Here is a 57,533-nt window from a genome sequence, read left to right on the forward strand (position 1 = left end):
GGCTGTTCGGGGGTGCCTTCGGAGCGGGGGAAGAACTCGTACCAGGCGCCGTACAGGGCGCGTTCGCGTTCGACCTGGAGGGACAGCGGCTCGGAGGCGGTGACCAGCTCGCGCAGCGGGTGGCGGGCCAGGACCGCGTCCACCTCCGGCGTCAGCGCCGCCGCCAGCCGGGACGCGGCCGGCCGGTCCGGGTCCCGCAGCGCCGCCTCGGCCGCGAGCACCGTCTCGCGCTGCGGCCCCTCGGGCACCCCGGCCGCGGCACGCCCGTACAGCAGGGCGCCCTCCGCCAGCACCAGCTCGGTGTCGAGGCCCGCCGGGATCTTGATCCGCGCGTGCCGGCGCCAGGTGGTGACCGGGTCTCCCCAGGCCTCGACGGTGTACGTCCAGCGGCCCGGCTCCCCGGCGGTCACCGTGGCGCCCCAGCGGTCGGTGCCCGGCGCCAGCTCCCGCATCGGCGTCCACGGGCCCGGACGGCCCCCGGGATCGCGCAGGACCACGTTGGCCGCGACGGCGTCGTGGCCCTCGCGGAACACGGTGGCCGAGATCTCGAACGACTCACCGGTCACCGCCTTGGCAGGCCTGCGGCCGTGCTGGACGACCGGCCGGACGTCGAGGACGGGGATCCGGCCGACGGCGGTGGCGTCGGGCGCCCGCGAGGGCCCCGGGGGCGGGGCCGCCGCCCCGGGCGCTGCCGCGTCGCCCGGCCGGGCCGCGGGGTCGGCCGGGGCCCCGGCGCGTGGTCGGCGCGTGCCCTTGGTGCCGTGGGCCGGGGGTGGTGCCGAGTGGTGGTGCGTGGCGGGCATGACCGCTCCTGTCCGCGTCAACGAGGGTGTGGGCGGATATCCGTGGGGAGGTTGGTCCTGCGGGGTTCCACTGTGGGGTGTACCGCAGGAGCCTTCCCACCCTCTTCGGGTGAGCAATCCGGGACTTTGTTAACTACTCGCGTGTATGTCCACACACAAAGTTGGCCTTGTCTTGGTCCACCCGGCGGTGCGGACCCCAGCGGCACCCGCGCCCCCGCGGGTACGGTGCTGTGTGACGGGGCGCACAGTGCCGTGCGTCCTGCCGGCGAAGCGCACCGTGCCGTGCGTCCATCAGCGAACGCGCCGAGGTGGAATGTGAAGGCGATCCGTCGGTTCACCGTCCGTCCCGTTCTCCCCGAGCCCCTACGACCCCTCAGCGAGCTGGCCCGCAATCTGCGCTGGTCGTGGCATGCGGAGACGCGTGACCTCTTCCAGTCCGTCGACCCGGAGCAGTGGGCCGCCGCCGGCGGCGACCCGGTCCGCCTGCTGGGCGGCGTCTCCCCGGCCCGGCTGGCCGAGCTGGCGGCAGACCGCCGCTTCCTGCGCCGGCTGACCGCCGTCGCCGACGACCTGCACGACTACGTGACCGGCGACCGCTGGTACCAGGCGCAGCCCGCCGGGCTGCCCGCGGGCGTCGCCTACTTCTCGCCCGAGTTCGGCGTCACCGCCGCCCTGCCGCAGTACTCCGGCGGCCTCGGCATCCTCGCGGGCGACCACCTCAAGGCCGCCAGTGACCTGGGCGTTCCCCTGATCGGGGTCGGACTGCTGTACCGGCACGGCTACTTCCGGCAGTCCCTGTCCCGGGACGGCTGGCAGCAGGAGCACTATCCGGTCCTCGACCCCAACGAGCTGCCCGTCACCCAGGTGCGCGAGGCCGACGGCAGCCCTGCCGGGGTGTCGCTCGCGCTGCCCCGCGGCAAGGCCCTGCACGCCCGGATCTGGCTGGCCCAGGTTGGCCGGATCCCGCTGCTGATGCTGGACTCCGACGTCGAGGAGAACGACCTCGGCGAGCGCCAGGTGACCGACCGGCTGTACGGGGGAGGCAGCGAGCACCGGCTGCTGCAGGAGATGCTGCTGGGCATAGGAGGGGTGCGTGCGGTGCGGACGTACTGCCGGCTCACCGGGCACCCCGAGCCGGAGGTCTTCCACACGAACGAGGGCCACGCGGGCTTCCTCGGCCTGGAGCGGATCGCCGAGCTGGGCGAGCGGGGCCTCGACTTCGACGCGGCCCTGGAGGCGGTGCGCGCGGGGACGGTCTTCACCACCCACACGCCCGTCCCGGCCGGCATCGACCGCTTCGACCGGGAACTGGTCGCCCGCCACTTCGGACCCGACGCCGAGCTGCCCGGCATCGACGTCGAGCGCATCCTGCGGCTGGGCCTGGAGACCTACCCGGGCGGCGAGCCCAACCTGTTCAACATGGCGGTGATGGGGCTCAGGCTCGCCCAGCGCGCCAACGGAGTGTCCCTGCTGCACGGCAGGGTCAGCCGGGAGATGTTCGCCGGGCTGTGGCCGGGCTTCGGCCCCGAGGAGGTGCCGATCACCTCGGTCACCAACGGCGTGCACGCCCCGACCTGGGTGGCCCCGGAGGTGTTCCGGCTCGGTGCCCGGCAGATCGGCGCGCAGCGCGCCGAGGACGCGCTGTCCGTGGGCGGCTCCGACCGCTGGGACTCGGTGGCCGACATCCCCGACGAGGACATCTGGGAGCTGCGCCGCGAGCTGCGCGAGCAGCTGGTCACCGAGGTGCGCCGGCGGGTGGCGGCGGCGTGGCGCCAGCGCGGCGCGGGCCCGGCCGAGCTGGGCTGGGTCGACGGCGTCCTGGACCCCGAGGTGCTCACCATCGGGTTCGCGCGCCGGGTCCCGTCGTACAAGCGGCTGACGCTGATGCTGCGCGACCGGGACCGGCTGATGGACCTGCTGCTGCACCCCGAGCGGCCGGTGCAGATCGTGGTCGCGGGCAAGGCACACCCGGCGGACGACGGCGGCAAGCGGCTCATCCAGGAACTCGTCCGCTTCGCCGACGACCCGCGCGTACGCCACCGGATCGTCTTCCTGCCGGACTACGGCATGGCGATGGCGCAGAAGCTCTACCAGGGCTGCGACGTGTGGCTGAACAACCCGCTGCGCCCGCTGGAGGCGTGCGGCACCTCCGGCATGAAGGCGGCCCTCAACGGCTGCCTCAACCTGTCGGTGCTGGACGGCTGGTGGGACGAGTGGTACCAGCCCGACTTCGGCTGGGCGGTCCCGACCGCGGACGGCGGCGCCGCGGGGCCGGTGACGGCGGGCGAGGAGGCCGACCACCGCGACGACGTGGAGGCGGCGGCGCTGTACGAGCTGCTGGAGCGGCGCATCACGCCCCGCTTCTACGAGCGGGGCCGGGCCGGGCTGCCCGACCGCTGGATCGAGATGGTCCGCAGGACCCTGACCCTGCTGGGCCCGAAGGTGCTGGCCGGCCGGATGGTCCGCGAGTACGTGGAGCGCCTGTACACCCCGGCCGCGCACGCCCACCGCGCCCTGGACGCGGAGGCGGCGCGGGAGCTGGCGGCCTGGAAGGCGCGGGTGCGGGCGGCCTGGCACGAGGTGACGGTGGACCACGTGGAGACGTCCTGCCCGCCGGCCGGGCGCACCGACGAGCCGCCGTCGACGGCCACCGCCGAACTCGGCTCCACGCTGGGCCTGCGGGTTCGGGTCGGGCTGGGCGGGCTGGGTCCGGAGGACGTCCAGGTGCAGGCCGTCTCGGGGCGGGTCGACGAGGAGGACCGCATCACGGACGCCACCGCGGTCCCGCTGAAACCGGCGGGCGCCCCCGATCCGGACGGCCGCTGGGTGTACGAGGGGCCGCTCTCCCTGGACCGCACCGGACCCTACGGCTACACGGTCCGCATCCTGCCCGACCACCGCCTGCTCGCCTCGCACGCCGAGCTGGGCCTGGTGACCGTACCGGCCCAGGACGCGGGCGACGGGGCGGGGGTGCTGCTGCGCTGACCGCCCGGGCGGGGCGGCGCGGGGGAGCCGGCGGAGGGTGTGCCCGCCACCGTGGCGGGCCGGCGGCCGGGCGGGCCGCGCCGCCCGGTCAGGTGCCGTCGCCCAGTCCCGCGCACAGGCGGCGCAGCACCGTGCCGCAGCGGCGGGCGTAGGCGTGCTGGAAGCCGCGGGCCGCCGGGCCGCCCGCGCGGGCGTACCACTTGGCGGGGCGGCTGAAGGCGGTCACGGTCAGCCAGACCGTGCCGTCGCCGGTGCGGTCCACGACGAAGGACTCCTCGCCCGTCTCGGGGTGGCCGGGCAGGGTGCCGTACGCCCAGCCGGCGCGGCGGGGCTCCTCGAGGGTCCAGACGATCCGGCAGGGAGCCTTGATCATCCCGGCCAGGGTGACGGTGACGTCGGCGCCCGGGGCGGCGCGGGCCGCGGCCGTGTCGATGCCGACGCCCACCGCCCGGTGCAGTTCCCAGGTGAGGACGGCCTCGGCGGCGCGCCGGAAGACCGCCTCGCCCTCGCCGATGCGGGTGCGCACGTGCAGGGGGTGGAAGCCGGGCGGGCAGTGGCCCCGCTCGCGGGTCGCGCCGACCTCCTCGTAGGTGAAGTCCTCCGAAGACATGGGACCCAAGCGTAGGGCGGCACCCGGGGGAGTGGTCCTCCCGGGTGCCGCCCGTCGCAGTGCGCCGCCGGAATCAGTTCACGCTGACCCCGGACCAGGCCGCCGCGACCGCCTTGTACTCGGCGCTGGAGGAGCCGTACAGGGCCGACGCCGCGTTCAGGGTCGCCGTGCGGGCGGCCTTGTAGTTGGTGGTCGACGTCATGTACGTGGTCAGCGCCTTGTACCAGATCTGCAGCGCCTTGTCCCGGCCGATGCCGGTGACCGTGGAGCCGTTGGACGTCGGCGAGTTGTAGCTCACGCCGTTGATCGTCTTCGCGCCGCTGCCCTCGGCCAGCAGGTAGAAGAAGTGGTTGGCGACGCCGGACGAGTAGTGCACGTCCTTGTTGCCGACCGTGGAGGACCAGTAGTCGGCGGAGGCGCCGTCCTTGCTGGGCTTGTCCATGTAGCGCAGCGGGGTGCCGTCGCCGTTGATGTCGATCTTCTCACCGATGAGGTAGTCGCCCTTGTCGGTGGAGTTGTTGGCGTACCACTCGACGCCGGTGCCGAAGATGTCGGAGGTGGCCTCGTTCAGGCCGCCCGACTCGCCGCTGTAGTTGAGGCCCGCGGTGTTGGAGGTGACGCCGTGGCTCATCTCGTGCCCGGCGACGTCCAGCGCGGTCAGCGGGTGGGTGTTGCCGGAGCCGTCGCCGTAGGTCATGCAGAAGCAGCTGTCGTCCCAGAAGGCGTTGACGTAGTTGCTGCTGTAGTGGACGCGGGAGTAGGCGCCCACGCCGTTGTTCTTGATGCCGTTGCGGCCGAAGGTGTTCTTGTAGAAGTCCCAGGTCTCCTGGGCACCGTAGGCGGCGTCGGCGGCGGCGGTCTGGTCGGAGGAGGAGCTGGAGGCGGTGCCGGTGCCCCACACGTTGTCCGCGTCGGTGAACAGAGTGCCGGTGCCGCTGGTCTTGCGGGCCAGGTTGTACGTCTTGTGGCCGCCGCGCGTGGTGTCGTACAGCTGGTACGTCGAGCCCGACAGGTTGGTGGTCAGACTGACGGTGCCCGAGTACAGCGTCTTGCCGGTGCCGGTCGCGTTCTCGATGCCCTGGTACTCGTAGAGCTTCTTGCCGGTGGCGGCGTCGGTGATGACGTGCAGCTCGTTGGGGGTGCCGTCGTCCTGGAGGCCGCCGACGACGGTCTCGTAGGCGAGGACGGGCTTGCCGCTGCCCGCCCAGATGACCTTGCGCGGGGCGCGGTCGGCGGCGGTCTGCGCGGAACCGGCGTCCTTGGCGAGCGACACGGCCTGCTGCTCGGCCTTGGCGGCGGCGACCTTCGGGGTGAGCGAGGCGACCTTGATGGCCGCGCCGGTGGCCTTGGTGACGCCTTCGGTCTTCCCGGCCGCGGAGGTGTGGACGATCAGGTCGCCGCCGAGGACCGGGAGGCCGGCGTAGGTGCGCTCGTAGCGTGTGTGCACCGTGCCGTCGGCGTCCTTGACGACGTCCTTGGCGACCAGCTTCTCCTGGGCGCCGAGGCCTATCTGCCGGGCGGTGCCGGCCGAGTCGGCCTGCGCCTGCTGGAGCAGGGAGGTGCGGGCGGCGGCGGTGAGGGAGGCGGGGGCGGCGGCCAGGGTGGTCCGGCCCGGGGTGCCGGCCGGGGTCTGGGCCGAGGCGACGCTGGTCAGGCCGGTGCTGAGGAGGGCTCCGGCGGCGACGGCGGTGGCGAGGGCCAGCGTGGTGCGCTTGTGACGCAGAGGGCGGGGAGTCACACAAGCTCCTTATGTGGGGGGCCCGGCCGGCGTGGGGGTGCCGGCCGGACGGGAGGTCGGTTGCTGTGCTCGTGCGGCGGGTGGAGAGAGAGTGACATCAAGGACGCGTACATGTCAGGACCCCGAGGTGATGTTGGCCGAAAGTTGACTGTCCGATTCGTGTTTCGGCAGTGTGAACGGGCGCCGCCCCGGGTGTTCCGCCTCCGGAACGGCGCCCTGTCCTCGGGGGAGTCGGGCCCCCGGCGACGACGCGAGGTCCTCGCCGGGCGGCCCCGCGCCGGCTCTACGGGAAGGTCAGCTTCCAGCCGTCGATGTAGCCGGTGTCCTGCGGACCCTTGTCCTGGACGCGCAGCTTCCACGTCCCGTTGGCGGCCGACGAGGACGCGTTGACCGTGTAGGTCGCGTGCACGTCGGGCGTCGAGTCGTAGCCGCTGTTCTTGAGGCGGTACGTCGACCCGTTGGGGGCGACCAGGTCGATCTGGAGGTCACCGCTCCAGGAGTGGACGATGTCCACCGAGACCTGGAGGTTGGAGGGCGCGTTGCCGCTGCGCCCGGTGACCGTGATGGACGAGGTGACCGCCGAACCGTAGTCCGGGATGTTCACGTTCGAGGTGTTCTCGAACGAGGTGCCGCCGCCGCCCGGGTCGCCGCCGCCGGAGCGCGAACCGACCGCGACCCCGGCCCAGGCGTCCTGCACGGCCTTGTACTCGGCGCTGGAGGTGCCGTACAGCTCACCGGCCGCCGCCAGCGTCCCGGTGCGGGCCGCGGCGTAGTTGGTGGTGGACGTGAACTTCGTGGTCAGCGCCTTGTACCAGATCTGCAGCGCCTTGTCCCGGCCGATGCCGGTGACGGGCAGCCCGTCCGCCGTGGGCGAGTCGTAGCTGACGCCGTTGATCGTCTTCGCGCCGCTGCCCTCGCTCAGCAGGTAGAAGAAGTGGTTGGCGATGCCGGACGAGTAGTGCACGTCCTTGTTGCCCACGCCCGAGTACCAGGAGTCGGCGGAGGCGCCGTCCTTGCTGGGCTTGTCCATGTAGCGCAGCGGGGTGCCGTCGCCGTTGATGTCGATCTTCTCACCGATGAGGTAGTCGCCCTTGTCGGTGGAGTTGTTGGCGTACCACTCGACGCCGGTGCCGAAGATGTCGGAGGTGGCCTCGTTCAGACCGCCGGACTCGCCCGAGTAGTTGAGACCCGCGGTGTTGGAGGTGACGCCGTGGCTCATCTCGTGCCCGGCGACGTCCAGCGCGGTCAGCGGGTCGGCGTTGCCCGAGCCGTCGCCGTAGGTCATGCAGAAGCAGCTGTCGTCCCAGAAGGCGTTGACGTACGAGTTGCCGTAGTGGACCCGGGAGTAGGCCGCCGCGCCGTCGTCGCGGATGCCGTTGCGGCCGAAGGTGTTCTTGTAGAAGTCCCAGGTGACCGCGGCGCCGTAGTGGGCGTCGGCGGCGGCGGTGGCCGCGTTCGACGTGGTCCCGTTGCCCCAGGTGTCGCTGGACTGCGAGAACAGGGTGCCGGTGCCGGACGTGCCGTGGTTGAGGTTGTACGTCTTGTGGCCGCCGCGCGCCCCGTCGTTCAGCGTGTACGTCGAACCCGACTGGGTCGTGGTCAGCGTGACCTGGCCGCTGTACTGGGTGTTGCCGACACCGGTCTCGACGCCCTGGTACCGGTACAGCTCCTTGCCCGTGTTCGCGTCGGTGACGACGTGCAGCTGGTTCGGGGTCCCGTCGTCCTGGAAGCCGCCGATCACCGTCTCGTACGCCAGCACCGGCGTGCCGCCGGCCGCCCAGATCACCTTGCGCGAGGACTGGTCCACCGAGGCCTTGGTGCTGCCGAGCGTCCGGGCCCGCTGCACCGCCTGCTTCTCGGCGGTCGCCTTCGACACGCCCGGCGTGAGGCTGCGGACCTTGACGGCCGCGCGGGTGGCCTTGACGACCGACTCGGTCTTCCCCGACTTCGCGGTGTCGACGACCAGGTCGCCGCCGAGGACCGGCAGACCGGCGTAGGTCCGCTCGTAGCGGGTGTGCACGGTGCCGTCGGCGTCCTTGACGACGTCCTTGACGACCAGCTTCTCCTGGGCGCCCAGGCCCAGGTCCTTCGCCGTGCGGGCCTTGCTGCCGTCGGCGTCGCGGATCAGCTCGGCCCGCTGCGAGGGCGTGAGCTTCACGGCGAGGTGGGCCGGGTTGAGCCTGCCGGCCTGCGGCGCCTGCGCGGGGGCCGCGGCGGCGGCGCCCGACTGGACGGCCGTGGCGATCAGCGCGGCGACACCGGCCAGGGCGATGCCCGCGGCCCGGCGGTGGGTGGTGTGGGAGGTGCGTCTGCGAGAGCTGCTGCTACTCAACACTGACTCCTTCTGCGTGGCCACGGGTCGCGCGGCCAGGGGGAGATCCGGACGCGGGGTGAGCCGTCCGGGCAGAACTGCGAGAACGCGGAACCAGGTGCGGACGTGCGAGGTGCTGACGTACGACGAGCTGACGTGCCGACGTGCGACGAGCTGACGTGCCCCGTACTGACGTGCGGCGAGCTGCGACGTGCCGGCGTACGGGGTGCGGGCCGGTCCACGGTCCGGGGAACGGTGGGGGTGCTGTGGGGTGACTGTGAACGGCCGAGGGGAAGATTGGCAGGAGTACGCGGTCCTTGTCAGGAGCGCGTCATCAAGTTGGCCGGAAAACGTCCGTTGACCGGAAGTTCATGTTCGGTATACGAACCGGACGCCCGGGGCTCAGCCGGTGGGTGCCGCGGCCATGTGCCGGGCCGCCGCCGGGGTCATCCACAGCCGGACCGTCCGGTCGCCGGCGCCGGTGGCCAGCAGCGTGCCGTCCGGGGAGAACGCGAGCGCGAAGACGGCCCCTTGGTGGCCGGCGAGGGGCTGCCCCACGGGCCGTCTCGTCCGCGGGTCCCACAACCGGGCCGTCCGGTCACCGGTACCGGTGGCCAGCACGGTGCCGTCCGGGGAGAACGCGAGCGCGAAGACCGCTCCCAGCTGGTGCAGCGGCTCGCCGTCGGGTTCCTGGGTGGCGGGGTTCCACAGCCGTGCCGCCCGGTCGCGGCTGCCGGTGGCCAGCAGGGCGCCGTCGGGGGAGAAGGCGACCGTGACGACGGCGCCCTGGTGCCGCAGGGGTGCGCCGGCCGGCTCGCCGGTGGCCGGATCCCACAGCCGGGCCGTCATGTCCTGGCCGGCGGTGGCCAGAAGTGTGCCGTCGGGAGCGAACGCCATCGCGTGCACCTGCTCCCGGTGGCCGGTGAGCGGCTCTCCCACGGGCTCGCGCCCGGCCGGGTCCCACAGCCGGACCGTGCCGTCCTCGGCGCCGGTGGCGAGCAGCGCGCCGTCCGGGGAGAAGGCCACCGCGTGCACCGCGCCGTGGTGACCGAGCAGAGGCTCTCCGGCGGGCGCGCCCGCCGCGGGGTCCCACAGCCCGACGGCCGTGCCTTCTCCCCCGACGGCCAGCAGCTTGCCGTCGGGGGAGAAGGCCAGCGCGGACGCGGGTCCCCGGCGGCCGGCCGGCAGTTCGGCCAGGGGCCTGCGGGCGGCGGGGTCCCACAGGTGCACCGTGCCGTCGTGGCTGCCGACGGCGAGGAGGGTGCCGTCGGGCGAGAACGCCACCGCGGCGACCACGTCGCTCGCCTCCAGCGGGGGCAGACCCAGGGGGTGGCCCTGCTCGACGGCGTGCGCCACGGCGCGCGTCGCGAGGCATCCGAAGGGCTTCGCGGAGGAAGCCGGGGAGGTGGACGAGGCCGGGGACACGGAGCGCGATGAGGACGGAGGCGACGACGGGGACGGGGAGGGGGACGACGACGGGGACGGGGAGGGGGACGACGACGGGGGTGACGGCGGAGAGGGAATCTCGGCCGGCGCCGGTCTCGCGGCGGACTCCGGCTGCCGGGGGCGGGCACGGCCCTGTCCGGCCTGCCTGCCCTGCCTGAGTGCCGCGCGCGCCTCCGTGACGGCCGCCCATCGCGCGCGCCACGCGTCCAGTTCGTCCGCCGTGGGGTCCGGCGGCTCGCACTCCCTGCCGTACCGGTCCCAGGACAGCAGGGCCCGCACGAGCCAGATCAGCCGGTCCAGGCCGCTGTAGCCGCCGTTGAAGAGGGAACTCTGCGTGGCGGGCGGCAGACAGGCGCGCTCGTCGGCGAAGAGCCGGGCGGCCCGCCGCGCGATGGTCCGCAGCGACGGATTGCCCGCCCGCACCTTCAGCTCGTTCAGCAGCCGGGCCTGCTCCCGCAGCAGTTCCCCGGCGATGTCCCCGGCAGCGTGCGGCTCCTGCGCGTGCTCCATGACCGCCCCCTGGTGTCGCGTGGTGACGAGCCAGGTTAGGGGCACCGGGGCCGTACGGCACCGAACTTGACGGAACGTTCCCGAACGGTGCCGTACGGCGGTACGCGTTCGGCGGCGCACGGCGCCGTACGGCGGCCGTACGGCGGTGCCGCCCCCGCGCTCGGGTTCCTCCGGACTTGTTCGGCGGACCGTGCGCGCGCCGCCGGACGGAGCACAGTCGGGACATGACCACGACCCGGACACCCCAGCCGCCCGGCTCCTCCCCGGACGAGCCCGCCGCCCCGCCGTTCCTCTCCCTGCACACCACCGTCGTCCTGCTCACGGCGATCGTGATCGGCCTGGTGGCCGGGTTCCTCACCGCGCACACCGGTGCCCCGGTGGCCGCCGCCGTCCTCGCGGGGCTGACGAGTTCCGGCGCGAGCGTGCCCGTCCTGCGCACCCTCATCCGGTGAGCGGGATCCCGGGCAGGGCCCGCGCTCCCTGCCCGCCCGCGGCCCCGGGAGCGCCCGCCGCCGGGCCGGCGGGCGCTGCTGCGGGCGCGCGGGACACCTCGGAACAACTCGGGAGACCTCGGCAGACGCGGACCTTCGGACAGAACAGCCGCGCCCGGCGCGCGGTCCGTTCGGAGCCCTCAGACGCGGGCGCCTGCGCGCAGGACGGCGAAGACTCCCTGGGCGCGGGTGCCGTCCGGCTGCTGCCAGGGACCCGCGACGTGGCCGGTGGCCGCCGGGGGCGCGGGCGGCGGACCGTCCTCCCGGGCGGGCGTCAGGACCCGGTGCACGAGGAGCACGGTGCCGTCGGCGGCGGTCAGTTCCGTGGCCCGCGGCGTGTCGGTGACCGCGGAGAACGCGGTGGGGGCCGGGTGCGCACCGGCGTACGAGCGGACGATCTCGCGGTCCGGGGTGTCGCTGACGCTCTGCGCCTGCGCCTCGGCCCGGCCGTCGATGAGGGCGGCCAGCCGGCCGGTGAGCACCGGGTCGTGGCAGCCGTCGTAGGCCCAGCGCGGACCCAGCACGCCGTGCTCCATGGTGCCGACCAGGGCGTGTTCCGCGCCGTCGAGAGGGGCGGCGCGATAGGTGAGGGGCACCAGGTAGGTGGCGGGGCGGGGACCGGTGGTGTCATTGACGACCATGAACTCGATGCCGACCTCGCCGTCCGGGTCGTCCAGGCGGAAACCGCCCGCCTTGGTCAACTCCGGTTCGGACGCGCCCGCGTACCAGGTGCGGGCGGGCAGCCAGGCGGTGAGCAGTTCGAGTTTGGTGGGCTTGACGGTGGTGCGGTGGATGACGGCCATGTGAGCCATTCTGCTCCCGGCCCCACGCGCTCCCTCACCGCCCGGCGTCGTCCGGCGCGTCCCGCCGCAGCGCGCCCGCGACCAGGCCCGTCACATCTGCGGGCGACACCGTCCCGCCGTTCACCAGCCGGTCGAAGACCAGGCCGTCCACACAGGTCAGCAGGGTGACCGTGCGTGCGTCGGCGTCCGCTTCCGGCACGCCGCGGGCGGTCAGGAAGGCGCGTACGGTCTCCCGTCCCGCGTTCTCGCGCGGGGTGAGGATCTCCCGCAGTTCGGGGTGGTGCACGCTCTCGATCGCGCACGCGTAGCGGGCCAGCGAGCGCGTCCGGCCTTCTCCCGTCAGCCGCTGTGCGGACAGGGCGGCGATGCCCGCCGCCAGCTCCTGCGGGTCGCGCGGCACCGGTGTCCGCCGTCCCGCCTCCTGGAGTTCCGCCTGGTCCAGCGCGACCAGCCGCCGGACCAGGGCGGTGAGCAGGGCCCGGCGCGTGCGGAAGTAGGCGGAGGTGGTGCCGGGGGGCAGGTCCGCCGACCGGTCGACGGCACGGTGGGTCAGCCCGCGCATGCCCTGGGACGCGAGGACGGCGATGGCCGCGTCGGCGAGGGCGGTACGGCGGTCGGTGGGTGTGGGCACCCCTATTTCTACACCTGTAGAGACGGGGAGTACGCTCGGGCGCGGATCTTCTACAGATGTAGAAGATCCGGGGTGTACGACGTGCGGAAGGGGCCGGTATGAGCGGTACGGGTGGCACTGCGGTGGTGGTGGGCGGGGGCATCGGCGGGCTGGCCGCGGCGATCGGCCTGCGCGCGGCCGGCTGGGAGGTCGTGGTCGCCGAACGCGCTCCGGTGCTCGCCGACGCCGGGGCGGGCATCTCCCTGCACGCCAACGGCATGCGCGCCCTGGACGTCCTCGGCGTCGGCGAGGCGGTGCGCGCGGCCGCCCGGCCGCAGTACACCGGCGGGACCCGCACCCCCGACGGCCGGTGGCTGTCCAGGATGGACGGCGCCGCCCTGGAACGGGAACTGGGCACGCCCATCGTCGGCATCCCGCGCGCCGCCCTGCACCGCGCCCTGCGCGCCGCCCTCCCGCCGCAGTGCCTGCGGACCGGGGCGGAAGTGACGTCCGTGGAGGACACCGGCGGCGGGCGGGTGCGGGTCCTGCTGCGCGGCGACGGCGCCGGCACCGATGCCGGGTCCGGTCCCGCGGCCGGCCCCGATGCGGCCTCCGGTCCCGCGGACGGCCCCGATGCCGGGCCCGGTGACGTCCTCGGCGCCGACCTCGTCGTCGCCGCCGACGGTGTCGGCAGCCGCCTGCGCCGGGCGCTGTTCCCGCACCACCCCGGCCCCGCCTACAGCGGGTCCACCGTGCTGCGCGCCGTCACCGAGCATCCGGTGGACCTGCGCACCGACTTCGAACTGACCTGGGGCCGGGGAGCCGAGTTCGGGCACCTCGCCTTCCGGGACGGCCGCGCGGAGTGGCACGCCGTGCTCAGCTCACCGCCCGGGGTGCGCCCCGCCGACCCGCTCGCCGCGCTGCGCCGCCGCTTCGCCGGCTGGCACGACCCGGTCCCCGCGCTGCTCGCGGCCACCCGGCCCGACGCCGTCCTGCACCACGACATCCACGAACTCACCGTCCCGCTGCCCGCCTACGCCGCCGGCCGGGTCGTCCTCCTGGGCGACGCCGCCCACGCCATGACCCCCCACCTCGGTCAGGGCGCCTGCCAGGCCCTGGAGGACGCGGTCACCCTCGCCGCCGCGCTCGCCGCCGCCCCGGCCCTCGAAGCGGCGCTGGCCCGTTACGACGCCGAGCGCCGCCCGCGCAGCCAGTCCGTGGCCCGCGCCGCCCGCCAGGCCGGCCGGATGGGCCAGCAGCTCAGGTGGCCGCCGGCCGTCGCCGTCCGCAACGCCGGCCTCCGGCTGGCACCGTCCCGCGCCACGATGCGGGCCATCCTGCGGCACGCCGACTGGACTCCGCCGAAGCTGCCCTGACGACCGGCCGGTCAGCCCCCGGCCCCGCCCCCGACCGCCTCCTGGCGTCCGCCCGCGACCGCCTCCGGGCCGTCGTCGGCGACCGCCTCCCGGCCTCCACCCCGGCCCACCTCCGGGCCTTCGTCCGCGACCGCCCCCGGGCCTGCGTCCCCGACCACCTGCCGTCCTTCGTCCGCGACCGCCTCCCGTCGTCCGCCCCGGCCCACCTCCGGGTCTGCGTCCCCGACCGTCTCCCGTCCTTCGTCCGCGACCGCCCCCGGGCTCCTGTCCGCCGCCGCCTGCCGGTCCTCGTCCCCGTCCGCCTCCCGGTCCTCGTCTGCGCCGGCCGCCGGGCCTTCGTCGCCGTGCCACGTGTGCCACAGCGCCGCGTACGCCCCGCCCGAGGCCACCAGCTCCTCGTGGGTGCCCAGTTCGGTGAGCAGGCCGTCCTCCATCACGGCCACCCGGTCGGCGTCGTGCGCGGTGTGCAGGCGGTGGGCGACGGCGATGACCGTACGGCCCCGGAGCACGGCGGCCAGCGCGCGTTCGGCGTGGCGGGCGGTCGACGGATCGAGCAGCGCGGTGGCCTCGTCGAGGATCAGGGTGTGCGGATCGGCCAGCACCACCCGCGCCAGGGCGAGCTGCTGGGCCCGGGCCCCGTCGACCGGGTGGGCGCCCGTGCCCAGCCCGGTGTCCAGGCCGTCCGGCAGCTCCCGCACCCAGGCGTCGGCGCCCACGGCGGCCAACCCCGACCACAACTGCCCGTCCGTCGCGGCCGGTTCGGCGATGCGCAGGTTGTCGCGGACCGTGCCCAGGAACACATGGTGCTCCTGGGTGACCAGGACGACCTGGCGGCGCAGCCGCTCCGGTTCCAGCGCGGCGACCGGTACCCCGCCCACGGTCACCGCTCCCGCGCTCGGCGCGTCCACGCCCGCCAGCAGCCTGCTCAGCGTCGTCTTGCCCGCACCGGACGGGCCCGCCACGGCCAGCCGCTCCCCGGGCCGCACGGTCAGGTCGACCCCGCGCAGCACCTCGCCGCCGTTCTCGTAGGCGTAGCGGGCCCCGGTCACGTCGATGCGGTCGTCCGCGGGGGCGGGCGCCCGGTCCGCGGCGGACCGCGGGGCCCCGGCCAGGCCCTCGACGCGCGCGAAGGAGGCGCCGCTGCTCTGCAGCAGCTCGACGTGCATCAGGATCTGGTCCAGCGGCTCCGTGAACTGCCGCAGGTACAGGGCGGCGGCCACCACCGCGCCCACCGTCACCGCGCCCCGCGCGTGCAGCGCCCCGCCGACCAGCAGCACCCCGGCCACGGGCAGCACGTACGACACCTCGACCGCCGGGAAGAACACGCTCCGCAGGACCAGCGTGTACAGCCGGGCGCGCCGGGAGGCGTCCAGCGCCGCGCGGCTCGCCGCGACCCGCCGGCCGGCCAGCCGGTACGCCTCGACCGTACGGGCACCGGAGGCGGTGGCCGCCAGCACCTCGGCCACGTCGGAGTTGGCCGCGCCCTCCCGGAGGTAGCCGTCCCGGGCCCGCCGCAGGTACCAGCGCACCGCGCCGCCGACCGGGGCCAGCGCCAGGATCCCGACGGCGCCGAGCAGCGGGTCCAGCAGGAAGACGGCGACCAGCACGAACAGCGCCTGCACGGAGCTGACCAGCAGTTCGGGGCCCACGGTGCGCAGCGTGGTGCCGACCGCGGCCACGTCCGCGGTGCCGCGCGTGGTCAGGTCGCCGGTGCCGGCCCGCTCCACCACCGAGGCGGGCAGGGCCAGCGCCCGGTCCACGAACTCCTCGCGCACCCGTGCGAGAGTGCGTTCGCCGAAGCGGTGCCCGGCGTACCGGGCCCAGCGCGCCAGCAGCAGCTGCGCCAGCGCGGCCGCCAGGATGCCCACGGCCGGCCGGTCCACGCCGGCCGTGCCGCCGCCCGCGCGGACGTGGTCGATGATCCGGCCGAGCAGCCAGGGGCCGGCGAGGCCCGCCGCGGCGGCCAGCACGTTCAGGGCCAGGACGGCCGCGAAGGCCCGCCCGTCGGCCCGGACCAGCCGCAGCGCGGCCCGCCGGACCCGCGCCCGCCCGGCGACCGGCAGCCCGCCCGTGGCGTCGTCCGCCGTCATCGCAGGACCTCCTGAGCGGTTCGCCGCACGGGCGCCTGCGTGCTTCCCCCGGTGGCCGCGGTCCGCTCCGTGCTCCCCTCCGCGTCCCGCGCCACCAGCGCCCGGTACCCCGGCTGCGCGGCGAGGAGTTCGCGGTGGCCGCCCGTCGCCGCGACCTTGCCCTCGACGAGGTAGTGCACGGTGTCCGCGTGGTCCAGGACCAGCGGGGAGGTGGTGGTGACGAGCGTCGTCCGGCCGGCGCGGGCCTGCCGCAGCCGCTGCGCCACCACGGCCTCGGTGTGCGCGTCCAGTGCGGAGGTCGGCTCCACGGCGAGCAGCACCCGGGGACGGGCCAGCAGCGCCCGCGCCAGCCGCACCCGCTGCCGCTGCCCCCCGGACAGGCTGCGGCCCTGCGCGGTCACGGCCGCGTCCAGGCCGCCGGCCCGCCCCTGCACGACGTCCTCGGCGGCGGCCGCCCGCAGCGCCCCGGCCACCTCGTCCGCGTCCCGGTCGAGGGCGCCGGACACCACCTCCCGCAGGGAGCCCGCGAACAGGTCCGCCTCGTTGTCCGCGACCAGGATGTGCTCGCGCACCCCGGCGAGCGCGTACGCGTCCAGCCGTACGCCGTCCCAGGTCGCCGCCGACGGCGTGTAGCGGCCCAGGCGGTCGACGACCGCCGCCGCGTCGGCGGGACGGGCGCAGACCAGCGCGGTCAGCCGTCCCGGGTCCACCCGCACGTCCGACTCCGGGTCGTGCAGCGCCGCGGGCCGCGCGGGCGGCGGCAGCGTGCCGCTGTCCTCCTCGGGTTCCAGGCGCAGCAGCCGTACCACCCGGCGCGCGGCCACCACGCCCCGGCTCAGCTGGTAGCCCGACTCGACGAAGAACGACACCGGAGTCACCAGGACGGCGACGTACCCGTACACCGACACCAGCTCGCCCACGGTGATCCGCCCCTGGGCGGCCAGCCGGGCGCCCAGCCAGGTGACGACGGCGAGGAACAGCACCGGCAGGCCCGTGCCGAGCGCCTGCAGCCAGCTGGTCACCGCGCCCACCCGGTAGCCCTGCGTCCGCAGCCGCGCCGAGTCCTGCCGGAACGCGTCCGCGAACAGCCCCTTGCCGCCGAGCCCGTTGAGCACCCGCAGCCCGCCCGCGAGGTCGCCGATCCGCGCGGTCAGCACGCCCTGCCGCTCCCGGTACTCGCCCTCGGCCCGCTGCAGCCGCCGGGTCAGCGGCCCCACCAGCAGCGCGGTCACCGGCGCCCCCAGCAGCACGACCGCGGCCAGCGGCACGGACACCGACAGCAGCACCACCGCCACCGCCACGTAGACGACGGCCGCGCCCACCCCGGGGCCCACCACGGTCAGGCACTGGCTGATGGTCTGCACGTCGCCGACACCGATGGTGACGACCTCCCCGGCGGCGGTGCGGCGCGGCAGCGCGGCGCCCAGCCTCACCACGTGGTCCACGACGACCTTGACCGTGCGGAAGTTGGCGTCCATGCGCACCCGGGTCATCGTGCGGTGGCGCAGGATGCTCAGCCAGGCGTTGAAGGCCCCGGCCGCGAAGAGCGCGCCCGACCACCGGGCCAGCGCGCCCGTGTCGCCGGTCTGGAGCCCGTCGTCGACCGCACGCGACATCAGGTACGGCGTCGCCGCGAGCAGCACCATCCAGACACTGGCCAGCACCGCGCCCGCGACCGACCGGCCCGGCTGCCGGGCCACCAGCCACCACAGATACCACCAGCCGCCCCGGGTGTCGGGCGTGCCGGGGTCCGCGTACGCGTCGATCACAGGTCCCCCTCGCGGTCGTTCAGGCCAGGCTGTCGCGCCAGGCGCGGTGCAGGTGCGCGAAGCGGCCGGTGCCCGCGACGAGTTCGGACGGGGTGCCGTCCTCGACGATCCGGCCGTGCTCCATCACCAGCACCCGGTCGGCGATCTCCACCGTGGACAGACGGTGGGCGATGACCACCGCCGTACGGCCCCGCAGGACCGTCGCCATCGCGCGCTGCACGGCCTGCTCGCCGGGGACGTCCAGCGAACTGGTCGCCTCGTCCAGGATCAGCACCGCCGGGTCGGCGAGCAACGCGCGTGCGAACGCGACCAGTTGGCGCTGGCCTGCGGAGATGCGGCCGCCGCGCTTGCGCACGTCGGTGTCGTACCCGTCGGGCAGGGCGCTGATGAAGTCGTGGGCGCCGATCGCCTTCGCGGCCCGCTCGATCTCCTCGCGGCTCGCCTCGGGGCGGCCGATGGCGATGTTCTCGGCGACGGTCCCGGAGAACAGGAAGGCCTCCTGCGTCACCATGACGACCCCGCGCCGCAGTTCGGGCACGGACAGCTCGCGCAGGTCCACGCCGTCCAGCAGCACCCGGCCCTCGCTCGGGTCGTAGAAGCGGGCCAGCAGCTTGGCCAGCGTCGACTTGCCCGCGCCGGTGGAGCCCACCACCGCGACGGTCTGCCCGGCCGGGAGCGTCAGGCCGAAGCGGGGCAGCACCTCCCCGCCGGTGCGGTAGGCGAAGCGGACGCCGTCGAAGACCACCTCACGGCCGGGCAGGGCGGACCTGCGGGGCGGCAGCGGACGCGGCACCGCCGGTTCGGGCACCGACGGGGTCTGCGCGAGCAGCCCCGCGATCTTCTCCAGGGAGGCCGCCGCCGACTGGTAGGAGTTCAGGAACATGCCGAGCCGGTCGATGGGGTCGTACAGCCGGCGCAGGTACAGCACCGCCGCCGCCAGCACCCCCAGTTCCAGCGAGCCGTCCGTGACCCGCCAGGCACCCCACAGGACGATCGCCGCGACCGCCGTGTTCGCCACCAGCCGGGAGCCGACGACATAGCGGGCCATCTCCAGGAGCGCGTCACCGTTGGCCCGCTCGTGGCGCCGGTTGAGGGCGGCGAAGGCGGCGTCGTTGGCCCGCTCCCGGCGGAAGGCCCGCACCGGCCGGATGCCGTTCATCGTCTCCACGAACTTCACGATCACCGCCGCGATCGCCGTGGACCGCTCCCGGTACACCCGCCCCACCCGCCGCTGGTAGAGCCGCACCAGCAGGTACAGCGGCACGAACGAGGCCACCGCGACCGCGCCGAGACCGGCGTCGAGCCAGAGCAGCATCGCCGAGATGGAGACGAAGGACAGGACGACGGTGATCAGTTCCTGAAGGCCCTCGTTGAGCAGTTCGCGCAGCGACTCCACGTCCGTGGTGGAGCGGGAGATGAGCCGGCCCGAGGTGTAGCGCTCGTGGAAGTCCACGCTCAGGGCCTGCGCGTGCCGGAAGATCCGCCCGCGCAGGTCCAGCAGCACGTCCTGGTCGACCCGGGCGGCGGCCACGATGAACACCCACTGCAGGGCGCCCGAGGCCAGCGCGCACAGCAGGTAGCCGGCGGCGACCGCGACCAGCGGCCCGTGGTCGTGACCGCGGAAGGCGGGGACGGCCGTGTCGATGGCGTACGCCACCAGCAGCGGGCCCGCCTGCACGGCCGCCTGCTGGAGCAGCAGCACGAGCGTCGTGCCGGCCACGCGTGCCTTCATGGGCGCCAGCAGCGAGCGCAGCAGGGTGGCCGTGGCGCCCGGGGGAGTGGGCAGCACGTCCCGGTCGAAGGGGTCACCGGTGTCCCCGGTGGTGCCCGTCCGGGGCAGGCCGTCCTTCTCGCCGGGGGCGGGGACGGACGTCGTGGGGGCCGTCATCGGTCGTCGTCCTCCTCGTCGCGGGGGCCGCCGCCGGACATCAGGCGGGCGTACTCGGCGTCGGTGCGCAGCAGTTCGTGGTGGGTGCCCACGGCGGTGATCCGGCCGCCGGAGAGCAGGGCGACGCGGTCGGCCAGCAGGACCGTGGAGGGGCGGTGGGCGACGATCAGGGCCGTGGTGTCGGCGAGCACCTGGCGCAGCGCGGCCTCCACGGCGGCCTCGGTGTGCACGTCGAGGGCGGACAGCGGGTCGTCCAGGACGAGGAACCGGGGCCGGCCGACGACCGCGCGGGCCAGCGCCAGGCGCTGGCGCTGGCCGCCGGACAGGCTCAGGCCCTGCTCGCCGACCTGTGTCGCGGTGCCCTGCGGGAGGGCGTGCGCGAACTCGGCCTGTGCCACGGCGAGCGCGCGGTCCAGCTCGCCGGCGTCCGCGTCCTCGGCGGCGCCCATGAGAACGTTGTCGCCGACGCTCGCGGAGAACAGGGTGGGTTCCTCGAAGGCGACGGCGACGAGGGTGCGCAGCGTCCGCCGGTCCATCGCGCGGATGTCGGTGCCGTCCAGCGTGATCCGGCCGGAGGTCACCTCGTGCAGGCGGGGCACGAGCGCCGTCAGGGTCGTCTTGCCGCTCCCGGTCGCACCGACCAGGGCCATCGACTCGCCGGGACGGATGTGCAGGTCGACACCGTCGAGCAGGGGCGGGGAGCCGGGCGGGGCGTCGGGGTAGCGGAAGCGGACGTTCTCGAAGCGGAGCCCGCCCGTGACGGGCTCGCCCGCGCCGCCGTACGCCTTCTCGCCGGCCGCCGCGGTGCCGGTGCCGCCGGCCACCACGGTGTCGGTGCCGGTGCCGGTGCCGTCGGCCGTCACCGGGCCGGTGTGCCCGTCCGCTCTCACGGGCGTGAGGCCGCCGCCGGTCGCGGTGCGAGCCCCCGGTGTCACGGTGTCCGGCCCGGTGGACTCCGGTTCCGCGTCCATCACCTCGAAGTACCGCTCGGTGGCGGTCGCCGCCTCCTGGCTCATCGCGAGCAGGAAGCCGATCGACTCCACCGGCCAGCGCAGGGCGAGCGCCGTGGACAGGAAGGCGACCAGCGTGCCCGCCGACAGAGCGCCGTCCGACACCTGCACCGCCCCCACCACCAGCGTGGCCCCGATGGCCACTTCGGGCAGGCACATGATGACCGCCCAGATGGTCGCCAGCAGCCGGGCCTTGCGCAGTTCGGTGCCGCGCAGGGTGGCCGACAGTTCGCGGAACGCCCGGGCCTGGCTGCGGTGGCGTCCGAACCCCTTGATGATGCGGATGCCGAGCACGCTCTCCTCGACCACCGTCGTCAGGTCGCCGACCTGGTCCTGCGCCAGCCGCGCCACGTGCGCGTACCGCGTCTCGAAGAGGGCGCTCAGGGCGATCAGCGGCACGGCGGGCGCCAGCATCACCAGGCCCAGCGTCCAGTCCTGGAGCAGCATGATGACGACGCCCACCAGGATCGTCACACCGTTGACCAGCAGGAACGTCAGGGGGAAGGCGAGGAACTGACGCAGCAGCATCAGGTCGGTCGTGCCCCGGGACAGCAACTGGCCCGACGCCCAGCGGTCGTGGAAGGCGACCGGCAGCCGTTGCAGGTGCCCGTACAGGCCGGCCCGCATCCCGGCCTCGACGTTCGCCAGCGGGCGGGCCACCAGCCACCTGCGCAGCCCGAACAGCAGGGCTTCGGCGACGCCGAGCAGCAGCAGGTACAGCGCGCCCAGCCACACACCGCCCTGGTCCCGGCCGGCGACCGGCCCGTCCACCAGCCACTTCAGGACCAGCGGGATCACCAGCCCCACGCAGGAGGCGACGATCGCCACGAACGCGGCGACCGACAGCCGCGTGCGCACGGGGCGCACGTACGGCCACAGGCGCAGCAGCGTCCTGACGGCCGAGCGCCCGGCGGCCGTGGCGGCGGGCGGGGACGGCTCGTCGGGGCGGGCGGTGGCAGGTGTAGGTGTAGTGGACATCACTGCGGAGACTACGGACCGGCACGGACATCGCCCACCGAGTTTTGGCCGACCCCGCCCCGCCGGAACCGTCCTCCGCCGCGCTCCCGTCCCGCTGGAACCGTCCTCCGCCGGGCTCCCGTCCCCCCGGAACCGCCGTCCGCCACGCGCCCGCCCGGACCCCGACCGGTGCACCACCCCCTGCGCGCCCCCCCCGCGCGCCCATGCACCGGCCCGCCCCCGGCCCCGGACTTCGCCCGGTCGGCCGACCCCGCCCGCCGTCCGGTCGTAGCGCCGCATCAACCGATCGGCCGATGCCGCTTCGAGCGCGTCGGGCGATGTGCGCGGATGCCGCCGGCCGGGACCCTGATGCCATGTCCGTCATCGAAGTCAGCGAACTGCGCAAGTCCTACGCCGGCCGGGCCGTCGTCGACGGCGTCTCCTTCGCCGTCGAGGAAGGTGAGATCTTCGGGATCCTCGGCCCGAACGGCGCCGGGAAGACCACCACGGTGGAGTGCGTCGAGGGACTGCGCGTGCCCGACGCGGGCCGGGTCCGGGTCACCGGGCTCGACCCGGTCACCGACCACGAGGAGGTCGCCCGCGTCCTCGGCGCGCAGCTCCAGCAGAGCGAGCTGCAGCCCAAGCTCACCGTCCGCGAGGCGCTGGAGCTGTACGCCTCCTTCTATCCGCACCCGGCCGACTGGCGCCCGCTCGCCGAGCGCCTCGGCCTCACCGGCAGGCTCACCACCCGCTTCGCCAAGCTGTCCGGCGGCCAGAAGCAGCGCCTGTTCATCGCGCTCGCCCTGGTCGGCAACCCCCGGGTCGTCGTCCTGGACGAGCTGACCACCGGGCTCGACCCGCGCGCCCGCCGCGACACCTGGCAGCTCATCGAGGACGTCCGCGCGGCCGGCGTCACCGTCCTGCTGGTGACGCACTTCATGGAGGAGGCGCAGCGGCTGTGCGACCGGATCGCCGTGATCGACCAGGGCCGGATCGCCGCCCTGGACACCCCGCAGGGGCTGATCCGGCGCTCGGCGGGCGCCACCGTCATCAGCTTCACCCCCTCCGCGCCGCTGGACGAGGGTGAGCTGAACGCGCTGCCCGACCTGGCGTCGGTGACCTCCAGGGACGGCCGGATCACGCTGTCCGGCACCGACACCACCGTCAACGCCGTCATCACCCTGCTCGCCCGCCACCACATCACCGCCCACCAACTGCGCGTCAGCGACGCCACGCTCGACGACGCGTTCCTGGACCTGACGGAGGCCGCCGTATGAGCAGCGCCCTTGTGAACCCGGCCGTGCTGCGCACCGAGATCCGCCTGTTCCGCCGCGAGCCCGGCGCGATCTTCTGGATCCTGCTGTTCCCGTCCCTGCTGCTGGCGATCCTCGGATCCGTCCCGTCCTTCCGGGAGCACGACAGCGGGCTCGGCGGGCTGCGGCTCATCGACGTCTACGTGCCCGTCGCGGTGCTGCTCGGCATGATCCTCGGCGGGCTGCAGGCCATGCCGCAGGTCCTCACCGGCTACCGCGAGCGCGGCATCCTGCGCCGGATGTCCGCCAGTCCGGTCCGGCCGGTCGTCCTGCTCTCGGCGCACATGGTGCTCTTCGCGGGCGCCGCGCTGGTGTCGGCCCTGCTCGCCCTGTCCGTCGGCCGCCTCGCCTTCGGCGTACGCCTGCCCGAGCAGCCCTTCGGCTACGCGCTCGCGCTGCTGCTGGCCGTGTGCGCCGCCCTCGCGCTGGGTTCGGTCGTCTCCGCGCTGTCGCGCACCACGAAGATCGCCGGCGCGATCGGCGGCGCCGTCGTCTTCCCGATGATGTTCTGCGCGGGCCTGTGGGCGCCGGTGCAGTCCATGCCGCACGTGCTCGCCCGGATCGTCGGGTGCACCCCCTTCGGGGCCGCCGCGCAGGCCCTGAACCAGGCCGCCGCCGGTCACTGGCCGGGCTGGGCCCACCTGGGCGTGCTGGTGGCCTGGACGGTGCTGCTCACCGCCGGCGCCGCCCGCTGGTTCCGCTGGGAGTGACCTCACTCATGCCCGACGCCGGGGCCGTGCCCGCGAGAGGGGCCGTGCCGGACACTGGGGCCATGCCGGACACCACAGCCACGCCGACCGCCGAGTGGAGACAGCCCCGGGCCTCCTTCGACACCTGGGGGCCCTACGCGCTGCTCGTCGTGGCCGTGCTCACGGCGGCGGGCTCGGCCGTCGCGGTCGGCATGAGCCGGGGCGAGATCGCCGCCGCCGTCGTCCTCGTGCTCGTCGCGCTCGTCCTCCAGGCGGGATGGTCGCGCTGGGCCCGCCGGCGGCCGATGCCGGGGCGGGGGAGCGCCTGCTTCTACTTCGCGCGCTGGACCCTGGGCTTCGTCCTGACCTGGCTCAACCCGTTCTTCGCCTTCTACGCCGTGGCCGGCTACTACACCGCGGCCCGGCACCTGCCGCGCCGGCTGGTGCTGCCCGGCCTGTGCCTGACCGCCGTCACCATGGCCGGCAGCGAGATCGGCGGGATGCCGCCGCACGGCCTGGTCCTCTGGTTCGGCTTCGTCGTGGTGCTCGGCGCCAACGCCGGCCTGGTCCTCGTGTTCACCCGGTACGCCGACCAGGAGCAGGCACGCGCCCGCACCCAGGCCGCCAGCATCTGCGAACTGGAGCGCACCAACACGGCGTTGCAGCAGGCCCTCGACGAGAACGCCGCGCTGCACGCCCAGCTCCTGCTCCAGGCCCGCGAGGCCGGTGTCGCCGACGAGCGCCGGCGCCTGGCCGCCGAGATCCACGACACCCTCGCCCAGGGGCTGACCGGCATCATCGCCCAGCTCCAGGTGGTGTCCGCCGCACCGGACGAGGCGACGGCCCGCGAGCACGTGGGCCGCGCCATGGACCTGGCCCGGCACAGCCTGGGCGAGGCCCGCCGCTCGGTGCACAACCTCGCCCCGGTGGACCTGGCGGACGCCGGGCTGCCGGAGGCGCTGAAGAGCACCGTCGCCCAGTGGGGCGAACGCACCGGGACCCGGGCCGACTTCACCGTGACCGGCACCGCCCTGCCGCTGCACGACGAGGTCTCGGCGACGCTGCTGCGCATCGCCCAGGAGGCCCTGTCCAACGCCGCCCGGCACGCCCGCTGCTCCCGGGTCGGCGTCACCCTGTCCTTCATGGGCGACGTGGTCTCCCTGGACATCCGCGACGACGGCCGGGGCTTCGACCCGCTCGCCGTGCCCGCCCGCACCCGCGCCGGGGGGTTCGGCCTGGACGGCATGCGCGCCCGCGCCGAACGCATCGCGGGCTCCCTGACGGTCGAGTCCGAGCCCGGCCACGGTACGGCGGTCTCGGCTCGCGTACCTTTGGTGGGCGATGACCGATGACACGCCCATCTCCCTGCTGATCGTCGACGACCACCCCGTCGTACGGGACGGTCTGCGCGGCATGTTCGAGGCCGCGCCCGGGTTCACCGTGCTCGGCGAGGCGTCCGGCGGTGCCGAGGCGGTGGAGAAGGCCGCCGCGCTCGACCCGGACGTCGTCCTCATGGACCTGCGGATGCCGGGCGGCTCGGGCGTGGACGCGATCCGGGAGCTGACGCGCCGCCGCGCCCGCGCGAAGGTGCTCGTGCTGACGACGTACGACACCGACTCCGACACGCTGCCCGCGATCGAGGCGGGCGCCACCGGCTACCTGCTCAAGGACGCCCCGCGCGAGGAGCTGTTCACCGCGGTACGGGCCGCCGCCGAGGGCCGTACCGTGCTCTCGCCGGCCGTCGCCTCCCGTCTGGTCTCCGCGGTCCGCGCCCCCGCCGCGGGCAGCGAACCGCTCTCCGCCCGCGAGCGCGAGGTGCTGGGCCTGGTCGCCCGGGGCACCTCCAACCGGGAGATCGCCCGGGAGCTGTTCATCAGCGAGGCCACGGTGAAGACCCACCTCACCCATCTGTACGCCAAGCTCGGCGTCAAGGACCGGGCAGCGGCCGTCGCGGCGGCCTACGACCGGGGGATCCTCGGCTGACCGGCCCCGGGGCACGGGTCAGCCGACGGCGGGGGCGCCCGGCGCGATGACGACCTTGCCGACCACGGACCCGGACTCGGCGTACCGCAGGGCCTCGGCGGCCTGGGCGAGCGGGTAGACGCGGTCGATCCTGGCCGTCAGCGCCCCGGAGCGCAGCAGCGCGAAGACCTGGGCGAGATCCTCGCGCAGCAGCGCCCGGAAGCGCTCGGGGCGCCTGGCCCGGCCGGCCCACAGGTTGAAGAAGTGGGCGCGGCGGCCGTTGGGCAGCGCGTTCCACAGGAGCAGCCGGCCCACCAGCGCGAGGACCGGGACCCTGCCGTTCCCGGGCGCGTCGCGGGTGGCGGCGCTGCCGTAGGAGACGAGCGTGCCGCCGGGGGCGAGCATCCGCCAGGAGTCCTTGATGCCCGGGCCGCCGACGTGGTCGAAGACGGCGGCCACGCCGTGCGGGGCGAGGGCGCGGACCTGGGCGGGCACGTCGCGGCGGTAGTCGACGGGGAGGGCGCCCATCGCGCGGACGGCTTCCTGGTGGCGGGCGGAGGCGGTGCCGATGACCCGCACCCCGTGGGCGCGGGCGAGCTGGACCAGGACGCTGCCGACACCGCCGTTGGCGCCGTGCACCACGACGGTCTCGCCCGGCCGCACGCGGGCGCTGCGGTGCAGCATGCGCCAGGCGGTGGCGCCGTTGGTCACCAGCGTCTCGGCCTCGGCCGCGCCCACGCCGTCGGGGACCGGGACGAGGTCGGCGGCCTCCAGCAGCGCGTGGTCGGCCCAGCCGCCGGTCTTGGTCAGCGCGGCCACCCGCTGTCCCGGCGCGGGGGACGGCCGGCCCGGTACGGGCTCGCCGACGGCCTCGACGACGCCGACGAGGTCGTAGCCGGGGACGAAGGGGAAGGCCGGCATGTCGTAGTACTTGCCGCGGCGCATCTGCTGCTCCGCGAAGGTCACGCCGCTGGCCTCGACGCGGACCAGGGCCTGGCCGGGCCCCGGCTCGGGCAGGTCGCGCACCCGGGTCCGCAGGGTCTCGGGCTCCCCGGGGGCGGGGAGGACGATCTCGGTGACACGCATGGCTGCTCCTTCTCTGCTATGAGTGGTTGACCACTCACTAAAAGATTCCGGAAAAGGGCGGCTGCCGGGCCGGTGGCGGGCCCGTCGGCCGCCCGTTGAGGGGCGAGGGGGTGGAAGCGGGGGTCAGTAGTGCCGGATGCCCGTGGCCAGTGTCCGGGTCCAGGGCGCGTCGACGGAGTCGGCGTCGAGCGACACCAGCAGGTGGCACAGCATGCCGACGGCGAAGAAGTGCTGGACCTGCTCCTCGCCGCCCCCCGAGGCGCCGCGGACGTACTCGACCGTGCGGGCGTACCCCGCGCGCACGGCCTCGCGGACGGCGGGCTCGGAGACCGCCGCCGCCTGGGCGTGCAGCTGGACCAGCATCAGGTCGTTGTCGCTGATCAGTCTCGCGTAGGCGTCCCCCATGGCGGACAGGACCGCCTCCGGTGTGCTGCCCGCGGCCTGGGCGGCGCCCTCCTCCAGGGCCGCCCGCACCCGCACGAAGCAGCGCTCGACGACCGCGGTGAACAGGGCCTCCTTGGTGGGGAAGAGCCGGTAGACGTACGCCTGGGAGATGCCGGCCGCCCTGGCCACCTCATTCGTGGTGGTGCCGAAGTAGCCCTTGGCCGCGAAGGTGCCGACGGCGGTGTCCAGGACCGTCTCGCGGCGCTCCTCGGCGGTGGACAGCTTGCGGGGCCGTTCCGTTTTCATATGTGTAGTCAACCACTCACACTTTCCGCCGTCAATCCGTCGATCCGTCAACCCGTCCACCCGTCGATCTCCTGGACCCGTCGCCCCCTCGCGGATTTCAGCCGGCCACCCTCAGCAGCAGCACCGTGCGCCCCGGCACGGTGACCGCCGTCCCTGCGGGGTGGGTCCCGCCGGGCGCCCCGGCCTGGTCCTCGCGGCCGGTGTCGACCACCACCTCGTAGCGCTCCGCCCACGGCGGCCCCGGCAGGACGAAGTCCACCGGCCCCTCCCCGGCGTGCAGCACGGCAAGGAAGCTGTCGTCGAGGACCGGCGCGCCGCGCTCGTCCCGGCCCGGGATGTCCCTGCCGGACAGGTACATGCCCACCGTGGCGGCGGGCGCGTACCAGTCGCCCTCCGTCATCTCGGTGCCGCGCGCGGTGAACCAGGCCAGGTCCCGCAGTCCGTCCGCCGAGTGTGCGAGCCCGGAGAAGAACGCCCGGCGGCGCAGCACGGGGTGCCGGTGGCGCAGCGCGATCAGCCGGGACGTCAGCTCGAACAGCGCCTTCCAGCCCGGGTCGTCGAGCAGGCTCCAGTCCAGCCAGCCGATCTCGTTGTCCTGGCAGTAGGCGTTGTTGTTGCCGCGCTGGGTGCGGCCCATCTCGTCGCCCGCGACCAGCATCGGCACGCCCGTGGACAGCAGCAGTGTGGTCAGCAGGTTCCGCAGCTGCCTGCGCCGCAGCGCCCGGATCCGCTCGTCGTCGCTCTCGCCCTCCGCGCCGCAGTTCCAGGAGCGGTTGTCGTCCGAGCCGTCCCGGTTGCCCTCGCCGTTGGCCTCGTTGTGCTTGCGGTCGTAACTCACCAGGTCGCGCAGGGTGAAGCCGTCGTGCGCGGTGACGAAGTTGACGGACGCGTAGGGGCGCCGCCCGCCCCATGCGTACAGGTCGCTGGAGCCGGACAGCCGGTAGCCCATCTCCCGCACGTCCGGCAGCGCGTGGCGCCAGAAGTCCCGTACGGCGTCGCGGTAGCGGTCGTTCCACTCCGCCCACAGCGGCGGGAAGGCGCCCACCTGGTAGCCGCCCGAACCGATGTCCCACGGCTCGGCGATCAGTTTGACCCGGCGCAGCACCGGGTCCTGCGCGATGACGGCGAGGAACGGGGAGAGCATGTCGACGTCGTGCAGCGAACGGGCCAGCGCCGCCGCCAGGTCGAAGCGGAAGCCGTCCACGCCCATCTCGGTCACCCAGTAGCGCAGCGAGTCGGTGATCAGCCGCAGCACGTGCGGCTGGACGACGTTCAGGGTGTTGCCGCAGCCGGTGTAGTCGGCGTACCGGCGGGCGTCGGGCGCGAGGCGGTAGTAGCGCTGGTTGTCGATGCCCTTCAGGGACAGGGTGGGACCGTACTCGCCCGCCTCGGCGGTGTGGTTGTAGACCACGTCCAGGACGACCTCGATGCCGGCCGCGTGCAGCGCGCGCACCATCCGCTTGAACTCGCCCACCTGCTGCCCGGCGGTGCCGGAGGCGGCGTAGGCGGCGTGCGGGGCGAAGTAGCCGATCGAGTTGTAGCCCCAGTGGTTGCGCAGGCCGCGGCGCAGCAGGTGGTCCTCGTGGGCGAACTGGTGCACCGGCAGCAGCTCCACCGCAGTCACCCCCAGCTTCACCAGGTGCTCGATCGCCGCCGGGTGGGCGAGACCGGCGTAGGTGCCCCGCAGCTCCTCGGGGATGCCCGGGTGCAGCTTGGTGAAGCCGCGCACGTGCAGCTCGTAGATGACCGAGTCCGCCCAGGGCGTCTTGGGGCGCCGGTCGTCCGACCAGTCGTCGTCGTCCTGGACTACCACGCCCTTGGGGACGAAGGGCGCCGAGTCGCGGTCGTCGCGCACGGTGTCGGCGACGTGCTGCTCCGGCCAGTCCCGTACGTGCCCGTAGACCTCCGGGGGCAGCGCGAACTCGCCGTCCACCGCGCGCGCGTACGGGTCGAGCAGCAGCTTCGCCGGGTTCCAGCGGGCGCCGGTCCACGGGTCCCAGCGGCCGTGCACCCGGAAGCCGTAGCGCCGGCCCGGCAGCACACCGGGGACGAAGCCGTGCCAGATCTCGTGCGTCAGCTCGGTCAGGCGGGCCCGGGTCTCCCGGCCGGCCTCGTCGAACAGACAGACGTCGACCGCTTCCGCACCGCCAGCCCACAGGGCGAAGTTCGTCCCCGCCACCCCGTCCGGACCCACCCGGAAGCGGGCGCCCAGGGGCGTGGGCGCGCCCGGCCACACGGGCTCGGCGGGCGGCGGCGCGGCGCGCCGCGCCCCGGTCACGACACCGGAGGGACGCGCGCCCTCACCGGCGCGCCCGGCATCACCGGAGTGCCCGTCGACACCGGTGCGCCCGGCGTCACCCGTGCGCCCGATGTCACCCGTGCGCCCGTTCCCGGTGGCGCGCCCGCCCGCCACCGCCTCCCGCTCGGCTGCGCTGGACACCTGGTCGGCCCCTTTTTTTCGGTTTCTCCGGCTGGTGCGGCTCGTTCGGCTCCGGTCCGTCTCCGCGGCTTCCTCCCGGCGCGGCTTCCGGGCGCATGCTCCTCCTGACTGTTCTGCCCAGCGCTCGGCTCGCACTCACGTTTCCCGGGAGCGGGCCGGTCGTTGGGCAGCTCGTGAGGCACGTACAACGGCGCGCACGGCGCGCGGGGGCCGCGCTGGCCGCCGTACTGACATGGGCAGGCCTGCTGGCCGGGGCCACCGGCTGCACCACCGGCGGGCCGGGCGGGGCCCTGGGCGGACCCGCGGCGGCGGCGAACGCGGTCCGGATCTCGCCGGACGACGGCAGCCAGGGCGTGCGGCCGGGCACGAGACTGCGGGTGCGGGCGGGCACCGGGCACCTGGAGTCCGTCAAGGTCGTCCGGTCCCAGGACGCGCAGGACACACCGGTCACCGGCCGTCTCTCCCACGACGGCCGCACCTGGCGGCCCGACGACGACAGGCTCGCCCTCGCCGCCCGGTACACGGTCGACGCCGTGGCCGTCGACGGCGAGGGGCACCGCTGGGCCCGGCACGCCGGCTTCACCACCTACGTCCCCGAGGAGCGCTTCATCGGCTACGTCACTCCGGAGGACCGGGCGGTGGTCGGCACCGGGATGATCGTCTCCCTGGCGTTCAGCCGGGAGATCGCCGACCGCGCCGCCGTCCAGCGCGCCGTCCGGGTCACCTCGCGGCCGCCGGTGGAGATCCGGCCGCACTGGTTCGGCAGGGACCGGCTGGACTTCCGTCCCGAGCACTACTGGACGCCGGGCACCCGGGTCACCGTCGACCTGCGGCTCAGGGACGTCCAGGCGGCCCCCGGCGTCTACGGGCTCCAGCACAAGTCCTTCTCCTTCACGGTCGGCCGCAGCCAGGTCTCCCTGGTCGACGCCGCCGAGCACACCATGCAGGTGCGCCGCGACGGCGAGCTGCTCGCGACCGTCCCCATCACCGCCGGGGCGCCGCGGCACACCACCTACAACGGGAAGATGGTGGTGATGGAGATGCAGGAGGTCACCCGGATGAACAGCCGGACGGTCGGCTTCGGCGGCGAGTACGACATCCCCGACGTCCCGCACGCCATGCGGCTCACCAACTCCGGCACCTTCCTGCACGGCAACTACTGGTCGGTGCCCGAGCCGTTCGGGCGGGCCAACGTCAGCCACGGCTGCGTGGGCCTGAAGGACGTCAAGGGCGGCGGCTCCGACACCCCCGCGGGCTGGTTCTTCGACCGCAGCCTCGTCGGTGACGTGGTGGAGATCGTCCACAGCCAGGACAGGACCGTGGGCGCGGACAACGGGCTCGGCGGCTGGAACATGAACTGGCACGACTGGAAGGCGGGCGGCGCGGTCAAGTGACCGGGCCGGGTGGGGCGGAGCCGTCCGTCCGCCGGGCGGAGCCCTGCGCCGTGCGGAGCCGTCCACCCGGCGGAGCCGTCCACCGTCCGGGGCGAAGGCCGCCGGCCGGGACGGGGTGCGAAGGTCCCGGTGGAGGCGGGCGCGAAGTCCCGGGGGAGGTGAGGGACGAGGCCGGTCGACGACCGTTTCCCGTGGCTGTCGAACTTGGGACGCAACAGTGACAATTGCCTGACATCTGGCCCCTGACCTTGTGGTTACTATGCGCGAGTGTGCGCGGTGAGCGCTGGGGCTCGGGGCTGGCTGACCGGCCCGGGGGAGGAGACAGAGTTGAACATGCGGGCGATTTCGGGGGCGTCGGTGGGGCCGGGCCGGCGGCGGGGCCCGGGGGGACGCCGGGGGACCAGGGGGATGCTGGCGCTGGTCTCCGGCGCGCTGGTCCTCGCGGTCAGCGCCTGCGGCGGGGGCGACTCCGGCACCGAGAGCGGGCAGGGCGGGGGCAAGGACTCCGGCGCCGCCGGGAGCAAGCAGTCGCAGGCGGTCCTCTCCATCGCCCCGAAGGACGGCGCGACCTCCGTGGACACCAGCGGCGCCCTGAAGGTCGGCGCGAGCAAGGGCACGCTCACCCAGGTCGTCGTCAAGGACGCCAAGGGCGCGCAGATACCGGGGAAGATAACCGGCGGCGGCACCACCTGGACGCCGTCCACCCACCTGGCCGCCTCGACCAGGTACACGGTCCACGCCGTCGCCAAGGACTCCGACGGCCGCCAGGCGGCCCAGGACTCCAGCTTCACCACGCTGACGCCGAAGAACACCTTCATCGGCAGCTTCACACCCGAGGACGGCTCCACCGTCGGGGTCGGAATGCCGTTCTCCGTCAACTTCACCCGGGGCATCACGCACCCGGACGCCGTCGAGAAGGCCATCGAGATCAAGACCGAACCGGCCGTCGACGTCGAGGGGCACTGGTTCGGCAACGACCGGCTCGACTTCCGCCCGGAGCACTACTGGAAGGCCGGCACCAAGGTCACCGTCAAGCTCAGTCTCGACGGCGTGGAGGGCCGCCCCGGCGTCTACGGCAAGCAGAGCAAGACCGTCTCCTTCACCATCGGCCGCAACCAGGTGTCCGTCGTGGACGCCAAGAAGCACACGATGAAGGTCACGCAGGACGGGAAGACGGTCAAGACCCTCCCGGTCACCACCGGCAAGCCCGGCTACGACACCTGGAACGGCCGGATGGTCATCAGCGAGAAGCTCTCGGTGACCCGGATGAACGGCGAGACCGTCGGCTACGGCGGCGAGTACGACATCAAGGACGTCCCGCACGCCATCCGGCTGACCACCTCCGGCACCTTCGCCCACGGCAACTACTGGGGCGGCGACGCCTTCGGCAACTACAACGCCAGCCACGGCTGCATCGGCCTGCGCGACGTGCGCGGCGGCTACGACAGCTCCACGCCGGCCGCCTGGTTCTTCAACCACTCGCTGATCGGCGACGTGGTCCTCGTCAAGAACGCCCACGAGAAGACCGTCGCCCCGGACAACGGCCTCAACGGCTGGAACATGTCCTGGCAGGAGTGGAAGTCGTAAGGACGGGCACCCCGCGCCCCCTCGGCGGGGCGCGGCACCTGCCGGCCGCGGGTGCGCGCACCGGTGCCGCCCGCCCGCGCCGGTGCGGCCCGGCACGCACCGGTGCTGCCTCCCGCGTGAACGACCGCTAACCTGCGGGGCATGACCGTATCTCTGGAAGTCGCCGAGGGCGTCGGCACGCTGCGCCTGGACCGCCCGCCCATGAACGCGCTCGACGTCGCCACGCAGGACCGGCTCAAGGAACTCGCCGAGGAGGCCACGCGCCGCGCGGACGTGCGCGCCGTGGTGATCTACGGCGGCGAGAAGGTGTTCGCGGCCGGCGCGGACATCAAGGAGATGCAGGTGATGGACCACGCGGCGATGGTGCTGCGGGCCCGCGCCCTGCAGGACTCCTTCACCGCCGTGGCCCGCATCCCCAAGCCGGTGGTCGCCGCGGTCACCGGCTACGCGCTGGGCGGCGGCTGCGAGCTGGCGCTCTGCGCGGACTACCGGATCGCCGCCGACAACGCCAAGCTGGGCCAGCCGGAGATCCTGCTCGGCCTGATCCCGGGCGCGGGCGGCACCCAGCGGCTGTCCCGGCTGATCGGCCCCTCCAAGGCCAAGGACCTCATCTTCACCGGCCGCCAGGTCAAGGCCGACGAGGCCCTCGCCCTCGGCCTGGTGGACCGGGTCGTCCCGGCCGCCGAGGTCTACGAGGCCGCGCACGCCTGGGCGGCGAGGCTCGCCCGGGGGCCGGCGATCGCGCTGCGCGCGGCCAAGGAGGCGATCGACACCGGTCTGGAGACCGACATCGACACCGGGCTCGCCGTCGAGCGGAACTGGTTCGCGGGGCTGTTCGCCACCGAGGACCGCGAGCGCGGCATGCGCAGCTTCGTGGAGGAGGGCCCCGGGAAGGCCGAGTTCGTCTGAGGTCCCCGCTCGCGGGTCGCTCGATGGGGCGTTCAGGGAAGCCCCGAGGCGTGCCGGAGCGTGCGGTGCGAAGGCGGCGGGCATCCGCCGCCGACCGGGCCGTTCGTGCAGGCCGGCCCGGCCGCGACCGCATCCGAAATGCCTGTGGCATATGCCGTTTCGGGGGTGCGGGACGGAGGCGTTCAAGGGGCGCATTCCGCCGGAACGGCCCCGGAGGGCGCCGCGGACGGCCATGATGGGGGCATGGCGGGGCTGGAGGGCATCGAGCAGCCGCGGGGACAGGGACATGCGGCCGTACCGCGCTGGTCGCCCGCGGTCGAGGACGAACGGGCCCTGGCCGCCGTGGAGTTGTACGGAAATCCCACCGAGTCGGAGGTGCAGCTGCCGTCCCGCCCCGAGTCGGCCGCCAGCGCGCGCCGGCTGGTGCAGGTCGTCGTCCTGCGCCAGTGGGGGCTGTCCCCGAAACTCGCCGAGGACGCGGTCCTGCTCGTCTCGGAACTCGTGGGCAACGCCGTACGGCACACCGGCGCCCGCGCCTTCGGCCTCCGCATGCGCCGCCGCACCGGCCGCATCCGCATCGAGGTCCGCGACCCCTCCCGCGGGCTGCCGTGCCTGATGCCCGTCCAGGACCTCGACCTCAGCGGCCGGGGCCTGTTCCTGGTCGACAAGCTCTCCGACCGCTGGGGCGTGGACCTGCTCCCGCGCGGCAAGACGACCTGGTTCGAGATGAGGGCCGCGGACCGCTGAGCCGGTGGGCGCCCGGGGACAGGGACACGATGCCCGCCGCCCGGCCGGTCCTGCCCGGGCGCTCCGTCCGAGGGCCGCCGTCCGGGCGGCCCCGCCCCGCGTTCGCGGCTCACGGCACCATGACGTCCGCCGTCCGGCCTGGTCCTGCCCCGGGTCAGCGCGACCGCCCCCGGCCCCGCCCGCACCCCGACTCGCCGCCGGCCGCGGGCGCCTGACCGACGCTCACCCGGCGGGTACCCGTGTGAATCGCCCGTTTTCTTACTTTGCGCCCCTTAAATGGTGCGGGTGACCACCACCGACCGTCGTGGCGTGCTGCGGGCCGGTGCCGGACTCGTCGCCGGGGGCGCGCTCGCCGCCGGGTGCGCGTCCACCGGTACCGCCCCGCACTCCGCCGCGTCCGACGCCCCGCCCGGGGCCTCCGCCTCCGCCTCCACCTCCACCTCCGCCTCCGCCGGAGCCGGTTCCGGCTCCTCGCCGACCGCCGCGCACACCTCCGCCGCGCCCCGCGCCGCCCCCGCCCCCCGTTCCTTCTTGGGGCAGCCCGCCCAGATCAGCCACGGCCCGCGCGACAAGCCCCGCGTCGCCCTCACCTTCCACGGCCAGGGCGATCCGGCGCTCGCCCGCACCCTGCTCTCCGCGGCCGAGGAACACGGAGCCCGGGTGACCGTGCTCGCCGTCGGCACCTGGCTCGACGCCCACCCGGAGATGGCCCGCCGGATCCTCGACGGGGGACACGACCTCGGCAACCACACCCAGCACCACCTGTCCGTCAACGACATGCCGGAGGCCCAGGCCCGGGCGGAGATCACCGCCTGCGCGGACCGCCTGAAGCGGCTCACCGGATCGATCGGCACCTGGTTCCGCCCGTCCCGCGCCCTCACCGCCTCCCCGCTGGTCGAACGGCTCGCCCGCACCGCGGGCTACCCGCACGTGCTCTCCTACGACGTCGACTCGCTCGACTACACCTCGCCCGGTGCCGCCGCGGTCACCCGCAACGTGCTGGACCGGGTCCGCGACGGATCCGTGGTGAGCCTGCACTTCGGACACCCCGGCACGGCCACCGCCCTTCCCGCCCTCCTCGCCGAACTCGGCCGCCGCGGTCTGCGCGCGGTCACCACCACGGAGCTGCTGAGCTGATGCGTCCCAGTCCTACGTCCGTCTCCCGCCTGGCCCGCACCCTCGCCGCCGGCGCGGCCTGCGCCGCACTGGCCGCGCTGTCCGCGTGCAGCGGCGGGGACTCCGCCCCGCACCCCACCGGCGAAGCCCTCGCCAGCAAGGCGCCCGCCCGGCCCCGGCAGCAGGCCCTCGACGCCCTGCCGGGCATGCCGCCCGTCCTCGACCCGAAGGACGTCTACGCCGCCGACCGCCCGGGCCGGCTCTCCGACACCGTCAAGGACTTCCCCTCGCGGGTCTACGTCCCCAACACCAACTCCAACACGGTCACCGTCATCGACCCCGGGACGTACAAGGTCATGGAGACCATTCCGGTCGGCCGCCAGCCGCAGCACGTCGTGCCGTCCTGGGACCTGAAGACGCTGTGGGTCAACAACGACCTCGGCAACTCGCTGACCCCCATCGACCCGAGGACCGGCAAGGCCGGCAAACCGGTCGACGTGCACGACCCGTACAACCTGTACTTCACGCCGGACGGCAGGTACGCCGTCGTGATGGCCTCCAAGGACCGCCAGCTCGTCTTCCGCGACGCGCACACCATGGAGCGGGTCAAGACCGTCCCGGTCGGCTGCGCCGGGGTCAACCACGCCGACTTCTCCGCCGACGGCCGCTACTTCATCGTCTCCTGCGAGTTCAGCGGCGAACTCCTCAAGGTCGACACGGCCGCGATGAAGGTCGTCGGACAGCAGAAGCTCGCCTTCCGCGGGGCGATGCCGCAGGACGTGAAGATGTCACCGGACGGCAAGCGGTTCTACGTGGCCGACATGGTGGCGAACGGTCTGTGGATCCTGGACGGCGGCACGTTCGGCAAGCCGGAGTTCCTGTACACCGGCAAGGGCGCCCACGGCCTCTACGTCAGCCGCGACTCCCGCCGGATGTACGTCTCCAACCGGGGGGAGGGCACCATCTCGGTCTACGACTTCGCCCAGCACAAGCTGACCGGGAAGTGGCGCCTGCCGCACGGCGGCAGCCCCGACATGGGCGGTGTCTCCGCCGACGGCAAGGTGCTCTGGCTGTCGGGCCGCTACAACTCCGAGGTGTACGCCATCGACACCGGCACCGGCCGGCAGCTCGCCCGCATCAAGGTCGGCAGCGGCCCGCACGGCCTCGCCGTCTACCCGCAGCCGGGCCGCTACTCGCTCGGCCACACCGGCGTCTTCCGCTGAACGCCCCCGGCACCGAGCAGCAGCGCCTCCGCCCCCACGGGCCGGTAACCGGCCGCCAGGAACGCCCGCGCGCTGCGGGCGTTCCCGGGCGCCACCTGCGCCCACACGCTCTGTCCGGCGAGATGCCGGGCGGCCAGCGCGAGTGCCCGCCCCAGCCCCCGGTGCCGTACGTCCTCGTCCACCTCGACCGCCGCCTCCAGGCGCCCGGCGACACCGTGCCCGAGCACCAGCACACCGCCCCCGGCCGCCCACGCGCGCACGCCGTCGCGCCGGCCTCGCGCGTACGCCACCCGGGCGTGCGCGCCGCCGGTGATCTCCTTGAGGGCCAGCGGCGGCGGCCCCGGCAGCGGGGCGGCGACGCAGAGCGTGTCGACCGTGTCGTGCGTCCGGCCCGTACGGTCCATGAACGCGGCGAGGAAGCGCGGGTTCAGCGGCGCCGCCAGGGGGTCGCAGCCGATCCCGCGCAGCGTCTCGTGCACCCAGCGGGGGTCCTCGTCCGTGAACACCACCGAGTGCGCGGTGAAGGCGATGACCCCCGCGTCCCGGCCGCAGGGCTGCGCCACCACGGTCGTACGGCCGTCGGGTGCCGGGAACACGTCGCGTGCCGCCGCCTCCAGAATGCCCCGCAAGGTGTCCGTCACCGCATCCGCCTCCGCCCCGTCCCTGCCCCCGGGCCCCGCCGGCCCCGGGCGCAGCCTCGCAGACCCGGGCGATGACCGCACCGGGAGCACGGGCCGTTAATCTGACCTGCGTCAGTACGACAGCAAGACAGACCTGAAGCGACACAGAGGGGCGGACCGGTGGCGGACATCGACGAGGCACGCGAGCAGTTCAAGCGGATCGATGCGGACGGTGACGGATACATCACCGCTGCCGAGTTCAAGTCCGCCCTCGCGCAGGGAGGCGACTGGAACGTCACCGACACGGTGGCGGAGGCGATCATCAAGCAGCGGGACCTCGACGGCGACAAGGTCCTGTCCTTCGACGAGTTCTGGGACTACCTGAACAAGTGACGCCCGCGCGAGGGGCGTCCGGTGGCCCGCCACCGGGCGCCCCTTCTCCGTGCCCCGGCCCCCGCGCCGCGCCGCCCACCCGTTCGGCGCAGGTCCGGAATAGCCCGCGCCGGTCCGGGGTTGGTGGTGCCTTGCACACGCTGTACGGCACGGACACGACACCACCGGCACCGACCGCCGGACCCCCAAAAGAGCGAGGCGAACTGAGATGAAGATCGGCATCATCGGCGCGGGCAACATCGGCGGCAACCTCACCCGGCGGCTCACCGCCCTCGGACACGAGGTGTCCGTCGCGAACTCGCGCGGCCCGCAGACCCTCACCGCGCTGGCCGAGGAGACCGGCGCGACACCCGTGCGGGTCGAGGAGGCGGCGCGCGGCGCCGAGGTCGTCGTGATCACCGTCCCGCTCAAGGCGGTCCCTGACCTGCCCTCCGGCCTGCTGGAGGGAGCGGCGGACGGCGCCGTCGTGATCGACACCGGCAACTACTACCCGCAGCGCGACGGCAGGATCGCGGCCATCGAGGACGAGGGCCTCACCGAGAGCCGCTGGACCTCGCAGCACCTGGGCCACCCCGTGGTCAAGGCCTTCAACGGCACCTACGCGCAGGACCTCCTGGACCGGCCCCGCCCGGCCGGCGACCCCGGCCGCCTCGCGCTGCCGGTCGCCGGCGACGACCCGGCGGCCAAGGCGAAGGTGCGGGCGCTGATCGAGGAACTGGGCTTCGACACGGTGGACTCCGGCACGATCGACGACTCCTGGCGCCAGCAGCCCGGCACCCCGGTCTACGGGCTGCAGGAGGGTGTCGACGCCGTCACCGAGGCCCTGGCGGAGGCGACCCCCGAGCGCCCGGCGGACTTCCGGGCCTGACGGCCGCCGCCGGGCTGCCCGTCACACCGTGGCCCACTCGCGCAGCGCCGCCGCACTGGAGAAGTTCGCCACGTTCTTGTCGTGGGGATCGTCGGTGTACTGGTGGAACCGCCACTTGGCCTTGATGCGGGGGTGGCCGGCGGAGACGTAGTCGGCGATCCACAGGCCGTCCCCGGCGTAGGAGGTGGTGTCGACGCTCAGCCAGAAGTGGCGGTTGGTGTAGAGCAGCACCCGGTTGTGCGGGCGCAGATGCTTCACCTTGCGGATGAAGGCGTCCTTCTCCGCGTTGGAGGCGTGGGTGCCCTCGCCGGTGGACTCCCAGTCGACGGCGAGGACGTCGCCCCGCTTCTCCGGGGCGTGGGAGACGAAGTACTCGGCCTGGGCCGTGATGTTGCCGGGCCACAGGAAGTGGTAGAAGCCGACGACCAGATGGGCGTCACGGCCGTGCTTGGCCTGGGCGGCGAGCCTGGAGTTGACGTACGAACGGCCCTCCGTCGCCTTGATGAAGACGAAGGAGAGGCCGTCCGTGCCGTAGGTGGAGGACTGGTACGCGCTCACGTCGATGCCGTGCAGCATGCAAACTCCCTGAAGGACCGTGGGGGGAGGAGTCGTCGGTTGAGTTCTGCCCCACTTCGCCACGCTCGATCCCTCCGGCGCGTTCGCACATCAGCCCGGCCGTGGCACGGGCGCACGGCGGGGGCGCCGGGGCGCTCAGCACTCGATGATGTTCACCGCGAGCCCGCTCTCCAGCACGCAGCGTAGGGCGTCCTCATGGCCGGTCAGTATGGGCGGGACTGGGTCGGCGGGCGGTGGCCCGGCGTCCGGGTCTTCGGCACTCACACGTTCGCCGGTGTCGAGGCCGACACGCTCCCTGCGGGAGTCGGCGGTCTCCAGTGCGCTCTCAGTATCGTTCAGCGGTCGGCGGTGCCTGGCGGCACGACCCACTCGGTGGGCTGGCCGGTGAGGGAAGCGATCATGTCGAAGTCGCCGTCGTAGTGGAGTACGGTCAGCCGGTTCAGCTCCGCGGTGGCGGCGATGAGGAGGTCGGGGAGTGACAGTGCCCGGTGGAAGCCCGCGTTGAGCGCGTGGCGCTGGACCTCCAGGGCGCGAGCGAAAGTGTGGTCGTCACTGCGCAGGTAGTCGAAGGCGTGGAGCCAGGTGCTGATTCGCGTTGCCTCGGCGGTGTCCCGGGCCGAGTGGATCATCTCGAACTCGGTGGGTTCGCAGACTGCGAGCAGGCAGCGTTCGTGGAGGGGCTTGAGCACCTCCTTGACGCCGGGTTTCGTCCAGCGTGCCAGAGCGGACTTGTCGATCAGGTAGCGGTCCTGCATCAGGCGGCTCGGCCGCCCTCGCGCTTGAGGGTTCCGTCGGCGTTCCGAGGGCCGGTGCTCTCGATGATCTCGCTGAAGTCGAAGTCGCCGGCGTCCATGGCGTCGAAGCCTTCCTGTCGCAGGTGCCGTTTGACGGCGTCCTCCATGGCGAGGCGTACGGCCTGGGCTTTTGTCTTGGTGCCGAAGATCCGCATGGCCTCGGCGACCATGGTCTCGTCGAGGTCGATCACTGTCCTTGCCATACCGGCCTCCTCACCTGAATACGAACCCCTAAATGATATCAGTTTTGCGCGGTAAGCGATATCGTGCGGTGTGCTCTGGCGTGGTCCCTCCTGGTGGCCGTGGAGCCTGGCCGGCGAGGAAGGCCCCGGCAGCGCTGAAAGACACGAACGCACTGGTCAGGGCCTACTTCCCTAGCACTCGATGATGTTCACCGCGAGCCCGCCGCGCGCCGTCTCCTTGTACTTCACCGACATGTCCGCGCCGGTGTCCTTCATCGTCTTGATGACCTTGTCCAGGGACACCTTGTGGGAGCCGTCGCCGCGCAGCGCCAGGCGGGCGGCGGTGACCGCCTTGACGGCGGCCATGCCGTTGCGCTCGATGCACGGGATCTGCACCAGGCCGCCCACCGGGTCGCAGGTCAGCCCGAGGTTGTGCTCCATGCCGATCTCGGCGGCGTTCTCGACCTGTTCGGGTGTGCCGCCCATCACCTCCGCGAGGGCGCCCGCCGCCATCGAGCAGGCCGAGCCGACCTCGCCCTGGCAGCCGACCTCGGCGCCGGAGATGGAGGCGTTCTCCTTGAACAGCATGCCGATCGCACCGGCGGCCAGCAGGAAGCGGACCACGCCCTCCTCGTCGGCGCCGGGCACGAAGTTGAGGTAGTAGTGCAGGACGGCGGGGATGATGCCGGCCGCGCCGTTGGTGGGGGCGGTCACCACCCGGCCGCCGGCCGCGTTCTCCTCGTTCACCGCCATCGCGTACAGGGTGATCCACTCCATGGAGCGGGCGGCGGCGTCGCCCTCGGCCCGCAGCTGGCGCGCGGTGATCGCGGCGCGGCGGCGCACCTTCAGGCCACCGGGCAGGATGCCCTCGCGGCTCATCCCGCGCTTCACGCACGCCTGCATCACCCGCCAGATCTCCAGCAGGCCGTCGTGGATCTCCTCCTCGGTGCGCCAGGCCCGCTCGTTCTCCAGCATCAGCGCGGAGATCGACAGGCCGGTCTCCCGGGTCAGGCGCAGCAGCTCGTCGCCCGTGCGGAAGGGGTACTTCAGGACCGTGTCGTCCAGCTTGATGCGGTCCGCTCCCACCGCGTCCTCGTCCACGACGAAGCCGCCGCCCACCGAGTAGTACGTCTTGGTGAGCAGCTCGGCGCCCGAGGCGTCGTACGCCCACAGCGCCATGCCGTTGGCGTGGTAGGGCAGGGCCTTGCGGCGGTGCAGCACCATGTCGTCGTCGAAGGAGAACGCGATCTCGTGCTCGCCCAGCAGGTTCAGGCGGCCGGCGTCCTTGATCCGCTCCACCCGCTCGTCCGCGGTCTCCACGTCCACCGTGCGCGGCGAGTCGCCCTCCAGGCCGAGCAGCACCGCCTTCGGCGTGCCGTGGCCGTGGCCGGTCGCGCCGAGGGAACCGTACAGCTCCGCGCGCAGCGACACGGTCCGCTCCAGCACCCCCTCGCTGCGCAGCCGGCGGGCGAACATGCGCGCCGCCCGCATCGGGCCGACCGTGTGGGAGCTGGAGGGGCCGATGCCGATCGAGAACAGGTCGAAGACCGAGATGGCCACGGGGACTCCTCAATGCGGGGTGGTGCGAGGGACGGGAAAAGGGGCGGGCAGCGCGCGGGCGCCGGGGTCACCGGCGCCCGCGGTGTTCCGGATGACTTACTTGTTCAGCCCCGCGTACAGCGGGTGCTTGTCGGCCAGGGCCTTCACCCGGGCCTTGAGCGCCTCGGCGTCGTAGGACGGCTTCAGCGCCTCGGCGATCACGTCCGCGACCTCGGTGAAGTCCTCGGCCGTGAAGCCGCGCGTCGCCAGCGCCGGGGTGCCGATGCGCAGCCCGGAGGTGACCATCGGGGGGCGCGGGTCGTTCGGGACCGCGTTGCGGTTGACCGTGATCCCGACCTCGTGGAGACGGTCCTCGGCCTGCCGGCCGTCCAGCTCCGAGTTCCGCAGGTCCACCAGGACCAGGTGCACGTCCGTGCCGCCCGACAGCACGTCCACACCGGCCGCCCTGGCGTCGTCCCGCACCAGGCGCTCGGCCAGGATGCGGGCGCCCTCCAGGGTACGCCGCTGGCGCTCCTTGAAGTCGTCGGAGGCGGCCACCTTGAAGGCCACCGCCTTCGCGGCGATCACGTGCTCCAGCGGACCGCCCTGCTGACCGGGGAAGACCGCCGAGTTGATCTTCTTGGCGAGTTCGGCCGTGGACAGGATCACACCGCCGCGCGGGCCGCCCAGCGTCTTGTGGGTGGTGGTGGTGACCACGTGGGCGTGCGGCACCGGGTTGGGGTGCAGGCCCGCGGCGACCAGACCGGCGAAGTGCGCCATGTCGACCATGAGGTACGCGCCGACCTCGTCCGCGATCCGGCGGAACGCGGCGAAGTCGAGCTGCCGCGGGTACGCCGACCAGCCGGCCACGATCAGCTTCGGCTTCTTCTCCTTGGCCAGCCGCTCGACCTCGGCCATGTCGACCAGGCCGTCCTCGCCCACGTGGTAGGCGACGACGTCGTAGAGCCTGCCGGAGAAGTTGATCTTCATGCCGTGGGTCAGGTGCCCGCCGTGCGCGAGGTTGAGGCCCATGATCGTGTCGCCCGGCTGGAGCAGGGCGAACATCGCGGCGGCGTTGGCCTGGGCGCCGGAGTGCGGCTGCACGTTGGCGTGCTCGGCGCCGAACAGCGCCTTGATCCGGTCGCTGGCGATCTGCTCGACCACGTCGACGTGCTCGCAGCCGCCGTAGTAGCGGCGGCCGGGGTAGCCCTCGGCGTACTTGTTGGTGAGGACCGAGCCCTGGGCCTCCATGACCGCGAGCGGGGCGAAGTTCTCCGAGGCGATCATCTCCAGCGTGGACTGCTGGCGGTGCAGCTCGGCGTCGACCGCGGCGGCGACGTCCGGGTCGAGTTCGTGCAGGGGGGTGTCGAGAACACTCATCGGGGTCCGTCCGCTCCTCAGCCGTTCTGGGCGGTGTACTCGTCGGCGGAGAGCAGGTCGGCCGGCTCCTCCGTCAGACGCACCTTGAACAGCCAGCCGCCCTCGAAGGGCGCGGAGTTCACCAGGGACGGGTCGTCCACCACGTCCTGGTTGATCTCGGTGATCTCACCGCTGACCGGGGAGTACAGGTCGGAGACCGACTTGGTCGACTCCAGCTCGCCGCAGGTCTCGCCCGCGGTCACCGTGGAGCCCACCGCCGGGAGGTCGGCGTAGACGACGTCACCGAGCGCGTTGGCCGCGAACTCCGTGATGCCGACCGTCGCGACGCCGTCCTCGGCGGGCGACAGCCACTCGTGCTCCTTGCTGTAGCGCAGCTGCTGGGGGTTGTTCATGGCCTGAATTCTCCTGTACGCGGGGGAGTGCTGGTGAATGAGGGACTGCGCGGGGCGTGCGTGACCGGGGCGGGGAGCCCCGCGTCACCCCTGACCGGTGACGTCGGGGTCACTTCCGCCGCTTGTAGAAGGGCAGCGCCACGACCTCGTAGGGCTCGTGGCTGCCCCGGATGTCCACGCCGACACCGGCGGTGCCCGGCGCGGCGTGCGCGGCGTCGACGTACGCCATGGCGATCGGCTTGCCCAGGGTGGGGGAGGGGGCGCCGGAGGTGACCTCACCGATCACCTCGCCGCCCGCGACGACGGCGTAGCCCGCGCGCGGGACACGGCGGCCCTCGGCGACCAGGCCGACCAGCACGCGTGGCGGGTTGTGCTCCGCGCGCCCGGCGGCGGCCAGCAGCGCCTCGCGGCCGACGAAGTCGCCCTCCTTCTCGAACTTGACCACCCGGCCTAGCCCCGCGTCGAACGGGGTCAGCGCCTCGGTCAGCTCGTGCCCGTACAGCGGCATGCCCGCCTCCAGGCGCAGCGTGTCGCGGCAGGACAGGCCGCAGGCGACCAGGCCGGCGCCCTCCCCGGCCTTCGTCAGCGCCTGCCACAGCTCCACCGCGTGCTCCGGCTTCACGAACAGCTCGAAGCCGTCCTCGCCGGTGTAGCCGGTGCGCGCGATCAGCGCGGGGACCCCGGCGACCGTGCCGGGCAGGCCGGCGTAGTACTTCAGGCCGCCCAGATCGGCGTCGGTGAGCGAGGCGAGGATGCCGGGGGACTCCGGGCCCTGCACGGCGAGCAGGGCGTACGCGTCGCGGTCGTCGCGGACCTCGGCCTCGAAGCCGGCCGCCCGCTCGGTGAGCGCGTCCAGCACCACCTGGGCGTTGGACGCGTTGGCCACGACCATGTACTCGGTGTCGGCCAGCCGGTAGACGATCAGGTCGTCCAGGATGCCGCCGTCCGCACGGCAGATCATGGTGTAGCGGGCCCGGCCGACGCCGACGGAGGCGATGTTGCCGACCAGGGCGTGGTTCAGCAGGGCGGCGGCCTGCGGGCCGGTCACGGTGATCTCGCCCATGTGGGACAGGTCGAAGAGACCGGCCCGCGTACGCACGGCGAGGTGCTCGTCGCGCTCGGAGCCGTAGCGCAGCGGCATGTCCCAGCCGGCGAAGTCGGTCATCGTCGCACCCAGCGAACGGTGCACCGCGTCCAGCGCGGTACGACGGAGCGGAGCGGAACTGCTCATCGGTCGGTCTCCAAGGCGATGGGGGTCCCCCCACCGCGCACGGGCTGGGCCGGGCGCGGGGACGGCGAGGACAGGTCGGGTGTCCTCCCCATCTGTCATCGGAACCTGAGAGGTTCGCCATGACCGCCGTCGGACGGACGGGCACGGCTTGCACCTTGGGTGGAGCCACTGCGGCAGCGGCCCGCTTTTCAGATGTGCCTCGCCCGCGCGGTACGGGGCCTGAGAGATTCAAGGGAGGGACTTGCTCCTTCGGCGCCCCAGGCAGACGGACTGCTGAGGACTCTCCCGCGCGGATTCAAGCGGCCGGTATGCAGTTGGCGCGCACATCATCGCATGCCCGGTGCCCGGCGCGGCAGGCCGGATCTGTAACCGGTCTGTGGCAGAACGCGCACGGAAACGGCAGGCTCGCGTATTACCTTCTCTTTACACTCAAGGGGGAGGTGAACCGTCACCACCCCGGGGAGGACGATGACGGTGAACAGGAGCGCGCCGGCGTACGCGACGACGACACAGGTCCCGGCCCTGCCCGCACACCCGGGCCGCACCGCCCGCGCCCGCCGCGGCGAGCGCCCCGCGCCCGTCGTCCGCGACCTGCGCGGGCGGCCCGGGCGCGTCCCGCACGCCCTGCTCTTCGGCCCCCGGGACCTCGTCGTGGTCGCCGGCCTGCCCGGCGGCGGCAAGTCCACGCTGATGCGCCGCGCGGTGCACGGCGCGCGGATCGACTCCCAGGACACCCGCGACCGCTGGGACGCCCGCCTGGCCCGCCGCCTGCCCTACGCCCTCTACCGCCCCCTGGTCCGCCTCGCCCACTACGCCGCGCTGTGCCGCGCCCTGCGCACCGGCGAGGGCGTGGTGGTCCACGACTGCGGCACCCAGGCCTGGGTCCGCGCCTGGCTGGCCCGCACCGCCCACCGGCGCGGCGGCGCGCTCCACCTGCTCCTGCTGGACGTGCCGCCCGCCGCCGCGCTCTCGGGCCAGCGCGAGCGCGGCCGGGGCGTCTCCCGCTACGCCTTCCTGCGCCACCGCAGGGCCGCCGCCCGCCTGATCGGGGCGGTGGAGCGCGGGGAGCTGCCCAAGGGGTGCGACGCGGCGGTGCTGCTGGACCGCGAGGCGGCGGCCGGTCTGCGGCGGATCGGGTTCACCCGCGGGAGCGGCCCCGGCACCCGTTAGCCTTTCGGTCACAGCAGTGGTTCCCAGCAGGCGGTAGGCAGATGGACTTCCCGGCGGACTTCTCCGCGGACTTTCCGGGGGACTTCCCGGCACAGGCGCACCACCCGCACGGCGGTTGGCCAGGCAACGAACTGGAGGAGGTGCTCTCCGCCGCCCTCGGCATGCCGACGGCCGGCGGCCGGATCATCGAGGTGCTGGGCCGCAGCCACCTCTGGGTGCCGCTGCCCAACGGCGGCGGCCCGCACAGCGGCCCGCTCGACCTGCCCATCCTGGAGATCGACGGCCAGGCCTACGTGCCGGTGTTCAGCTCCGAGGAACAGCTGCGCCAGGCCGCCGGCCCCCACATGGCCTTCACCGTCGCGCCCGCCGTCGAGTTCGCCCGGGGCCTGCCCGCCCAGGCCGGCATCGCGCTGAACCCGGACGGCGTGGTGGGCCTCCCGCTGCCCCCGCAGGCCGTGGCCGAACTGTGCCGGGCCGGGCGCACCGAACTGGACGGCCCCGCGAGCGGCGGCCGGGTCCGCCTGTACGAACCCGACTGGCAGGACGACCCGGTGGACTTCCTGTCCGCCGCCGGGGCCGAGTTCGCCGCCACGGGCCTGGTCCGCAGCGCGCGCCGCTGCCTGGCCGTCGTCGAGACGGCCGACCCTGTCATGTTCGTCGGGGTCGAACTGTCCCAGTGGGACGGCGACCTGCGCAGCCGCCCGCTGGACGCGCTGGGCCGCGCCCTGGCCGCGGCGCCCGTGCCGTGGCCGGTCAACCTCGTCCTCCTGGACATCACGGACGACCCGGTGGCCGAATGGATGCGCGAAAGGGTCCGGCCGTTCTACGAGTCGGGCCACTGAGAGCTGCGAACAGAAGGGACGCCCGGCTCGCTACGCCCGGCACGCACGCCCGCGGCGTCGCCGGAAGGCCCTGCCGGCTCCGCCACAAGGACCTTCCGGCGCCCCGTGCTCGCACGCACCGCGCGCCGCGAGCCGATCGGCCTCCCCTTTTGCCCGCAGCTCTCAAGCCCGCCGCGGGGGCGGCGCGGCACGAGCGGGCCGTCCGCACCGCCCGCGCGGGTCCGGGCCCGGCGGGAGCGCACCGCCGCCCGGGACCACGGCACGCACCGAGCCGGACAGGCGGCCGTAAGCTAGGCCCTGTCGCGTTCCCGTCTGCCCCGCGCTCCGGGCGGACGACGGGAGGGGGACGGCAGGACCCAGGTCCGCAGCTCGGGCGAGGGCACTACGAAGGGGCGGTAGAAGGTGAGCGCCAGCGGCACCACGGCCGGGCACGTGGAGCAGATGCTCCGCCAGGTGACACCCGGGCGGTACGACGCCTACGAGGCGCTGCTGCGCACCCTCGCGACCCCCTCCTCCGGCCAGGTCTGGATGCTGCTCTGGCACGGCCAGGCCGGTTCGCCCGACGCCCAGTACGGCCACATGGAGGTCGGCGGCCACGGCTACGCCCCGTGCGTCACCTCCGCGCAGGAGCTGTCGGCCAGCGGCTGGATGCGCTCCTACGAGGTGGTCGACGGCCTCGACGTCGCCCGCACCCTCTACCCCGACCACTACGGCCTCTGGCTGAATCCGCACGCCCCGGGCGGCGGCGTCGGCATCCCCTGGCTGGATCTGCGCCGTATCGCCGCCGGCCTGGACCGCCAGCCCGCGGGCCCGCTCGCACTGTCCGAACCGGCCCTCGAACTGCCGCAGTTCTACGCCCTGCTCACCCAGGCCGCCCACCGCACCCCCGCGCTGCGCTCGCTGCGCCGCGCCTGGGTGCAGCCCGCCGTCGGGGCGCCGTACCTGGCCATCGGCCTGGACGTGTACGACACCTCGCCGGCCGCGGTGGACGCGGTGCGGGCGATGATGCAGCAGTCGATGGCGGCCGTCCCGGACGGGCTGCCCGTCTCGACCGTGGTGATGTCGGACGAGTTCGACCCCGTGGTGATGTGGCTGCGCGCCCGCACCCGTCCGTTCTACGACCGCGAGGCCCACGCCGGAGCCGGCTTCCCGGCGGCGGGCGGCTACGGCTACCCGCCGGCCGGCGGACACTGATCGACGGCCGCACGGTCCGCCCCGCGGGGGACACCGATCCGGAACCATACGGTCCGCCCGGCGGCGGTCGAGGGCCCGGCGGCCTTCTGCGCGCGTAGATGAGGGCGGAAGGTCCGGTTCTGCGGAAGAAAGCACCAACTGGCCCGCGTCCGCCCCCCGTTACCCAACGTCCGGATAACGGAATCCCCCTACCCGCATCACGTTTGCGCATCCTTTCACCGTCAAGTCTGGCAGCAGATCGCCCGGGCATTGAAGACTCCCGCAACAAGGGGGCGTTCGCCCCTGTGTACGACGGACTGACGATGCCGCCACAGCGGCAAGTGCGGGCCGGCTACCGCCGGTTGAGAGGGGTCCCTGCCTAATGACGGCACCATTGCACGAGCCGACCGCCGAAGCGGCCCCGAGGGCGGCCGAGGAAGCGGCCGTGGCCACCACGGGCGCCAAGGCCGTCCAGGGCCGTTCCCTGGGGCGGATCGCCTGGGAGCGCCTGAAGCGGGACAAGCTCGCCCTGACGGGCGGTGTGGTCGTGCTCCTCCTCATCGTCGTCGCGCTGCTCGCGCCCGTGCTCGCGAACCTGATCGGGCAGGACCCGGACGCCTACCACGAGAACCTGATCGACCCGCTGTTCGGCACCCCCACGGGATCCCTGGGCGGCATCAGCGGCGACCACCTCCTCGGCGTCGAACCCGTCAACGGCCGCGACATCTTCGCCCGCATCCTCTACGGCGCGCAGATCTCGCTGCTGGTCGGCTTCCTGTCCGCCCTGGTCGCGGTCGTGCTCGGCACGATCCTCGGTATCCTCGCGGGCTTCTTCGGCGGCTGGGTCGACGCGGTGATCAGCCGGGTGATGGACGGCCTGCTCGCCTTCCCGCAGCTGCTGTTCATCATCGCGCTGGTCTCCGTCATGCCCAACGACATGCTGGGGCTGACCGGCTCCAGCGTGCGCGTGTTCGTGATGGTCCTGGTCATCGGCTTCTTCGGCTGGCCCTACATCGGCCGCGTGGTGCGCGGCCAGACGCTCTCGCTGCGCGAACGCGAGTACGTCGAGGCGGCACGGTCGCTGGGCGCCGGGCGGTTCTACATCCTGTTCAAGGAACTGCTGCCCAACCTGGTCGCGCCCATCATCGTGTACACGACGATGATGATCCCGACGAACATCCTCACCGAGGCGGCCCTCAGCTTCCTGGGCGTGGGTGTCAAGCCCCCGACGGCGTCCTGGGGACAGATGCTGTCGAGCGCGATCGACTACTACGACTCGGACCCCATGTACATGGTGATCCCGGGCGTGGCGATCTTCATCACCGTTCTTGCCTTCAACCTCTTCGGCGACGGCGTGCGCGACGCGCTGGACCCCAAGGGTTCCCGCTGAACCGCCGTATCCAAGCGACCCGTGGCGCATGCACGGGGTCTCTCATCAATTCCGGAGGAACCGAGATCGTGACTACCCAACGCACCAAAGGGCGGCGCAAGCAGGCACTGGCCGCTGCGGCCGTGGTCGCAGGGCTGCTGACCACGGCGGCGTGCGGCGGCGGAGGCGGCGGCGACTCGAAGAGCGGCGCGGCCGGCTTCGACGCGGCGAACAACAAGGTCGTCAACGCGTCGAAGGTCAAGAAGGGCGGCGACCTGAAGTTCGCCGGCACCCAGGACGCCGACTCGTGGGACACCACACGCGGTTACTACGGCTTCATGTGGGACTTCTCGCGCTACTACAGCCGTCAGCTGCTCACCTACTCGACCGCGCCGGGCGCCGGGGGCGCCAAGCTCACGCCGGACCTCGCGACGGACATGGGCAAGCTCACCGACGGCGGCAAGACGTACACGTTCACCCTGCGCGACGGGATCACCTGGGAGGACGGCAAGCCGATCACCTCCAAGGACCTCAAGTACGGCATCGAGCGCGTCTGGGCGCAGGACGTCCTGTCCGGCGGCCCGGTCTACCTGAAGAACACGCTCGACCCCAAGGGCACCTACCCGGGCCCGTACAAGGACAAGTCCTCCGATCACCTGGGCCTGAAGGCGATCGACACGCCGGACGACAAGACGATCGTCTTCCACCTGCCCACGGCGAACTCCGACTTCCTGCAGATGCTGGCGCTGACCTCGGCCTCCCCGGTCCGCCAGGACAAGGACACCAAGTCGAAGTACGGCCTGCACCCGTTCTCCTCCGGCCCGTACAAGTTCGAGTCCTACGACCCGGGCAAGAGCCTCAAGCTGGTGCGCAACACCAACTGGAAGGCGTCCTCGGACCCGGTCCGCAAGGCGTACCCGGACACGGTGTCGATCAAGTTCTTCACCAACGCCAACGAACTGGACCAGCGCCTGATCAAGGGCGACTACGACCTGGACCTCAGCCAGACGGGTCTGTCGCCGCAGGGTCGCCAGATCGCCCTGAAGCAGCACAAGGGCAACCTGGACAACCCGGTCTCCGGCTTCATCCGCTACGCGGTCTTCCCGCAGAGCGTCAAGCCGTTCGACAACGAGCACTGCCGCAAGGCCGTGATCTACGGCGCCGACCACGAGTCGCTCCAGACCGCCCGCGGCGGCCCGGTGGCCGGTGGTGACATCGGCACCAACATGCTCCCGCCGTCCGTCGCCGGTGGCGAGGGCCAGAAGTACGACCCGTACCAGCTCGCCGGGGCCGGCAAGAACGGCGACGCCGCCAAGGCCAAGGAAGAGCTGAAGGCCTGCGGTCAGCCGAACGGCTTCAAGACCACCATCGCGGTGCGCAACAACAAGCCGGTCGAGGTGGCCACCGCCCAGTCCCTGCAGGCGTCGCTGAAGAAGGTCGGCATCACCGCCGACATCTACCAGTACGACGGTTCGCAGACCGCCGGCATCATCGGCAGCCCCTCGAACGTCGAGAAGAAGAAGTTCGGCATCATCATCATGGGCTGGGGCCCGGACTTCCCGACCGTCCAGGGCTACGGCGTGCCGCTGTGGGACAGCCGCGACATCCTCCAGAGCGGCAACAACAACTACGCCCTGATCAACGACAAGACGATCGACGGCCTCTTCGACCAGTACGGCACCACGCTGGACGACGCGAAGAAGGCGGAGCTCGCCACCCAGATCAACCACAAGGTCATGGAGGGCGGTTACTACCTGCCCTTCGTCTTCGAGAAGCTCCTGAACTGGCGCTCCTCGCGACTGGCGAACGTGTACACGACGAACGCGTACAGCGGGTACTACGACTTCGTCAACCTCGGCCTGTCCTCCACGAAGTAAACCCGGCACACCCGCCGAACGGCACGAAAGGCAGGTGAAGGCCGGCGCGGCGTGACCGCGGGCCACCGGACGACCTCCGGGGCCCGCGGTCCGCGGCGGGCCGTAAGCTGTGCTCGCTTACCTCATCAGGCGGCTGCTCGCCGCCGCAGTGATGCTGGTGGTCATCATCGTGGTGGTCTTCAGTATCTTCTTCCTCGTCCCCAAGTGGGCGGGCGTCGACATCGCCCTGAGCTTCGTGGGCAAACAGGCCGACCCGGCCGCCGTCGAGGGGGTCCGGCAGAAGCTCGACCTGGGCGCCCCGGTCTACACACAGGTCTGGCACTTCTTCCAGGGGATCTTCGCGGGCCGCACCTACTCGGGCGGCGGCGACGTCATCCACTGCTCCGCCCCGTGCTTCGGCTACTCCTTCAAGAGCGAGCAGGCCATCTGGCCGGTGCTGACCGACCGCTTCCCGGTGACCCTGGAACTCGCGCTCGGTGCCGCGGTGCTGTGGCTGGTCTTCGGTGTCGCCGCCGGTGTGCTCTCCGCCCTCAAGCGGGGCAGCATCTGGGACCGCGGGGCGATGATCGTCGCCCTGAGCGGCGTCTCGCTGCCGGTCTACTTCACCGGCCTGCTGGCCTCCGCGATCTTCGTCTTCGGCCTGAACCTGTTCAACGGTCAGTACGTACCGATCAGCCAGAGCTTCACCGGCTGGTTCGGCGGCATGATCCTGCCGTGGATCACCCTGGCTTTCCTCTACGCGGCCATGTACGCGCGCATCACCCGGGCCACCATGCTGGAGGTCCTCGGCGAGGACTACATCCGCACCGCCCGTGCCAAGGGCCTGCGCGAGCAGACCGTCATCGGCAAGCACGCCATGCGCTCGACGCTGACCCCGATCCTGACCATGCTCGGCATGGACCTCGGCGCCCTGATCGGCGGCGCGATCCTGACCGAGACGACGTTCAGCCTGCCCGGTCTGGGCCGCGCGGTGCTCGACGGCATCAAGAACCAGGACCTGCCCATCATCCTGGGCGTCACCCTCATCACCTCCCTCGCGGTGCTCATCGCCAACCTCTTGGTGGACGTCCTGTACGCCGTGATCGACCCCCGAGTGAGGCTCGCATGACCGACCTCAGCAAGACGGGAGCCGCGGTGGGCGAGCCCACCGCCGCCTCGCCCGCCCCGAGCGCCTTCCTGGAAGTACGCGACCTCAAGGTGCACTTCCCCACCGACGACGGCCTGGTCAAGTCCGTCGACGGGCTCAGCTTCAAGCTGGAGAAGGGCAAGACCCTCGGCATCGTGGGCGAGTCCGGCTCCGGCAAGTCGGTGACCTCGCTGGGCATCATGGGCCTGCACACCGCCGGCCAGTACGGCAAGCGCAAGGCGCGGATCTCCGGCGAGATCTGGCTGGACGGCACCGAGCTGCTCTCCGCCGACCCCGACCACGTGCGCAAGCTGCGCGGCCGGCAGATGGCGATGATCTTCCAGGACCCGCTGTCCGCGCTGCACCCGTACTTCACGATCGGCCAGCAGATCGTGGAGGCGTACCGCATCCACCACGACGTCGACAAGAAGACCGCGCGCAGGCGCGCGGTCGAGATGCTCGACCGGGTGGGCATCCCGCAGCCCGACAAGCGCGTCGACAACTACCCGCACGAGTTCTCCGGCGGGATGCGCCAGCGCGCGATGATCGCGATGTCGCTGGTGAACAACCCCGAACTGCTCATCGCGGACGAGCCGACCACCGCCCTGGACGTCACCGTCCAGGCGCAGATCCTCGACCTCATCCGGGACCTGCAGAAGGAGTTCGGCTCCGCGGTCGTCGTCATCACCCACGACCTGGGCGTCGTCGCCGAACTCGCCGACGACATCCTGGTGATGTACGGCGGCCGGTGCGTGGAGCGCGGCCCGGCCGAGAAGGTGTTCTACGAGCCCCGCCACCCCTACACCTGGGGTCTGCTCGGCTCGATGCCGCGTCTGGACCGCGAGCAGCAGGAGCGGCTCATCCCGGTCAAGGGATCCCCGCCCTCTCTGATCAACGTCCCCTCCGGCTGCGCCTTCAACCCGCGCTGCCCGTACGCCGACGTCCCCAAGGACGACCTGACCCGCACGGTGCGCCCCGAACTGTCCGAGGTGGGCAGCGGGCACTGGGCCGCCTGCCACATGTCGCAGGAGCAGCGGGAGCGGATCTGGACCGAAGAGATTGCGCCGAAGCTGTGAGCGAGAACGCCAAGGACAAGGCAGTGGGCATCCCTGCGCAGAGCGACGGCGACAAGGCCGGGGCGAAGGACGAGGCGACCGGCACGGCCACCCTCACCCAGGAGGCCGCGCCCGGCGAGATCCTGCTCAAGGTGAGCGGGCTGCAGAAGCACTTCCCCATCAAGAAGGGGCTGCTGCAGCGCCAGGTCGGTGCGGTGCGCGCCGTGGACGGCCTCGACTTCGAGGTGCGCTCCGGTGAGACCCTCGGTGTCGTGGGCGAGTCCGGCTGCGGCAAGTCGACGATGGGCCGGCTGATCACCCGGCTGCTCGAACCCACCGCGGGCCGGATCGAGTTCGAGGGCAAGGACATCACGCACCTCGGTGTCGGCGGGATGCGCCCGATGCGCCGCGACGTCCAGATGATCTTCCAGGACCCGTACTCGTCGCTGAACCCGCGGCACACCATCGGCACCATCGTCGGCGCCCCCTTCCGGCTCCAGGGCGTCGAGCCCGAGGGCGGGATCAAGAAGGAGGTGCAGCGGCTGCTGTCGGTGGTCGGGCTCAACCCCGAGCACTACAACCGCTACCCGCACGAGTTCTCCGGCGGTCAGCGCCAGCGCATCGGCATCGCCCGCGCGCTCGCGCTCAAGCCGAAGCTGGTGGTGGCGGACGAGCCGGTCTCCGCGCTCGACGTGTCGATCCAGGCGCAGGTCGTCAACCTGCTGGACGACCTCCAGCAGGAGCTGGGCCTGACGTACGTGATCATCGCGCACGACCTGTCGGTCGTCCGGCACGTCTCGGACCGGATCGCGGTCATGTACCTCGGTAAGATCGTCGAGCTGGCCGACCGGGACTCGCTGTACAAGGCGCCGATGCACCCGTACACCAAGGCGCTCATGTCCGCGGTGCCGATCCCGGACCCGCGGCGCAAGAACGCCAAGAGCGAGCGCATCCTGCTCCAGGGTGACGTGCCCTCGCCGATCTCCCCGCCGAGCGGCTGCCGCTTCCACACCCGGTGCTGGAAGGCGACGGAGATCTGCCGGACGACCGAGCCGGAGCTGAAGGAGCTGAAGCCCGGACAGCGGGTGGCCTGCCACCACCCGGAGAACTTCGCGGACCAGGCGCCGCAGGACACGGTGCTGCTGGCGGCCGCCAAGGAGGCGGCCGAGCTGGTGTCCGAGGAGGCCCTGGCCGAGTCGGCCCGGACGTCCGCTGCGGTGGCGGCGGAGGTCGCGGAGACGCCGGAGACCGCGGAGGCCACCGAGGCCCCGGAGGCCGGTGAGGTCGCCGAGGAGACGGAGAACCCCGAGGCGGCGGAGGCCACCGAGGCCACCGAGGCTGCGGAGGGCACCGCCGGACCGGCTGAGGGCACCGCCGAATCCCCGGCCGAGTCCGCGGAGGCTGCCGAGTCCGCAGCGGAACCCGCTACGGCGGCGAAGACCACCAAGTCGACGCCCGCCAAGCCGGCGAAGACCGCGAAGTCCGCGCCCGCGAAGACCGCGAAGTCCACTGCGGCGAAGACCGCGAAGACCGCCAAGTCCGCGCCGGCGAAGACCGCGAAGTCGACGGCGGCGAAGACCGCCAAGACCGCTGCGGCGAAGACGGGCAAGACCGCCAGGTCCGCGAAGCCGGCGAAGGCCGCCGAGCCGGCGGCCCCGAAGGAGGCCGGCACGGACCCGGTCACCGGCACGGACGGCGAGCGCGGTGAGCGTCAGGAGTCAACCGGCGACTGACGCATGACGACTTGGCAAAGTCATGCACATGATCGAACGGGAGAGCGCAGAGTCTTCCCTGTCCGTGTGATCCACGCGCGAAGGGACGACTCATGGAACTCTCCCGTTCGGCACGTCTGGGGGCCGTCGCGACCGCGGCGGCCTCCTTCCTCGCGATCGCCGCCTCCTCGGCCCCCACGCACGGCGCCCCGGGCATCGGCGACTCCTACTTCCCCCTGCTCGGCAACGGCGGCTTCGACGCCCGCCACTACGCCCTCGACATCGCGTACAACCCGGACACCGACCGCCTCGACGGGCGCACCACGCTCACCGCCCGCGCCACCGAGAACCTTTCCTCCTTCGACCTGGACCTGCAGAAACTGGAGGTCACGCGGGTCGAGGTGAACGGCAGAGCGGCGCGGTTCACGCGCGACGGCGACGAGTTGCGCATCACCCCGCGCGGCGTGCTGCGCAAGAACAGCACGTTCACGGTCACCGTCACCTACGGCGGCATACCCGAGCCGCTCGGCGGCCCCATCGTGTTCGGTTCGAAGTACGGCTGGATGAAGACCGACGACGGCGTCTTCGTGGCCTGCGAGCCCAACGCCGCCTCGACCTGGTTCCCCTCCAGCGACCACCCCTCCGACAAGGCCACCTACGACATCCGTATCAAGGCGCCCAAGGGCCTGACCGGGGTCTCCAACGGCCGGCTCGTCTCGACGTACGACCGGGGCGGCTCGACGTACACCCACTGGCGCGAGAGCCGCCCCATGGCGAGCTACCTGGCGACCGCCACCATCGGGAAGTTCGACGTGCGCACCGGCCGGACCCCGGGCGGCATCCCGATGTACGTGGCCATCGACCCCAAGCTGAAGGACAGCAACAAGGTCGACGTGTACGCGGTGACCGCCGCTGCCACCGACTACTGGTCGCAGGTCTTCGGGCCGTACCCGTTCGAGGAGACCGGCGCGATCGTGGACGACATGCCGCAGGCCGGGTTCTCCCTGGAGGTGCAGAGCAAGCCCGCCTACTCGGCCGTGCGCAGCGAGTCGACCATCGTGCACGAACTGGCCCACCAGTGGTTCGGCGACTCGGTGTCGGTGAAGCACTGGAAGGACATCTGGCTCAACGAGGGCTTCGCGACCTACGCCCAGTGGCTGTGGGCCGAGCACAAGGGCACCCGCTCGGCGCACGACTCCTTCCGCGCCGAGTACGACTCCCTCGCCGCCGGCGACTCCTTCTGGCAGGTCAGGCCGGCCGACCCGCAGCGCGACACCATGTTCGACGGCGCGGTCTACGACCGGGGCGCCATGACCCTCCAGGCGCTGCGCGAGCGCATCGGCGACAAGGCGTTCTTCCGGCTGCTGCCCGCCTGGACGGCGCTGCACCGCTACGGCAACGCCGAGACGGCCGACTTCGTCCGGCTCGCGGAGAAGGTGTCTGGGCAGCGGCTCGGCGACCTCTTCCAGAAGTGGCTCTACACCCCGGGCAAGCCCGCCCTGTAGGCGCGGCGCCCGGCACCGCGGGACGGCGCCGCGACCTGCGTAAGAATGTGGCGTGTCCCAGCAACTGTTCAGCCCCTCCGTCCAGCACACGGTCGACGTCGTCGGTATCTTCGTGTTCGCCATCTCCGGCGCGCTGCTGGCCGTCCGCAAGAACTTCGACGTCTTCGGCATCGCCGTGCTCGCCGAGGTCACCGCGCTGGGCGGAGGGCTGTTCCGCGACATCGTCATCGGGGCCGTGCCGCCGGCCGCCTTCACCGACCTGGGGTACTTCCTCACCCCGCTGATCGCCACCCTGGTGGTCTTCTTCCTGCACCCGCACGTGGAGCGCATCCAGCGGGCCGTCTACGTCTTCGACGCGGCCGGGCTCGGCCTGTTCTGCGTCTCGGGCACGACCAAGGCGTACGACTACGGGCTCAGCCTCACCTCGTCGGCGACCCTGGGGCTGGCCACCGCGGTGGGCGGTGGTGTACTGCGGGACGTGCTCGCCAACGAGGTGCCCTCGCTGCTGCGCTGGGACCGCGACCTGTACGCGGTCCCGGCGATGGTCGGCGCCACGATGGTGGTGCTGTGCATCCGCTACGACGCGCTGACCCCGCTCACCACGGCGCTCGCGGTGCTCACCGCTTTCGTGCTCCGCCTGCTTGCGATGCGGTACCACTGGCGAGCTCCGCGGGCGTGGAACCGGCGTTCGACCGTCCGTGAGGAGTAGGCGGCGCGACGGTGTGGCCGCCGTGGCCGCCCTGGTGGCTCATCTGGAGGGTCAGCCAGCGGAACGCCGCGGGCACCTGGGGGCGCCACAGCGCCATGCTGTGCCCGCCCGCGCTGCGCGGCAGGAAGACCACGCGCACGGTCGTCGGCGGCTTCGCGACCTGCTCGAGCGCCACCCCGGCCTGGTAGCCGTCGCCGGGCTCGCCGGAGAGGTAGAGCGCGACGCGCGGCGGCTTGCGGTACTTCTTCAGCAGCACGTAGGGGTTGTTGGCCCGGCGCAGGGCGGTGTTCTGCGCGGCCAGGGACGCGCTCTCGCCGATCGGGTCGTTGTAGCCGGACAGGCTCACCGCGGCCCGGTAGCGGTCGGGGTGGGCGACGGCGAGCTTGGCGGCGCAGTGCGCGCCGGCCGAGTAGCCCGCGGCGGCCCAGCCGTCGGGTGCGGCCTGGGCGCGGAAGTTGTCGTTGATC

At 73.1% G+C, this 57,533-nt stretch carries 47 protein-coding genes, 1 pseudogene and 1 riboswitch (1 of these 49 running past the window's edge); of the genes and pseudogenes, 25 read left to right on the forward strand and 23 right to left on the reverse strand.

Annotation, left to right across the window (positions count from 1 at the left end):
- Window positions 1-803: maltotransferase domain-containing protein (locus ABZ719_RS14435; protein ID WP_366725517.1), on the reverse strand; the 803-nt coding region annotated here is incomplete at its 3' end.
- Between the two features lie 315 nt (window positions 804-1,118).
- Here ABZ719_RS14435 and ABZ719_RS14440 point away from each other — a divergent pair.
- Complete coding sequence (locus tag ABZ719_RS14440; RefSeq protein WP_366725518.1) at window positions 1,119-3,788, forward strand: glycosyltransferase family 1 protein; 2,670 nt, start codon at window positions 1,119-1,121, stop codon at window positions 3,786-3,788.
- Between the two features lie 88 nt (window positions 3,789-3,876).
- Here the strand turns inward: ABZ719_RS14440 and ABZ719_RS14445 are convergent, their stop codons facing one another.
- From ABZ719_RS14445 to ABZ719_RS14460, 4 genes are all read right to left on the reverse strand, one after another.
- Window positions 3,877-4,398, reverse strand: coding sequence for a DUF1990 domain-containing protein (locus ABZ719_RS14445; protein ID WP_366725519.1), 522 nt, complete (start codon window positions 4,396-4,398; stop codon window positions 3,877-3,879).
- A gap of 73 nt (window positions 4,399-4,471) precedes the next feature.
- Window positions 4,472-6,136, reverse strand: a complete 1,665-nt coding sequence (locus ABZ719_RS14450) for a M4 family metallopeptidase (RefSeq protein ID WP_366725520.1) — start codon at window positions 6,134-6,136, stop codon at window positions 4,472-4,474.
- 283 nt (window positions 6,137-6,419) lie between these two features.
- Window positions 6,420-8,468 (reverse strand): M4 family metallopeptidase, encoded by a 2,049-nt coding sequence (locus tag ABZ719_RS14455; protein WP_366725521.1) that lies wholly within the window; start codon window positions 8,466-8,468, stop codon window positions 6,420-6,422.
- A 381-nt stretch (window positions 8,469-8,849) separates the two neighbouring features.
- The gene (locus ABZ719_RS14460) at window positions 8,850-10,403 is read right to left on the reverse strand and encodes a WD40 repeat domain-containing protein (protein WP_366725522.1); all 1,554 of its coding nucleotides are present in this window, start codon (window positions 10,401-10,403) and stop codon (window positions 8,850-8,852) included.
- Between the two features lie 224 nt (window positions 10,404-10,627).
- Here ABZ719_RS14460 and ABZ719_RS14465 point away from each other — a divergent pair, with 224 nt between their 5' ends.
- Window positions 10,628-10,855, forward strand: a complete 228-nt coding sequence (locus ABZ719_RS14465) for a hypothetical protein (RefSeq protein ID WP_366725523.1) — start codon at window positions 10,628-10,630, stop codon at window positions 10,853-10,855.
- A gap of 179 nt (window positions 10,856-11,034) precedes the next feature.
- On the opposite strand, the gene ABZ719_RS14470 is transcribed toward ABZ719_RS14465, so the two are convergent.
- On the reverse strand, window positions 11,035-11,697 hold the full coding sequence (locus tag ABZ719_RS14470; RefSeq protein WP_366725524.1) for a 1,4-alpha-glucan branching protein: 663 nt from the start codon (window positions 11,695-11,697) through the stop codon (window positions 11,035-11,037).
- A 34-nt stretch (window positions 11,698-11,731) separates the two neighbouring features.
- Window positions 11,732-12,328 (reverse strand): TetR family transcriptional regulator C-terminal domain-containing protein, encoded by a 597-nt coding sequence (locus tag ABZ719_RS14475; RefSeq protein ID WP_366725525.1) that lies wholly within the window; start codon window positions 12,326-12,328, stop codon window positions 11,732-11,734.
- Between the two features lie 98 nt (window positions 12,329-12,426).
- Between ABZ719_RS14475 and ABZ719_RS14480 the strand changes: the two genes are divergently transcribed.
- On the forward strand, window positions 12,427-13,683 hold the full coding sequence (locus tag ABZ719_RS14480; protein ID WP_366725526.1) for an FAD-dependent monooxygenase: 1,257 nt from the start codon (window positions 12,427-12,429) through the stop codon (window positions 13,681-13,683).
- Between the two features lie 11 nt (window positions 13,684-13,694).
- On the opposite strand, the gene ABZ719_RS14485 is transcribed toward ABZ719_RS14480, so the two are convergent.
- From ABZ719_RS14485 to ABZ719_RS14500, 4 genes are read right to left on the reverse strand one after another with little or no spacing between them, the layout of a single operon-like run.
- Window positions 13,695-15,773, reverse strand: coding sequence for an ABC transporter transmembrane domain-containing protein (locus tag ABZ719_RS14485; protein WP_366725527.1), 2,079 nt, complete (start codon window positions 15,771-15,773; stop codon window positions 13,695-13,697).
- Complete coding sequence (locus ABZ719_RS14490) at window positions 15,770-17,542, reverse strand: ABC transporter ATP-binding protein (RefSeq protein ID WP_366725528.1); 1,773 nt, start codon at window positions 17,540-17,542, stop codon at window positions 15,770-15,772. The genes ABZ719_RS14485 and ABZ719_RS14490 overlap by 4 nt, the downstream gene beginning before the upstream one ends.
- A 19-nt stretch (window positions 17,543-17,561) precedes the next feature.
- Window positions 17,562-19,430 (reverse strand): ABC transporter ATP-binding protein, encoded by a 1,869-nt coding sequence (locus tag ABZ719_RS14495; RefSeq protein ID WP_366725529.1) that lies wholly within the window; start codon window positions 19,428-19,430, stop codon window positions 17,562-17,564.
- The gene (locus ABZ719_RS14500) at window positions 19,427-21,418 is read right to left on the reverse strand and encodes an ABC transporter ATP-binding protein (RefSeq protein WP_366725530.1); all 1,992 of its coding nucleotides are present in this window, start codon (window positions 21,416-21,418) and stop codon (window positions 19,427-19,429) included. The genes ABZ719_RS14495 and ABZ719_RS14500 overlap by 4 nt, the downstream gene beginning before the upstream one ends.
- Before the next feature lie 353 nt (window positions 21,419-21,771).
- Here ABZ719_RS14500 and ABZ719_RS14505 point away from each other — a divergent pair, with 353 nt between their 5' ends.
- The 4 genes from ABZ719_RS14505 to ABZ719_RS14520 all read left to right on the forward strand — a co-directional run bounded on the left by ABZ719_RS14505 (window position 21,772) and on the right by ABZ719_RS14520 (window position 25,382).
- Window positions 21,772-22,674, forward strand: coding sequence for an ABC transporter ATP-binding protein (locus tag ABZ719_RS14505; RefSeq protein WP_366725531.1), 903 nt, complete (start codon window positions 21,772-21,774; stop codon window positions 22,672-22,674).
- Window positions 22,671-23,420, forward strand: a complete 750-nt coding sequence (locus ABZ719_RS14510) for an ABC transporter permease (RefSeq protein ID WP_366725532.1) — start codon at window positions 22,671-22,673, stop codon at window positions 23,418-23,420. The genes ABZ719_RS14505 and ABZ719_RS14510 overlap by 4 nt, the downstream gene beginning before the upstream one ends.
- Before the next feature lie 62 nt (window positions 23,421-23,482).
- Window positions 23,483-24,751: a sensor histidine kinase gene (locus ABZ719_RS14515; protein WP_366725533.1), complete on the forward strand. Its 1,269-nt coding sequence runs from the start codon at window positions 23,483-23,485 to the stop codon at window positions 24,749-24,751.
- Window positions 24,741-25,382, forward strand: a complete 642-nt coding sequence (locus ABZ719_RS14520; RefSeq protein ID WP_366725534.1) for a response regulator transcription factor — start codon at window positions 24,741-24,743, stop codon at window positions 25,380-25,382. The genes ABZ719_RS14515 and ABZ719_RS14520 overlap by 11 nt, the downstream gene beginning before the upstream one ends.
- Window positions 25,383-25,400: 18 nt before the next feature.
- Here ABZ719_RS14520 and ABZ719_RS14525 read toward each other — a convergent pair whose 3' ends face one another.
- From ABZ719_RS14525 to glgX, 3 genes are all read right to left on the reverse strand, one after another.
- On the reverse strand, window positions 25,401-26,447 hold the full coding sequence (locus tag ABZ719_RS14525; protein WP_366725535.1) for a medium chain dehydrogenase/reductase family protein: 1,047 nt from the start codon (window positions 26,445-26,447) through the stop codon (window positions 25,401-25,403).
- Between the two features lie 123 nt (window positions 26,448-26,570).
- Window positions 26,571-27,137, reverse strand: coding sequence for a TetR/AcrR family transcriptional regulator (locus ABZ719_RS14530; RefSeq protein ID WP_366725536.1), 567 nt, complete (start codon window positions 27,135-27,137; stop codon window positions 26,571-26,573).
- A 97-nt stretch (window positions 27,138-27,234) separates the two neighbouring features.
- Complete coding sequence (glgX, locus tag ABZ719_RS14535; RefSeq protein WP_366725645.1) at window positions 27,235-29,415, reverse strand: glycogen debranching protein GlgX; 2,181 nt, start codon at window positions 29,413-29,415, stop codon at window positions 27,235-27,237.
- A 335-nt stretch (window positions 29,416-29,750) separates the two neighbouring features.
- Here glgX and ABZ719_RS14540 point away from each other — a divergent pair, with 335 nt between their 5' ends.
- From ABZ719_RS14540 to ABZ719_RS14565, 6 genes are all read left to right on the forward strand, one after another.
- A complete protein-coding gene (locus ABZ719_RS14540; protein WP_366725537.1) occupies window positions 29,751-30,971 on the forward strand; it encodes an Ig-like domain-containing protein in 1,221 nt (406 codons plus the stop codon).
- Between the two features lie 408 nt (window positions 30,972-31,379).
- On the forward strand, window positions 31,380-32,558 hold the full coding sequence (locus ABZ719_RS14545) for an Ig-like domain-containing protein (RefSeq protein ID WP_366725538.1): 1,179 nt from the start codon (window positions 31,380-31,382) through the stop codon (window positions 32,556-32,558).
- A 141-nt stretch (window positions 32,559-32,699) separates the two neighbouring features.
- Window positions 32,700-33,467, forward strand: coding sequence for an enoyl-CoA hydratase/isomerase family protein (locus ABZ719_RS14550; protein ID WP_366725539.1), 768 nt, complete (start codon window positions 32,700-32,702; stop codon window positions 33,465-33,467).
- A 138-nt stretch (window positions 33,468-33,605) separates the two neighbouring features.
- Entirely contained in the window at window positions 33,606-34,214 is a 609-nt protein-coding gene (locus ABZ719_RS14555; protein WP_366725540.1) for an ATP-binding protein, read from the forward strand.
- 276 nt (window positions 34,215-34,490) lie between these two features.
- Window positions 34,491-35,351, forward strand: coding sequence for a polysaccharide deacetylase family protein (locus ABZ719_RS14560; RefSeq protein ID WP_366725541.1), 861 nt, complete (start codon window positions 34,491-34,493; stop codon window positions 35,349-35,351).
- The gene (locus ABZ719_RS14565) at window positions 35,351-36,553 is read left to right on the forward strand and encodes a hypothetical protein (protein WP_366725542.1); all 1,203 of its coding nucleotides are present in this window, start codon (window positions 35,351-35,353) and stop codon (window positions 36,551-36,553) included. The genes ABZ719_RS14560 and ABZ719_RS14565 overlap by 1 nt, the downstream gene beginning before the upstream one ends.
- On the opposite strand, the gene ABZ719_RS14570 is transcribed toward ABZ719_RS14565, so the two are convergent.
- On the reverse strand, window positions 36,520-37,194 hold the full coding sequence (locus tag ABZ719_RS14570) for a GNAT family N-acetyltransferase (protein ID WP_366725543.1): 675 nt from the start codon (window positions 37,192-37,194) through the stop codon (window positions 36,520-36,522). The two genes, ABZ719_RS14565 and ABZ719_RS14570, sit on opposite strands and share 34 nt — an antisense overlap.
- A gap of 159 nt (window positions 37,195-37,353) precedes the next feature.
- On the opposite strand from ABZ719_RS14570, the gene ABZ719_RS14575 reads away from it, so the two are divergent.
- Together ABZ719_RS14575 and ABZ719_RS14580 are read left to right on the forward strand one after the other, a co-directional pair.
- A complete protein-coding gene (locus ABZ719_RS14575) occupies window positions 37,354-37,566 on the forward strand; it encodes an EF-hand domain-containing protein (protein WP_366725544.1) in 213 nt (70 codons plus the stop codon).
- Between the two features lie 184 nt (window positions 37,567-37,750).
- Window positions 37,751-38,434: pseudogene (locus tag ABZ719_RS14580) on the forward strand (NAD(P)-binding domain-containing protein); the annotation flags it as partial.
- A 21-nt stretch (window positions 38,435-38,455) separates the two neighbouring features.
- Here ABZ719_RS14580 and ABZ719_RS14585 read toward each other — a convergent pair.
- The 7 genes from ABZ719_RS14585 to gcvT all read right to left on the reverse strand — a co-directional run bounded on the left by ABZ719_RS14585 (window position 38,456) and on the right by gcvT (window position 44,528).
- Entirely contained in the window at window positions 38,456-39,010 is a 555-nt protein-coding gene (locus ABZ719_RS14585) for a GH25 family lysozyme (RefSeq protein WP_366725545.1), read from the reverse strand.
- Window positions 39,011-39,345: 335 nt separating this feature from the next.
- Complete coding sequence (locus ABZ719_RS14590; protein ID WP_366725546.1) at window positions 39,346-39,765, reverse strand: PIN domain nuclease; 420 nt, start codon at window positions 39,763-39,765, stop codon at window positions 39,346-39,348.
- Window positions 39,765-40,007: a type II toxin-antitoxin system VapB family antitoxin gene (locus ABZ719_RS14595; RefSeq protein WP_293996899.1), complete on the reverse strand. Its 243-nt coding sequence runs from the start codon at window positions 40,005-40,007 to the stop codon at window positions 39,765-39,767. The genes ABZ719_RS14590 and ABZ719_RS14595 overlap by 1 nt, the downstream gene beginning before the upstream one ends.
- Before the next feature lie 171 nt (window positions 40,008-40,178).
- Complete coding sequence (locus ABZ719_RS14600) at window positions 40,179-41,546, reverse strand: L-serine ammonia-lyase (protein WP_366725547.1); 1,368 nt, start codon at window positions 41,544-41,546, stop codon at window positions 40,179-40,181.
- Between the two features lie 96 nt (window positions 41,547-41,642).
- Window positions 41,643-42,905 carry a serine hydroxymethyltransferase gene (gene glyA, locus ABZ719_RS14605; protein ID WP_366725548.1) on the reverse strand — a complete coding sequence of 421 codons (1,263 nt, stop codon included), beginning with the start codon at window positions 42,903-42,905 and terminating at the stop codon, window positions 41,643-41,645.
- 17 nt (window positions 42,906-42,922) lie between these two features.
- On the reverse strand, window positions 42,923-43,297 hold the full coding sequence (gcvH, locus tag ABZ719_RS14610) for a glycine cleavage system protein GcvH (RefSeq protein ID WP_037858140.1): 375 nt from the start codon (window positions 43,295-43,297) through the stop codon (window positions 42,923-42,925).
- Window positions 43,298-43,406: 109 nt separating this feature from the next.
- Entirely contained in the window at window positions 43,407-44,528 is a 1,122-nt protein-coding gene (gene gcvT / locus ABZ719_RS14615; RefSeq protein WP_366725549.1) for a glycine cleavage system aminomethyltransferase GcvT, read from the reverse strand.
- A gap of 198 nt (window positions 44,529-44,726) precedes the next feature.
- A riboswitch (glycine riboswitch) is annotated at window positions 44,727-44,826 on the reverse strand.
- Between the two features lie 170 nt (window positions 44,827-44,996).
- Here gcvT and ABZ719_RS14620 point away from each other — a divergent pair.
- The 10 genes from ABZ719_RS14620 to ABZ719_RS14665 all read left to right on the forward strand — a co-directional run bounded on the left by ABZ719_RS14620 (window position 44,997) and on the right by ABZ719_RS14665 (window position 57,066).
- Window positions 44,997-45,698: an AAA family ATPase gene (locus ABZ719_RS14620; protein WP_366725550.1), complete on the forward strand. Its 702-nt coding sequence runs from the start codon at window positions 44,997-44,999 to the stop codon at window positions 45,696-45,698.
- Window positions 45,699-45,739: 41 nt separating this feature from the next.
- Window positions 45,740-46,540 carry an enhanced serine sensitivity protein SseB gene (locus ABZ719_RS14625; RefSeq protein WP_366725551.1) on the forward strand — a complete coding sequence of 267 codons (801 nt, stop codon included), beginning with the start codon at window positions 45,740-45,742 and terminating at the stop codon, window positions 46,538-46,540.
- A gap of 402 nt (window positions 46,541-46,942) precedes the next feature.
- Entirely contained in the window at window positions 46,943-47,734 is a 792-nt protein-coding gene (locus ABZ719_RS14630; protein ID WP_366725552.1) for an enhanced serine sensitivity protein SseB C-terminal domain-containing protein, read from the forward strand.
- 361 nt (window positions 47,735-48,095) lie between these two features.
- Entirely contained in the window at window positions 48,096-49,103 is a 1,008-nt protein-coding gene (locus ABZ719_RS14635) for an ABC transporter permease (RefSeq protein ID WP_366725553.1), read from the forward strand.
- A 68-nt stretch (window positions 49,104-49,171) separates the two neighbouring features.
- The gene (locus ABZ719_RS14640; protein WP_366725554.1) at window positions 49,172-50,959 is read left to right on the forward strand and encodes an ABC transporter substrate-binding protein; all 1,788 of its coding nucleotides are present in this window, start codon (window positions 49,172-49,174) and stop codon (window positions 50,957-50,959) included.
- 109 nt (window positions 50,960-51,068) lie between these two features.
- A complete protein-coding gene (locus ABZ719_RS14645) occupies window positions 51,069-52,067 on the forward strand; it encodes an ABC transporter permease (RefSeq protein WP_366725555.1) in 999 nt (332 codons plus the stop codon).
- Complete coding sequence (locus ABZ719_RS14650) at window positions 52,064-53,161, forward strand: ABC transporter ATP-binding protein (RefSeq protein ID WP_366725556.1); 1,098 nt, start codon at window positions 52,064-52,066, stop codon at window positions 53,159-53,161. Before ABZ719_RS14645 ends, ABZ719_RS14650 begins: the two co-directional genes overlap by 4 nt.
- Complete coding sequence (locus ABZ719_RS14655) at window positions 53,158-54,873, forward strand: dipeptide ABC transporter ATP-binding protein (RefSeq protein ID WP_366725557.1); 1,716 nt, start codon at window positions 53,158-53,160, stop codon at window positions 54,871-54,873. The genes ABZ719_RS14650 and ABZ719_RS14655 overlap by 4 nt, the downstream gene beginning before the upstream one ends.
- A 92-nt stretch (window positions 54,874-54,965) precedes the next feature.
- A complete protein-coding gene (locus ABZ719_RS14660; RefSeq protein WP_366725558.1) occupies window positions 54,966-56,357 on the forward strand; it encodes a M1 family metallopeptidase in 1,392 nt (463 codons plus the stop codon).
- A 52-nt stretch (window positions 56,358-56,409) separates the two neighbouring features.
- Complete coding sequence (locus tag ABZ719_RS14665) at window positions 56,410-57,066, forward strand: trimeric intracellular cation channel family protein (RefSeq protein WP_078884107.1); 657 nt, start codon at window positions 56,410-56,412, stop codon at window positions 57,064-57,066.
- Here ABZ719_RS14665 and ABZ719_RS14670 read toward each other — a convergent pair.
- A protein-coding gene (locus ABZ719_RS14670; RefSeq protein ID WP_366725559.1) for an alpha/beta hydrolase-fold protein crosses the window boundary here: on the reverse strand, window positions 56,975-57,533 show its final stretch. The gene runs 686 nt beyond the window's last position; only the last 559 of its 1,245 coding nucleotides appear in the window; its start codon lies beyond the right edge, outside the window; the stop codon is at window positions 56,975-56,977. The genes ABZ719_RS14665 and ABZ719_RS14670 overlap by 92 nt on opposite strands.

Source organism: Streptomyces sp. NPDC006743 (assembly GCF_040703815.1).
Lineage (GTDB): Bacteria > Actinomycetota > Actinomycetes > Streptomycetales > Streptomycetaceae > Streptomyces.

Excerpts from the sequence above, each read along its gene's own strand:
- ABZ719_RS14445 (WP_366725519.1), bottom strand. The coding sequence starts at position 4,398 with ATGTCTTCGGAGGACTTCACCTACGAGGAGGTCGGCGCGACCCGCGAG.
- ABZ719_RS14460 (WP_366725522.1), bottom strand. The coding sequence starts at position 10,403 with ATGGAGCACGCGCAGGAGCCGCACGCTGCCGGGGACATCGCCGGGGAA.
- ABZ719_RS14465 (WP_366725523.1), top strand. The coding sequence starts at position 10,628 with ATGACCACGACCCGGACACCCCAGCCGCCCGGCTCCTCCCCGGACGAG.
- ABZ719_RS14470 (WP_366725524.1), bottom strand. The coding sequence starts at position 11,697 with ATGGCCGTCATCCACCGCACCACCGTCAAGCCCACCAAACTCGAACTG.
- ABZ719_RS14480 (WP_366725526.1), top strand. The coding sequence starts at position 12,427 with ATGAGCGGTACGGGTGGCACTGCGGTGGTGGTGGGCGGGGGCATCGGC.
- ABZ719_RS14485 (WP_366725527.1), bottom strand. The coding sequence starts at position 15,773 with ATGACGGCGGACGACGCCACGGGCGGGCTGCCGGTCGCCGGGCGGGCG.
- ABZ719_RS14495 (WP_366725529.1), bottom strand. The coding sequence starts at position 19,430 with ATGACGGCCCCCACGACGTCCGTCCCCGCCCCCGGCGAGAAGGACGGC.
- ABZ719_RS14500 (WP_366725530.1), bottom strand. The coding sequence starts at position 21,418 with ATGTCCACTACACCTACACCTGCCACCGCCCGCCCCGACGAGCCGTCC.
- ABZ719_RS14505 (WP_366725531.1), top strand. The coding sequence starts at position 21,772 with ATGTCCGTCATCGAAGTCAGCGAACTGCGCAAGTCCTACGCCGGCCGG.
- ABZ719_RS14510 (WP_366725532.1), top strand. The coding sequence starts at position 22,671 with ATGAGCAGCGCCCTTGTGAACCCGGCCGTGCTGCGCACCGAGATCCGC.
- ABZ719_RS14515 (WP_366725533.1), top strand. The coding sequence starts at position 23,483 with ATGCCGGACACCACAGCCACGCCGACCGCCGAGTGGAGACAGCCCCGG.
- ABZ719_RS14520 (WP_366725534.1), top strand. The coding sequence starts at position 24,741 with ATGACCGATGACACGCCCATCTCCCTGCTGATCGTCGACGACCACCCC.
- ABZ719_RS14525 (WP_366725535.1), bottom strand. The coding sequence starts at position 26,447 with ATGCGTGTCACCGAGATCGTCCTCCCCGCCCCCGGGGAGCCCGAGACC.
- ABZ719_RS14530 (WP_366725536.1), bottom strand. The coding sequence starts at position 27,137 with ATGAAAACGGAACGGCCCCGCAAGCTGTCCACCGCCGAGGAGCGCCGC.
- ABZ719_RS14545 (WP_366725538.1), top strand. The coding sequence starts at position 31,380 with ATGCTGGCGCTGGTCTCCGGCGCGCTGGTCCTCGCGGTCAGCGCCTGC.
- ABZ719_RS14550 (WP_366725539.1), top strand. The coding sequence starts at position 32,700 with ATGACCGTATCTCTGGAAGTCGCCGAGGGCGTCGGCACGCTGCGCCTG.
- ABZ719_RS14555 (WP_366725540.1), top strand. The coding sequence starts at position 33,606 with ATGCCTGTGGCATATGCCGTTTCGGGGGTGCGGGACGGAGGCGTTCAA.
- ABZ719_RS14560 (WP_366725541.1), top strand. The coding sequence starts at position 34,491 with ATGGTGCGGGTGACCACCACCGACCGTCGTGGCGTGCTGCGGGCCGGT.
- ABZ719_RS14565 (WP_366725542.1), top strand. The coding sequence starts at position 35,351 with ATGCGTCCCAGTCCTACGTCCGTCTCCCGCCTGGCCCGCACCCTCGCC.
- ABZ719_RS14585 (WP_366725545.1), bottom strand. The coding sequence starts at position 39,010 with ATGCTGCACGGCATCGACGTGAGCGCGTACCAGTCCTCCACCTACGGC.
- ABZ719_RS14590 (WP_366725546.1), bottom strand. The coding sequence starts at position 39,765 with ATGCAGGACCGCTACCTGATCGACAAGTCCGCTCTGGCACGCTGGACG.
- ABZ719_RS14595 (WP_293996899.1), bottom strand. The coding sequence starts at position 40,007 with ATGGCAAGGACAGTGATCGACCTCGACGAGACCATGGTCGCCGAGGCC.
- glyA (WP_366725548.1), bottom strand. The coding sequence starts at position 42,905 with ATGAGTGTTCTCGACACCCCCCTGCACGAACTCGACCCGGACGTCGCC.
- gcvH (WP_037858140.1), bottom strand. The coding sequence starts at position 43,297 with ATGAACAACCCCCAGCAGCTGCGCTACAGCAAGGAGCACGAGTGGCTG.
- gcvT (WP_366725549.1), bottom strand. The coding sequence starts at position 44,528 with ATGAGCAGTTCCGCTCCGCTCCGTCGTACCGCGCTGGACGCGGTGCAC.
- ABZ719_RS14620 (WP_366725550.1), top strand. The coding sequence starts at position 44,997 with ATGACGGTGAACAGGAGCGCGCCGGCGTACGCGACGACGACACAGGTC.
- ABZ719_RS14625 (WP_366725551.1), top strand. The coding sequence starts at position 45,740 with ATGGACTTCCCGGCGGACTTCTCCGCGGACTTTCCGGGGGACTTCCCG.
- ABZ719_RS14635 (WP_366725553.1), top strand. The coding sequence starts at position 48,096 with ATGACGGCACCATTGCACGAGCCGACCGCCGAAGCGGCCCCGAGGGCG.
- ABZ719_RS14650 (WP_366725556.1), top strand. The coding sequence starts at position 52,064 with ATGACCGACCTCAGCAAGACGGGAGCCGCGGTGGGCGAGCCCACCGCC.
- ABZ719_RS14660 (WP_366725558.1), top strand. The coding sequence starts at position 54,966 with ATGGAACTCTCCCGTTCGGCACGTCTGGGGGCCGTCGCGACCGCGGCG.